Origin of the sequence: Paenibacillus sp. BIHB 4019 (assembly GCF_002741035.1) — a bacterium.
Lineage (GTDB): Bacteria > Bacillota > Bacilli > Paenibacillales > Paenibacillaceae > Pristimantibacillus.
Genome location: NZ_CP016808.1, coordinates 2,062,672 through 2,115,000 on the forward strand (window position 1 = coordinate 2,062,672; position 52,329 = coordinate 2,115,000).

The 52,329-nt window shown below is 48.8% G+C and carries 52 protein-coding genes, 2 rRNA genes and 1 riboswitch (2 of these 55 cut by a window edge); of the genes, 8 read left to right on the forward strand and 46 right to left on the reverse strand.

All coding sequences use genetic code 11. The features are described 5' to 3' along the window. Positions 1-600, reverse strand: the 5' portion of a protein-coding gene (locus BBD42_RS08680; RefSeq protein ID WP_099517825.1) for an asparaginase. The gene continues 576 nt to the left of window position 1, outside the view; the window shows 600 of its 1,176 coding nt (coding positions 1-600); its start codon is at positions 598-600; its stop codon lies beyond the left edge, outside the window. A gap of 295 nt (positions 601-895) precedes the next feature. Beyond that, on the reverse strand, positions 896-2,071 hold the full coding sequence (locus BBD42_RS08685) for an asparaginase (protein ID WP_099517826.1): 1,176 nt from the start codon (positions 2,069-2,071) through the stop codon (positions 896-898). A gap of 187 nt (positions 2,072-2,258) precedes the next feature. Between BBD42_RS08685 and BBD42_RS08690 the strand changes: the two genes are divergently transcribed. The 3 genes from BBD42_RS08690 (at position 2,259) to BBD42_RS08700 (ending at position 5,908) form a co-directional block, all read left to right on the forward strand. Next, positions 2,259-2,834, forward strand: a complete 576-nt coding sequence (locus tag BBD42_RS08690; protein WP_099517827.1) for a TetR/AcrR family transcriptional regulator — start codon at positions 2,259-2,261, stop codon at positions 2,832-2,834. A 94-nt stretch (positions 2,835-2,928) separates the two neighbouring features. Next, complete coding sequence (locus tag BBD42_RS08695) at positions 2,929-4,773, forward strand: alpha/beta fold hydrolase (protein WP_099517828.1); 1,845 nt, start codon at positions 2,929-2,931, stop codon at positions 4,771-4,773. A gap of 97 nt (positions 4,774-4,870) precedes the next feature. Next, positions 4,871-5,908 carry an iron chelate uptake ABC transporter family permease subunit gene (locus BBD42_RS08700; protein ID WP_099517829.1) on the forward strand — a complete coding sequence of 346 codons (1,038 nt, stop codon included), beginning with the start codon at positions 4,871-4,873 and terminating at the stop codon, positions 5,906-5,908. A 145-nt stretch (positions 5,909-6,053) separates the two neighbouring features. Here the strand turns inward: BBD42_RS08700 and urtE are convergent, their stop codons facing one another. The 6 genes from urtE to BBD42_RS08730 all read right to left on the reverse strand — a co-directional run bounded on the left by urtE (position 6,054) and on the right by BBD42_RS08730 (position 12,767). Further along, a complete protein-coding gene (gene urtE, locus BBD42_RS08705) occupies positions 6,054-6,767 on the reverse strand; it encodes an urea ABC transporter ATP-binding subunit UrtE (protein ID WP_099517830.1) in 714 nt (237 codons plus the stop codon). Further along, positions 6,745-7,524 (reverse strand): urea ABC transporter ATP-binding protein UrtD, encoded by a 780-nt coding sequence (gene urtD, locus BBD42_RS08710; protein ID WP_099517831.1) that lies wholly within the window; start codon positions 7,522-7,524, stop codon positions 6,745-6,747. The genes urtE and urtD overlap by 23 nt, the downstream gene beginning before the upstream one ends. Further along, on the reverse strand, positions 7,493-8,578 hold the full coding sequence (urtC, locus tag BBD42_RS08715; RefSeq protein WP_099517832.1) for an urea ABC transporter permease subunit UrtC: 1,086 nt from the start codon (positions 8,576-8,578) through the stop codon (positions 7,493-7,495). Before urtC ends, urtD begins: the two co-directional genes overlap by 32 nt. Before the next feature lie 24 nt (positions 8,579-8,602). Next, positions 8,603-9,508: an urea ABC transporter permease subunit UrtB gene (urtB, locus tag BBD42_RS08720; RefSeq protein ID WP_099517833.1), complete on the reverse strand. Its 906-nt coding sequence runs from the start codon at positions 9,506-9,508 to the stop codon at positions 8,603-8,605. Between the two features lie 108 nt (positions 9,509-9,616). Continuing rightward, positions 9,617-10,879, reverse strand: a complete 1,263-nt coding sequence (gene urtA / locus BBD42_RS08725) for an urea ABC transporter substrate-binding protein (protein WP_056034886.1) — start codon at positions 10,877-10,879, stop codon at positions 9,617-9,619. A 487-nt stretch (positions 10,880-11,366) separates the two neighbouring features. Next, on the reverse strand, positions 11,367-12,767 hold the full coding sequence (locus BBD42_RS08730; RefSeq protein WP_099517834.1) for an MATE family efflux transporter: 1,401 nt from the start codon (positions 12,765-12,767) through the stop codon (positions 11,367-11,369). A 158-nt stretch (positions 12,768-12,925) separates the two neighbouring features. Between BBD42_RS08730 and BBD42_RS08735 the strand changes: the two genes are divergently transcribed. Beyond that, positions 12,926-13,810: an AraC family transcriptional regulator gene (locus BBD42_RS08735; protein WP_099517835.1), complete on the forward strand. Its 885-nt coding sequence runs from the start codon at positions 12,926-12,928 to the stop codon at positions 13,808-13,810. 117 nt (positions 13,811-13,927) lie between these two features. Here the strand turns inward: BBD42_RS08735 and BBD42_RS08740 are convergent, their stop codons facing one another. From BBD42_RS08740 to BBD42_RS08770, 6 genes are all read right to left on the reverse strand, one after another. Next, the gene (locus tag BBD42_RS08740; protein ID WP_099517836.1) at positions 13,928-15,076 is read right to left on the reverse strand and encodes a peptidylprolyl isomerase; all 1,149 of its coding nucleotides are present in this window, start codon (positions 15,074-15,076) and stop codon (positions 13,928-13,930) included. 77 nt (positions 15,077-15,153) lie between these two features. After that, complete coding sequence (gene mfd / locus BBD42_RS08745; RefSeq protein WP_099517837.1) at positions 15,154-18,681, reverse strand: transcription-repair coupling factor; 3,528 nt, start codon at positions 18,679-18,681, stop codon at positions 15,154-15,156. 200 nt (positions 18,682-18,881) lie between these two features. After that, positions 18,882-19,115, reverse strand: a complete 234-nt coding sequence (fin, locus tag BBD42_RS08750) for an anti-sigma-F factor Fin (protein ID WP_056034901.1) — start codon at positions 19,113-19,115, stop codon at positions 18,882-18,884. A gap of 128 nt (positions 19,116-19,243) precedes the next feature. Beyond that, a complete protein-coding gene (pth, locus tag BBD42_RS08755) occupies positions 19,244-19,804 on the reverse strand; it encodes an aminoacyl-tRNA hydrolase (RefSeq protein WP_056034903.1) in 561 nt (186 codons plus the stop codon). 871 nt (positions 19,805-20,675) lie between these two features. Beyond that, entirely contained in the window at positions 20,676-21,287 is a 612-nt protein-coding gene (locus BBD42_RS08765; RefSeq protein WP_237163422.1) for a hypothetical protein, read from the reverse strand. Between the two features lie 251 nt (positions 21,288-21,538). Next, positions 21,539-21,724 (reverse strand): hypothetical protein, encoded by a 186-nt coding sequence (locus BBD42_RS08770; RefSeq protein ID WP_099517839.1) that lies wholly within the window; start codon positions 21,722-21,724, stop codon positions 21,539-21,541. A 225-nt stretch (positions 21,725-21,949) separates the two neighbouring features. On the opposite strand from BBD42_RS08770, the gene BBD42_RS08775 reads away from it, so the two are divergent. Next, positions 21,950-23,092, forward strand: a complete 1,143-nt coding sequence (locus tag BBD42_RS08775; RefSeq protein WP_172455434.1) for a WG repeat-containing protein — start codon at positions 21,950-21,952, stop codon at positions 23,090-23,092. Here BBD42_RS08775 and BBD42_RS08780 read toward each other — a convergent pair. From BBD42_RS08780 to BBD42_RS08805, 6 genes are all read right to left on the reverse strand, one after another. Next, positions 23,089-24,003, reverse strand: coding sequence for a metallophosphoesterase family protein (locus tag BBD42_RS08780; RefSeq protein WP_099517841.1), 915 nt, complete (start codon positions 24,001-24,003; stop codon positions 23,089-23,091). The two genes, BBD42_RS08775 and BBD42_RS08780, sit on opposite strands and share 4 nt — an antisense overlap. Before the next feature lie 98 nt (positions 24,004-24,101). Further along, a complete protein-coding gene (locus BBD42_RS08785) occupies positions 24,102-24,446 on the reverse strand; it encodes a DMT family transporter (protein WP_046234480.1) in 345 nt (114 codons plus the stop codon). Positions 24,447-24,453: 7 nt separating this feature from the next. Beyond that, positions 24,454-25,341: an HAD family hydrolase gene (locus BBD42_RS08790; protein ID WP_099517842.1), complete on the reverse strand. Its 888-nt coding sequence runs from the start codon at positions 25,339-25,341 to the stop codon at positions 24,454-24,456. Positions 25,342-25,344: 3 nt separating this feature from the next. Beyond that, entirely contained in the window at positions 25,345-26,703 is a 1,359-nt protein-coding gene (locus BBD42_RS08795) for an ABC transporter substrate-binding protein (RefSeq protein ID WP_099517843.1), read from the reverse strand. A 45-nt stretch (positions 26,704-26,748) separates the two neighbouring features. Continuing rightward, entirely contained in the window at positions 26,749-27,588 is an 840-nt protein-coding gene (locus tag BBD42_RS08800; RefSeq protein ID WP_099517844.1) for a carbohydrate ABC transporter permease, read from the reverse strand. Positions 27,589-27,713: 125 nt separating this feature from the next. After that, positions 27,714-28,538: a carbohydrate ABC transporter permease gene (locus tag BBD42_RS08805; protein WP_056034991.1), complete on the reverse strand. Its 825-nt coding sequence runs from the start codon at positions 28,536-28,538 to the stop codon at positions 27,714-27,716. 284 nt (positions 28,539-28,822) lie between these two features. On the opposite strand from BBD42_RS08805, the gene BBD42_RS08810 reads away from it, so the two are divergent. Continuing rightward, positions 28,823-29,362 carry a GbsR/MarR family transcriptional regulator gene (locus BBD42_RS08810; RefSeq protein WP_099521528.1) on the forward strand — a complete coding sequence of 180 codons (540 nt, stop codon included), beginning with the start codon at positions 28,823-28,825 and terminating at the stop codon, positions 29,360-29,362. Between the two features lie 288 nt (positions 29,363-29,650). Here BBD42_RS08810 and BBD42_RS08815 read toward each other — a convergent pair whose 3' ends face one another. From BBD42_RS08815 to BBD42_RS08880, 14 genes are all read right to left on the reverse strand, one after another. Continuing rightward, on the reverse strand, positions 29,651-30,301 hold the full coding sequence (locus BBD42_RS08815) for a 50S ribosomal protein L25 (protein ID WP_237163423.1): 651 nt from the start codon (positions 30,299-30,301) through the stop codon (positions 29,651-29,653). 274 nt (positions 30,302-30,575) lie between these two features. Beyond that, the gene (gene glmU / locus BBD42_RS08820; protein ID WP_099517846.1) at positions 30,576-31,976 is read right to left on the reverse strand and encodes a bifunctional UDP-N-acetylglucosamine diphosphorylase/glucosamine-1-phosphate N-acetyltransferase GlmU; all 1,401 of its coding nucleotides are present in this window, start codon (positions 31,974-31,976) and stop codon (positions 30,576-30,578) included. 229 nt (positions 31,977-32,205) lie between these two features. Next, the gene (gene spoVG / locus BBD42_RS08825) at positions 32,206-32,493 is read right to left on the reverse strand and encodes a septation regulator SpoVG (protein WP_020620824.1); all 288 of its coding nucleotides are present in this window, start codon (positions 32,491-32,493) and stop codon (positions 32,206-32,208) included. A 129-nt stretch (positions 32,494-32,622) separates the two neighbouring features. Next, a complete protein-coding gene (locus tag BBD42_RS08830; RefSeq protein ID WP_099521529.1) occupies positions 32,623-33,021 on the reverse strand; it encodes a RidA family protein in 399 nt (132 codons plus the stop codon). A 35-nt stretch (positions 33,022-33,056) separates the two neighbouring features. Then, positions 33,057-33,887, reverse strand: a complete 831-nt coding sequence (gene purR / locus BBD42_RS08835; RefSeq protein WP_099517847.1) for a pur operon repressor — start codon at positions 33,885-33,887, stop codon at positions 33,057-33,059. Positions 33,888-33,970: 83 nt separating this feature from the next. Further along, the gene (gene ispE / locus BBD42_RS08840; protein WP_099517848.1) at positions 33,971-34,825 is read right to left on the reverse strand and encodes a 4-(cytidine 5'-diphospho)-2-C-methyl-D-erythritol kinase; all 855 of its coding nucleotides are present in this window, start codon (positions 34,823-34,825) and stop codon (positions 33,971-33,973) included. 144 nt (positions 34,826-34,969) lie between these two features. Next, positions 34,970-35,158: a small, acid-soluble spore protein, alpha/beta type gene (locus tag BBD42_RS08845; RefSeq protein ID WP_056034932.1), complete on the reverse strand. Its 189-nt coding sequence runs from the start codon at positions 35,156-35,158 to the stop codon at positions 34,970-34,972. 174 nt (positions 35,159-35,332) lie between these two features. Beyond that, positions 35,333-35,602, reverse strand: coding sequence for a biofilm formation stimulator Veg (gene veg, locus BBD42_RS08850; RefSeq protein ID WP_056034935.1), 270 nt, complete (start codon positions 35,600-35,602; stop codon positions 35,333-35,335). 203 nt (positions 35,603-35,805) lie between these two features. Further along, entirely contained in the window at positions 35,806-36,696 is an 891-nt protein-coding gene (gene yabG / locus BBD42_RS08855) for a sporulation peptidase YabG (RefSeq protein ID WP_099517849.1), read from the reverse strand. 103 nt (positions 36,697-36,799) lie between these two features. Next, positions 36,800-37,714 carry a 16S rRNA (adenine(1518)-N(6)/adenine(1519)-N(6))-dimethyltransferase RsmA gene (rsmA, locus tag BBD42_RS08860; RefSeq protein WP_099517850.1) on the reverse strand — a complete coding sequence of 305 codons (915 nt, stop codon included), beginning with the start codon at positions 37,712-37,714 and terminating at the stop codon, positions 36,800-36,802. Positions 37,715-37,723: 9 nt separating this feature from the next. Further along, positions 37,724-38,272 carry a ribonuclease M5 gene (gene rnmV, locus BBD42_RS08865; RefSeq protein WP_099521530.1) on the reverse strand — a complete coding sequence of 183 codons (549 nt, stop codon included), beginning with the start codon at positions 38,270-38,272 and terminating at the stop codon, positions 37,724-37,726. 241 nt (positions 38,273-38,513) lie between these two features. Continuing rightward, the gene (locus BBD42_RS08870) at positions 38,514-39,659 is read right to left on the reverse strand and encodes a resuscitation-promoting factor (RefSeq protein ID WP_056034946.1); all 1,146 of its coding nucleotides are present in this window, start codon (positions 39,657-39,659) and stop codon (positions 38,514-38,516) included. Between the two features lie 245 nt (positions 39,660-39,904). Next, positions 39,905-40,111, reverse strand: a riboswitch (cyclic di-AMP (ydaO/yuaA leader). A 184-nt stretch (positions 40,112-40,295) separates the two neighbouring features. Next, positions 40,296-41,069, reverse strand: coding sequence for a TatD family hydrolase (locus tag BBD42_RS08875; protein ID WP_099517851.1), 774 nt, complete (start codon positions 41,067-41,069; stop codon positions 40,296-40,298). Positions 41,070-41,185: 116 nt separating this feature from the next. Then, positions 41,186-42,481: an HD domain-containing protein gene (locus BBD42_RS08880; RefSeq protein ID WP_099517852.1), complete on the reverse strand. Its 1,296-nt coding sequence runs from the start codon at positions 42,479-42,481 to the stop codon at positions 41,186-41,188. A gap of 280 nt (positions 42,482-42,761) precedes the next feature. Between BBD42_RS08880 and BBD42_RS08885 the strand changes: the two genes are divergently transcribed. Then, the gene (locus BBD42_RS08885; RefSeq protein ID WP_012772023.1) at positions 42,762-43,016 is read left to right on the forward strand and encodes an AbrB/MazE/SpoVT family DNA-binding domain-containing protein; all 255 of its coding nucleotides are present in this window, start codon (positions 42,762-42,764) and stop codon (positions 43,014-43,016) included. Between the two features lie 121 nt (positions 43,017-43,137). Here BBD42_RS08885 and rsmI read toward each other — a convergent pair whose 3' ends face one another. From rsmI to BBD42_RS08935, 10 genes are all read right to left on the reverse strand, one after another. After that, positions 43,138-44,016, reverse strand: a complete 879-nt coding sequence (rsmI, locus tag BBD42_RS08890) for a 16S rRNA (cytidine(1402)-2'-O)-methyltransferase (RefSeq protein WP_056034954.1) — start codon at positions 44,014-44,016, stop codon at positions 43,138-43,140. 31 nt (positions 44,017-44,047) lie between these two features. Further along, positions 44,048-44,704 carry a tRNA1(Val) (adenine(37)-N6)-methyltransferase gene (locus BBD42_RS08895; RefSeq protein WP_056035000.1) on the reverse strand — a complete coding sequence of 219 codons (657 nt, stop codon included), beginning with the start codon at positions 44,702-44,704 and terminating at the stop codon, positions 44,048-44,050. 121 nt (positions 44,705-44,825) lie between these two features. Next, complete coding sequence (locus BBD42_RS08900; RefSeq protein WP_099521531.1) at positions 44,826-45,266, reverse strand: initiation-control protein YabA; 441 nt, start codon at positions 45,264-45,266, stop codon at positions 44,826-44,828. 94 nt (positions 45,267-45,360) lie between these two features. Beyond that, positions 45,361-46,164, reverse strand: a complete 804-nt coding sequence (locus BBD42_RS08905; protein WP_046234497.1) for a PSP1 domain-containing protein — start codon at positions 46,162-46,164, stop codon at positions 45,361-45,363. A 4-nt stretch (positions 46,165-46,168) separates the two neighbouring features. Next, the gene (gene holB, locus BBD42_RS08910; RefSeq protein WP_099517853.1) at positions 46,169-47,146 is read right to left on the reverse strand and encodes a DNA polymerase III subunit delta'; all 978 of its coding nucleotides are present in this window, start codon (positions 47,144-47,146) and stop codon (positions 46,169-46,171) included. Between the two features lie 39 nt (positions 47,147-47,185). Further along, on the reverse strand, positions 47,186-47,629 hold the full coding sequence (locus tag BBD42_RS08915) for a YaaR family protein (protein ID WP_046234499.1): 444 nt from the start codon (positions 47,627-47,629) through the stop codon (positions 47,186-47,188). 16 nt (positions 47,630-47,645) lie between these two features. Further along, complete coding sequence (locus BBD42_RS08920) at positions 47,646-47,975, reverse strand: cyclic di-AMP receptor DarA (protein ID WP_099517854.1); 330 nt, start codon at positions 47,973-47,975, stop codon at positions 47,646-47,648. Positions 47,976-48,040: 65 nt separating this feature from the next. Then, positions 48,041-48,667 (reverse strand): dTMP kinase, encoded by a 627-nt coding sequence (gene tmk, locus BBD42_RS08925; protein ID WP_099517855.1) that lies wholly within the window; start codon positions 48,665-48,667, stop codon positions 48,041-48,043. A 107-nt stretch (positions 48,668-48,774) separates the two neighbouring features. Further along, the gene (locus BBD42_RS08930) at positions 48,775-50,301 is read right to left on the reverse strand and encodes an aminotransferase class I/II-fold pyridoxal phosphate-dependent enzyme (RefSeq protein WP_099517856.1); all 1,527 of its coding nucleotides are present in this window, start codon (positions 50,299-50,301) and stop codon (positions 48,775-48,777) included. Between the two features lie 192 nt (positions 50,302-50,493). Further along, the gene (locus BBD42_RS08935) at positions 50,494-50,685 is read right to left on the reverse strand and encodes a sigma factor G inhibitor Gin (protein WP_046234503.1); all 192 of its coding nucleotides are present in this window, start codon (positions 50,683-50,685) and stop codon (positions 50,494-50,496) included. Positions 50,686-50,902: 217 nt separating this feature from the next. Between BBD42_RS08935 and BBD42_RS08940 the strand changes: the two genes are divergently transcribed. Beyond that, on the forward strand, positions 50,903-51,433 hold the full coding sequence (locus BBD42_RS08940; protein WP_056034973.1) for a hypothetical protein: 531 nt from the start codon (positions 50,903-50,905) through the stop codon (positions 51,431-51,433). Positions 51,434-51,597: 164 nt separating this feature from the next. On the opposite strand, the gene rrf is transcribed toward BBD42_RS08940, so the two are convergent. Both rrf and BBD42_RS08950 read right to left on the reverse strand, forming a co-directional pair. Next, positions 51,598-51,714, reverse strand: a 5S ribosomal RNA gene (gene rrf / locus BBD42_RS08945). Between the two features lie 71 nt (positions 51,715-51,785). Further along, positions 51,786-52,329: ribosomal RNA gene (locus BBD42_RS08950) — 23S ribosomal RNA — on the reverse strand (it continues 2,391 nt past the right edge of the window).

The following is a 52,329-nucleotide window of genomic DNA, read 5'->3' on the forward strand; positions in this document are numbered from 1 at the left end:
CAGCATGAGCACGGTGCCGAATTTCTTCGTCTTGCCGCTTGCTGCCAGCTTGATCGCATTAAACAAGTTCGCCGGAGCATCGCTTCCGATTACTGTCCATGGACGCATAGAGCCTGTAATAACAACCGGCTTCGAGCTGCGAACCGTAAGATCGAGGAAATAACCGATCTCCTCCATCGTATCTGTACCCGTCGTAACGACTACACCGTCATATTTCTTCAACGCTGCATCCACTGTCATCGACAGGCTTGCCAAGTCGTCCATCAGATAAGCCGATGAGCCTTTGTTGCCAAATTGCACAGTCTCAACGTCCGCCATCTTATCCAGATTCGGCAGGCTCTTCACCATATCTTTAATTAAAAGCGTACCCGCACGGTACGTTTGAAAGCTTGTCTCATCCGTTGATTGTCCAGCAATCGTGCCGCCTGTACCAATAACCAGAATGTTAGGGAGCTTCGATTTCTGGAAGGAAGCAGGCACCTCAGGGAAAGCAATTGCCTGGATAGCAGCCTCAGCGGCTCCTACAGGAGAAATAAATGTTACGAGTGCGATAATGGCAGAAAGCGAAAAAACAGTCATCCTTTTAATAGACAGCATCATCTTGGTTCCCTCCACTTAACTATAATATAATCTCTATTGCGTTATATTATCTCACACAATTAAATCAAACAAGTGACTTTATACCTAGTTATGTAAGAATAGCTGACATTAATTTAATAATGGTGTGAAGTCTTCCGCTAAACAATCCAACCGCAAGATCGCCTTGTCCCGCCCCTTATATTTCTAAAAAAAACAAAAGCCCGGGAGATTGTGATCTCCCAGGCTTTCATCCTTCCGTGTTATACAGCGGTTGCCGCCAGCTCTCAATGGATGCACGCTTACCGTACGCCGTCTCTTATGCAGCAGCTTTCACCGTAGTATTTTCCGGCACTTCCAGCGCTCCGTAAGTAGCGAACCATTTTTGCATAGTCGGGAAATCGCTTGTGTAAGTCAGAGTCAGCATAAGCAGAATACGAGCGTGAGCCGCATTCAAATTATCCCCTGCCAAAATCCCATCGCTGCCGCCGTAAATATTGCCCGATCCGGTTCTTGTCGTTGTTACAAAAACAACGCCCTTCTCAATCGCCTTCGTACGCTCTTCTCTCATTGCAGCGGAAATACCGCCAGCTCCTGTACCCGCTGTAACAATCCCTTTTGCCCCGCCGTCTACGAAGCCTTTAATCGCCTCGCCGCCAGCTCCTTGATACGAATAAGCAATTTCAACCTTCGAGAAGCCGGCCTTCGGCAGCTTGGACAGATCAAACGGCGTCACCCACTCTGCATCGGTTTTCAGCGCTCTTGTCGGCACGCGGTAAATTTGAATAATTGATTCATCAATGTAGCCCAGCGGGCCAAATCCTGGCGATTCAAATGTGTCGAGACGCATTGCATTTGCTTTCGTCACTTCGCGCACAGCATGAATCTCATCATTCAGCATGAGCACGGTGCCGAATTTCTCCGTCTTGCCGCTTGCTGCCAGCTTGATCGCATTAAACAGGTTCGCTGGAGCATCGCTTCCGATTACTGTCCATGGACGCATAGAGCCTGTAATGACAACCGGCTTCGAGCTGCGAACTGTAAGATCGAGGAAATAACCGATTTCCTCCATCGTATCTGTACCTGTCGTAACGACTACACCGTCATATTTCTTCAACGCTGCATCCACTGTCATCGACAGGCTTGCCAAGTCATCCATCAGATAAGCCGATGAGTCTTTGTTGCCAAACTGCACAGTCTCAACGTCTGCCATCTTATCCAGATTCGGCAGGCTTTTCACCATGTCTTTAATTAACAGCGTACCCGCACGGTACGTTTGAAAGCTTGTCTCATCCGTTGATTGTCCAGCAATCGTGCCGCCTGTACCAATAACCAGAATGTTAGGGAGCTTCGATTTTTGAAAGGAAGCAGGCACCTCAGGGAAAGCAATTGCCTGAATAGCAGCCTCAGCGGCCCCTGCTGGAGAAATGAATGTTACGAGTGCAACAATGGCAGAAAGCGAAAAAACAGTCATCCTTTTAATAGATAGCATCATATCGAATCCCTCCAGTTAACTATAACGCAGTCATTATTGTATTATACTACCTCATATGTATATATTTAACAAGATATTTTATAAGAGTAACTAGCATTCATTTTATGATAATGTCATAGGTTCTATTGAAGCAGCCTGTACCTGTGCAAGCATTGACAAAATAATTTTAGTGCTATACAGTACTAATATGAAAACAAAACAATCCAACCGCGAGATCGCCTTGTATACGGCCCAACAGTTATTTTTGAGCAAAGGTTATTTGGTTACGAGCATGGATGACATCGTTGCCGCCAGCAAAGTGTCCAAAACGAATATCTATTATTATTTCAAAAGCAAAGAAGAGCTGCTATCCGCCATTATTGAACGGATGATCAGCCAATATGAAAGCTTATTCCAGCACATTGGCAGGCAGACTGACGTCCCTGTACTTACGCGTCTGGATAAATTAGTCCAGCTTTTGACCGAGCAGGATGCACGCTGCCTTGGCGGCTGCCCATTTCTGACCCTCTATACGCAGGCGCCGCTGGAGAACGGACCATTCCGCGAGCAGTTTCGCCGTTTTTTCCAAAGCCAGCTTTCCTTTATTGAGCAATTGCTGCATGAAGGCATAGCGCGCCAAGAGCTCAAGTCCGACCTGCCAGTCGAACCAACCGCCGCGCTCATGCTGTCTACGATTGAGGGAGCGTTATTTTTGCAGCATGCCAGCCAGAATCCAAATACCGTTCAACATGCGTTTCATGCTTTAGCAGCCTTGCTAAAGTAATTTTTTTGAACATTTTAGTACTGTATAGTACTATTTCTTGGGAAGATGATTCCCTTTTAACTAATAAAATGATTGAAACAGAAGGAGCAAGCATATGGCACATTTATTCGTTACGGGCGGTACAGGATTTATTGGACAACGATTGATACAGACCCTTGCACAAACCAAACAGCACATAACCGTTCTCGTTCGTTCTTTAAACAGATATGAGCAGCTTTTGGACAAGCTGAACCTTCAGCATAACGAGTACATCAAACCGGTATGCGGTGATTTGACGCGGCCTTTGTTGGGTTTGAATGAAGAGGATTTGGCGCGAGTGAAAACGGCAGAAGTCATTATTCATGCGGGAGGCCCTATGGATATCAGGCTGAGCGACGAGCAGGCAAAGCAGGTGTTTTTACAAGCCTCGCAGCATATGGCAGATATAGCCTCACTTATTCATGCGGAGACGACGCTGCGCCATTTTATCCATTTGGTCGGCTTTAAAAGCCCCTTCCGCAATGAGGATCTATCGCAAAAAGAGCAGGCTATTGCGTCTCTCAACCATGAGCCGCCATACGAACAGGCCAAGTTCCTCGCCGACCTGCACATGCGGGAGCAAAGCGCAAAGCAAGGCTACCCCCTGTCCGTCGTTCACCCCGGCGTCGTCATTGGCGATTCCGCAACAGGAGAGACGGAGCAGCTCGGCGGTCTGGGCCTGTTAGTTGATGCTGCACGCCGAAAGTTGATGGCGCTTGTGCCGGGAGGCGAGAAATATTGGCTGCCCCTGTTCCATCTTGATCACGCCGCAGCCTTTATCGCCGCGCTTGCCCAAGAAAAGCATCCCATCAGCCAAACGTATTATTTGCTGCAAGCAAAGGAAGACAGCCCTAATATGAAGCAGCTTATTACAACGATGGCAGAGGAGCTTCGCGTAGCAAAACCCATTGGTTCTCTGCCGCTTGGCTTCCTATCCAAGGCGCTTGGAAGCCCGCTGGGCAGCAAGCTAGGCATTCCCCAAGAATCGCTGGGCTTTGTCGTAGACGATTCTTATTCGCTCGATTCAGCCCGACATATCCAACAAAAATATGCGCTGGACTACAGGGTAACGCCGTCCGCTCTGCGCCATACGATCACTGACCTCGATTTTCGCCTCTCGCATTCAGTGACAGCACATAAAGGCTACAGGCAGAGCAAGTTAGGCAATATGACTGCACTGCACAATAACAATAACAATAACAATAACAGCGGAAATCCGATTATTTTCATACCTGGCACCTTTAGCGGAGCGGATTGCCTAATTCCTCTGGCTAATCATTTTCAGAATGCCCATGTATGGCTCCCCGATCTCCCCGGGTTGGGCAGAAGCCCTTATCATCATAAGTCCCAGGTAATGGACGGCCATGTGGAGAGCTTTATAGAAGCCATCGAAGCAATGGATACTCCCGTCACCTTAATCGGGCATTCTTACGGAGCGCTCCTTGCTGCCAAAATCATGGAGCGTCTGCCGGATCGAGTTGAAGCGCTCGGACTGCTGCAGCCCGTCTTCCATCCGGCACCGTCCATGTATAAACAGCGCTGGCTTACAGAAATGGCGCTCTCGCGCATGAGTGAGGCTGCGCTAGTGAAGTCGCTGATCAAGCAAAGCTGCTTCGAATCAGAGGCACAAATTCCAGCTGAATATATCCGCTATGTGCAGGAAGAGCTGCGCTCCCCGCGAGTAAGAAAGACGCTTGCCGGGCTGCTGCGCGAGCTGACCCTTCCGCAAAGCTTTCAGCTTTCGCCAAGCCAGTGGGACGAGAAGAAGGTTTTTATTTTATGGGGAGAGCAGGAGCGGAACTATGAGCTGCCTGATCGCTACCGCCATTTGCAGATGGAACTCCTTCCTTATGGGCATCATTTCCCGATCTCCCATCCGGAGCAGACCGCCCAGTTGCTGCAGCAAAGGTTCGGATATTAAGCAGCCCTACCAAGGTAATGAACAGTCTGGGTGTAATTCCCCCTCTATATTTCCGATATAAAGGAAAATAGATTTTTTTAGGAAGGACTACTGATTCATGACCACACGTACAAAAACGAATCCTTTATTTGTAACTGCCTTGTTTATTTTAGGGCCTATTTTGGTAATTGCTTGTTTTGCCTGGTTTTTGAATACAGGCTTTATCGGTGTAGGCCTCAGCGATTTTGCCAAAGCTCTCATACACAAAGAATGGGATTCAAAAGCATTTATGATAATGAGCGAATTTCGGCTTCCAAGCGCAGTAGCCCTGACCTTGGCAGGGGCCGGCCTCGCCGCCTCGGCAGCTATTCTGCAAGGGCTCATGCGCAATCGCTTGGCTGCGCCTACGGCTTTTGGGTTGACCGAAATGTCGAGTCTTGTCCTATTTTTAGCTTGGCCGTTTATTTGGAGTGAAGAAAATCCTTCTTCTATACCCATTCTCTCAGCCGCACTCTGTATCGCCGGCTGTCTGGCAGGATGCATGATAATGTATGTATTCGTACGCCTCCTTAAAATCCCATTATCCTCCATGCAGCTTATATTTGCTGGAGCTTTTCTTGGGACAGCCGCCCATTTCACTATATTGCTTGTTCGTCTTTACGCCAATGACCGTTACGATCTCAGCGCAGCTTTGACAGCAGTAAGCGGCGTATACATGACAGGGAAAGGCTCTTATGCCTTAGCTTCCCTCATTATTGCCGCCTTGGTCGCTGCTGTAGGGTTATCCTTCTTTATTTCTAAGCATTTTTATGGAGTGAGGCCAGCCGGAGCTGTTGTATATGGCTTATCCGCCGCAGTCGTTATTTTTATGACGGGCCTTTCTGTTTGGCTGGTTGGCCCAGTAGCCTGCATAGGCTTAATAGCATCTGCTTTGCTCAGAAAATGGTGCGGCAATGATTACCGCATCATTATTCCAGGCTCGGCCATCATTGGAGCGATTGCATTACTACTCATAAGCATTTTAAGCAAATCCGTATCGCCCCTTGGAGATATCCCGATTGCCCACACAAGCAATGCCATTGCGATTCCATTATTTATCATTATATTATGGAGGCATTATCGCAAGGCGGAGACACAGGACATAGACAGGGTATAGTACGGCATTCTTCATAAAATACAAAATAGGCTTACCTCTCTAAAAATCAGCTTGCGCCTTTAGAGAAGTAGGCCTTTCTTTTTTTCGCTTATTATCTGCTTTGAGGCGGGGATGCCAGAACCGGGGCAAGGGATGAATCGGGGCATTAAACTGTCAAATACTTCTTGATTACGTCGTCGCTCAGCTGCGCGAGTGTTCCTTCCCATGCGATAGCGCCCTTTTCTAATATATAAAAATAATCGCCCACGCTTTTTACAAAGTCGAGGCTTTGTTCAATGAGCAAAATCGCCGTCTGGCCGTCCGCCTTAATGGAACGAATGACCTCGCGGATATCATCCACAATGGAGGGCTGAATCCCCTCGCAAGGCTCATCGAGCAGCAGCAGCGACGGCTGCGAAGCGAGCGCTCTGGCGAAAGCGAGCTGCTGCTGCTGCCCGCCGCTGAGATCACCGCCGCGCCGCGCATACATTTCCGGCAGCACCGGAAATTTCGCAATGGCATCGGGCGGGATCATATTCGCCTGTCCGCGCCCCCGCCTCTCCCGCGGTGCAGCCTCCAAGCCGATGAGAATATTTTCGTATACGGTGAGCTGTCCGAAAATCTCTCTGCCCTGTGGCACATATCCCATGCCTCTCTTCGCCCTTCTGCCCGGTGCACGCTTCGTCAGATCAACGCCGTTATAAGCTACTGTTCCATGTCGTGCTTTCAGCAGCCCCATAATGCTTTTCATTAACGTCGTTTTTCCGACGCCGTTACGCCCGAGCAGGCACACAACCTCGCCAGCCTCCACCTTTAACGATACATCGCGCAAAATAATGCTTTCTCCATAACCCGCCTCAAGCTGTTGAACGGCTAACATCCGCATCCCGCCTTTTTCCCAAGTACACCTCCGCAACCCGGACATCCCGCTGCACATCCTCCATCGTGCCTTCCTTGAGCAGCTTGCCCTCGTGCATAACAGTCACCTTGCTTGCAAAGCTGCGCACAAATTCCATATCATGCTCAACGACAACGATGGAGCGTTCACGCGCAATTTCCTGAAGCAGCTCCCCCGTCTTATCCGTCTCCTTATCGGTCATACCGGCCACCGGCTCGTCGAGCAGCAAAATATCCGGCTCCTGCAGCAGCATCATGCCGATTTCCAGCCACTGCTTCTCGCCATGCGACAGCCCGCCAGCACGGCTATCTTCTTGATCTGCCAGCCCGATCATCTCCAGCTGCCGCTTCATCCGTTTCTGCTCCTCCGCCTGAAGCCTCGCAAACAGAGTAGCGAACACCCCGCGCCGCTGGCGCAGCGCGATCTCCAGATTTTCCAGCACCGTCATAGAGGGGAAAATAGATGGGGCCTGAAATTTGCGGCCGATGCCCAGTTCCGCAATTTGATGCTCTTTTTTTCGCGTAATGTCGATATCGCCATTAAATGTGACCTGCCCCTTTGATGGCCGCACCTTGCCGCAGATCACATCGAGCATCGTCGTTTTGCCCGCGCCGTTCGGGCCGATCAGGAAGCGCAGCTCTCCTTTTGCCAAGGTAAGACTCATGCCCTGGATGGCTTTAAAACCGTCAAACTCTACCGTCACATCATTACACTGCAGGATACTCAATGGTTGGCTCATTTTTCGTCACCCTCCGCTTTTTGCCGAGCTTGATTTTGCCAAGCAGTCCCGTTAAGCCATTCGGCAGGAATACAACAACGATGACAAACATCGCACCGAGAAAATAAGTCCAGCCTTCGGGGTAAGAGGTGCTGAATTCGCTTTTTGCCCAATTGAGCAATACAGCGCCCAGCGCCGCCCCAATTAAGGTGCCGCGCCCGCCAATGGCTACCCACAGCACCATTTCAATAGAGGGCACAATGCCCATCATGGAAGGCGAAATAATGCCAACATGGAGCACAAACAGCATGCCCGCAATACCCGCAAATGCGGCAGATAAAGTGAAAATAGCCATTTGGTACATCGCAGGATTATAACCGATGAAGCGCACGCGGTTTTCCCCATCGCGAATGGCGCGAAGCACCTTGCCGAAGCGGCTGCCGACAACGTAGCGGCAAGCTACAAAAACAGCGATCAGCACCAGCACCGTAACAAAATATAAAACCCGCTTCGTATCCGGGGAGGCGAGCGAAGCGCCCAATATTTTGCCAAATCCCGTCACGCCATTCGTTCCGCCCGTAAAAGCCTGCTGCCCGACGAGCAGCGTCGTCGTAATAATAACCAACGCCTGCGTCAAAATCGTGAAATAAACGCCACGAATTCGATTGCGGAAAGTGAAAAAGCCGAGAAATAGCGCGAGGAGCGCGGGCATTATTATGCCCATCGCTACCGCAAAGCCAAAGCTGCTGAACGGCTGCCAGAACAGCGGCAGCTCCTTAAGCCCGCTCCAGCCCATAAAATCCGGCAGCTTCCCGACGCTTGCCTCCAGCTTCAAGTACATCGCCATCGCATACGCGCCAATTCCAAAAAAGATGCCATGCCCGAGGCTGAGAATGCCTGTATAACCCCAAATCAAGTCCAGTCCTAACGCCACAATAGCAAAAGCAAGAAATTTTGCGAGCAGATTGAGGCGAAAGTCACTTAAAAACATCGGCGCCGAGAACAACGCCGCGGCCGCAGCCGCATAACCTGCCAAAATCCACAAACGCTGGGGTGATAACCTTCGCTGTTCCATTTTCACCCGTCACCCCTTTCCCTGTTAATCAAGCGAGCGTGTACGCATTGCCACAAATCCGGAAGGACGCCATTGCAGGAACGCCACTATGCATAGGAACACCAGTACCTTGCCGAGTGAAGCATTCGTCCAATATTCAAACATCGTATTAAACACGCCGATCCCGAATGCGCCAAGCACCGTACCAACCAGCTTGCCGACACCGCCAAGCACGACGACCATGAACGCATCAACAATATAATAGGTGCCCAGAGAAGGGCCAATTGGCCCCATCAGCGTTAAGGCACAGCCCGCAACTCCTGCGATACCCGAGCCAATCGCAAAGGTCATTGCATCTACGCGGCGGGTCGATACGCCAAGGCACGCCGCCATATCGCGATTTTGCATAACGGCACGCATGCGCCGCCCCTCAAGGCTGCGGTAAATATAGAAGTACATGGCGATCAGACAGGCCGCGACCAAGCCGACAATGAACAGCCTTTTGTAAGGAAGCACGACATCGTTCAATATGCGCATGCCGCCATTCAGCCATGAAGGGCTGGTCACCGCCACATTGGGAGCGCCAAATATGGATCGTGCAAGCTGCTGAAGCACAAGGCCAACGCCCCAGGTTGCCAGCAAGCTGTCAAGCGGCCTGCCATACAGATGGCGAATCAGGCTGACTTCCAGCAAAAGGCCAAACAAGAATGCAATCAGGAAGCTCGCCGGAATCGATAAAACAAAATACCAGTTGAACCAGGAGCCCGGCATATAGGCGTGAAACAGGTTTTGCGTCAAATAGGTGGAATAAGCGCCAATCATAATCAGCTCGCCATGGGCCATATTAATGACCTTCATTAAGCCGAACGTAATGGCCAGCCCCAGTGCGATAAGCAGCAAAATCGAGCTAACACTAATGCCATTGAACAGCTGCAAAATAAATACGTCCATTCCGCTCTTCACCTCCTGCGATGGCTTGCGCCATCGCCATTATCCTGCTGCTGTTATAGGCATTTCACGCCCACGGGGCGTTCCGGAAGCATGAGCCGAGCCTACATTCTACTCAGATGGCTGTATGCTTGCAGCCCATTCATAGCTTTTCAGATAGGGGTCTGGCTTCACTGCTTCACCGGAATTCCACAGCTCTTTAAACTGTCCGTCTGCTTGAACCTCGCCGATCCTTACAGTTTTGTAAATATGCTGCGTCTCGCCGTCAATGCGCACCTTGCCTTCTGGCGCATCCCACTCCAGCTCCTTCGCAGCTTCCTTTACTTTGGCAACATCAGTAGAACCCGCCTTCTCTACGGCTGCTTTCCATAAGTACACTGCCGTGTATCCAGCTTCAATCGGGTCAGCCGTCACTCGATCCTCGCCAAATTTCTTCTTATAATTCGCTACAAAAGCCGTATTGGCTGGGGTATCCGTCGTCTGATAATAGTTCCACGCCGCCAAATGCCCTTCCAGCACATCTACGCCAATGCCGCGGATCTCCTCCTCCGCTACCGATACTGACAATGTCGTCAAATCCTTGGCGGAAATGCCTGCATCCTTCAGCTGCTTGAAGAAAGCAACGTTGCTGTCACCGTTCAGCGTGTTAAATACGATGTCCGGCTTTGCTTCTTTGATTTTGCTAATAATGGTGCTGTAATCCGTATGTCCTAGCGGCGTGTATTCCTCACCAACCAGTTCTCCGCCCTTAGCCTTGAGCTGTTCTTTAATAATTAGATTAGCCGTGCGTGGAAATACATAATCTGATCCGAGCAAATACATTTTTTTGCCGCGATTTTCGAGCAGCCAGTCAACAGCTGGCACAATCTGCTGGTTCGTCGTCGCTCCCGTGTAGAAAATGTTCGGCGATGCCTCCAACCCCTCATATTGCACCGGATACCAGAGCAGGCCATTCAATTCTTCAAATACCGGCTTCATCGCCTTGCGGCTTGAGGAGGTCCAACCCCCGAACACCGTCGCCACCTTATCTTCGGAAATCAGCTTGCGCGCTTTCTCGGCAAAGGTCGGCCAATCCGATGCTCCATCTTCAACGACCGGAATAATTTGCTGGCCCAGCACGCCGCCTGCTGCATTAATTTCTTCAATGGCCATCAGCTCTGCATCTCTTACGGACACTTCACTAATCGCCATCGTACCGCTGAGCGAGTGCAAAATCCCTACTTTAATGCCTTCTGCCGCCGCAGTTCCGCTACTTCCCCCCGCGGTTTCCGAAGGTGTGGTTGAGGCTGTCTCTTTGTTTCCCCCGCATGCCGACACTACAAGGCTAATAAGCAATAAGATCATTCCCGCTTGAATTACATTTCTGTTTTTCATTTCTCCACTCCCCTAAGTTAAGCATTATTTGTATAAGAGCTATCTAAAAACCGAACGTTAAGAGAAATTATGTATGAATCGTTCGTTCAGAGGCAACGTTCGCAGGTTCATTATAGATTGGCAATTTATCTCATGTCAATATATCTAACACAACTTTTTCTTATTCTATTCCATTCGACAAAAAACTTGTTTTTATGACATAATTATTCAGTAAAAAGATGATTCCAGCGCCTCATTTGCACAGTTCATCACTCTCCCTTTATATTTAGGTTATTTTATCTAACATTAAATTAGACTTCCAGCCTGCTTTTACGTAGCGCTATGCCTCTTGATCATTCGCTGCTCTTGTTCTCAAGCACAAAAAAAGCAGCTATGCGCCGCTTAGCGCATAGCTGCTCTATCTTTTGTCTATTGATACGACTTCCTTTTGTTGCGTCTGCCTTTATCATCGCTTAATCTTGAACGGCACTTCAAAGCTCTGAACCCGTCATGACTTAGCAAGCGCACCCGAACCCGCTGCTAAACCTTGTGCAGCCTTATGCTCCAGTTCATGCTGCCGCTCAGCTTTGAGCAGAAATTTCCTACCCCGCCAGCGCAGCAGAGCAAGTGTGCCCCGAATGTACTCATCCAAAATCATGCAGGCATAAATGCCGAGCAGACCCCAGCCCATCTCGATGCCGACCCAGTAGGCCAGCCCCGTTGCAATGAGCCACATGGAGATTAGCGAGCTCCACATCGTAAACCTTGTGTCACCGACTGCGTTTAGCGCATTCCCCATCGCCATATTGACCATTTTGCCTGGCTGCAAGATTAAGTTAAGTCCTAGCAGCGAGACGCCCAGCGCTATGATTTCATGATTTTGCGTAAATAAACCGAGCAGCTGCTTGCCGAATAAGAAAATAAGCGTGGCATTGACCGTAACGATGGCAAGCCCGATCCACATGGCGCGATACGCTATGCCATAAGCTTCTTTAATTTTTCCCGCTCCATACAAATGGGCAATTTGAATTTGCACAGCCAAAGCAATGGAATAGCCCAGCATAAAGCAAAACGATTCCAGTGTATTTAAATACGTTCGGGCTGCCAGCTCATTCGTGCCGAGCATCGCCAAAAAAGTATAAATAAGCAGCTGTGTAAACACCCAGCAGGACATATTGACGCCAAGCGGCCAACCAATTCGCAGCACATCGCCAAACAGCTTGCGGCTGAATTTTGCAAGATCGCGAATCCGGATCGTACGTTCAAAGGCATGCATGAACATAACAAACAGCACCGTGACGGCGAGCAAACGACAGATGACCGTCGATATCGCTACCCCTTTCAGCCCCCATTCCGGGAAGCCGAAGGCGCCAAAAATAAAGGCATAGTTGAGAACCACATGTACAATGTTCATGCCAATAGCTGTATACATCGGTCCCTTTGTATTGCCGGTGTTGCGAATCGCCGTACTAAGCGCCGCCATCAAGGAAATGAGCATCATGCCCCCGCCTACGATGGAAATATAAGTTTCAGCAAGCGGCATTAAATGCTCTGGCAGCTTGAGCAGCGAAGCAATTTGCCCCGGCATCGTATACAGTACGATGCTCAGCCCAACCCCAATTATGCCGCTCACACTGACCGCCATTATCGCAATCGTCCGTGCTTCCTCGCTTTTGCGAGAGCCCAGCTTTTGGGCAATGAGAATGCCGGCTCCGCTCGCCACTGTAATAAACAGCGTCGTGAGCGCCTGAAACAGCTGATTGGAGAAGCCGACAACGGCAACCGCCTGATCGGAAATCCGGCTTACCATCAGCGTATCTGCCGCACCTAGCAAAAATTGTAAAAATAGTTCAATAAAAATCGGCCATGCCAGCAGCCACAGCGAAAATTTTTTATTCGTTACTGCCATTTTCCTATCTCCCTCTGGAGCCAGCCTTGCTCGCTCTACCGTTGCTCTTGTATCATTCGTCATTTCAAATTATAGATGCTATACTGAGCATGATGTATCATTTTCAAAACCGAAACTATTAAAATACAAACTTCAAAGCAAGGAGGAAGCACGGCCACATGACGATGATTCATTTGACGATTCCCCCGCTTCCCCATTACATTATAGGCGGCCTCTCCATCGCCCCGGCAGGACGCAGACACCCGAGCAGAAGAAATATTGGCGTGTTCGATCTGCTAGTCGTGACGAAAGGCTGCCTTTATATCGGTGAAGAGGAGCGGGAATATGAGGTGCAAGCTGGTCATGCGCTCATATTGCGACCGGATGCTTACCATTATGCGACGCTGGCATGCCAAGAAACTACGGCTTACTACTGGATTCATTTCCAGACAACTGGAGCATGGAGCATTTCAGAAAGGCTCGCTGATCAGCAGGCTGGCGGCGGCAGCCTTGAGCGTATACAAAACAATAATTATTACACGATGCCAACCTTTACAAAACAACTCCCGCAATTTGCGAAGCTGCTCCAGCCTTCCCGCATGGACAGCCTGCTGCGGCAGCTTGTGCAGTTGAATACGAATGACCATATTCCCGGCGTCAAGTGGAAGCAGCAGCTCGCTTTCCAGGAAATTATGGGGCAGCTTTCCGCCTCCTTGGAGGTAACTGGGCCTTCTCCCTCCGCGCAGTGCGCTGAGCAAGCCGCCTCGTATTTGCGCGAGCACTACCGTGATCATATAACCGCACAGGAGCTAAGCGAGGCCGTTAACTTTCATTCTGTTTACATTGCGAGATGCATGCAAAAAGAGTTCGGCTGCGCGCCCTTCGATTATTTAATGCGCTTCCGCTTGGAGCAGGCCAAGCTGCTTCTGCTTCAAACGGACCTTGCAGTCGCCCGCATTGCCGAGGAGGTCGGCTTCAATCAGCCTGCCTATTTCACCTCCTGCTTCTCGCGTTATGAGGGGCTCTCGCCGCGCCAATACCGCCAGCGCTTCTCGCATGGCTGAACGACGCGTGCGCCAAGCAGGCACAGCAAAAATCCCCATGCCGCCAGCTCATTAGCTGGACATGGGGATTTTTGCGTATCCTATAAGCTTATCGCATGCATGCGCGATAGGCGTTTATTACTTCGCCGCAGGCGATGCGGACGGTTCTACCGACGCGCTAGGCGAAGCCGGTGCTTGCGATGCCGCAGCATCATCAGTTGCTTTCGCATCATCGCTTGCTGCCGGGGATTGCTCTGCACCTGGGGCAGGAGATTGCTCAGGCAGCGTAATTTTCACTTCTTGATTTTTCATATCTTCGCTCATGAAAGTGCTCATATGGGCGTAAGCTACAGCGCTCTCTACTGCTTCTTTCGTTGTAGCATCAAGCTTGTCGTAAGTCAGCTCATCGCGTTTCTCAACCAAAATGACATGATAGCCATATTCGGTTTCTACGGGCTCGCCAATTACGCCGATTTTTTGCGTCATAGCTGCATTTTTGAAGTTTTCAACCCAGTCGCCTGGCTTCGCATTTGCATATTGGCCGCCAGCTTCTTTGGAGCCCGGGTCGTCCGAATAGACCTTAGCAAGAGCCGCCCAGTCGCCGCCCTCATCCAGCTTCGCTTTTACTTCTTTGGCAATTTTCAGCGCTTCTGCTTTCGTGCGCAGTTCCTTCGTTTCTTGCGTTTCCGCATCCGTCTCGGAAGTAGCAATAAGAATATGACGAAGGGTTACGGTCGAATATTTGGCAATATTCGTTTCGAACTCTTTCTTAAGCTCTTCGTCAGTCACTTTGGATTTCATGTGATCCACGACAACCAGCATCAGCTTCATGTAGGCTTTTACATCGCTGTTCGTGATTTTTTTTGCTTCCAGCTGCGTTTTCAACTCGGCTTGCTGCTCCAGTGCCGCTTCAAAATCCGCATACTGCTTGTCCGTATCTGTAGTAGCCTGTTTCACCGTTTCTTCGCTTGCTTGAGCCGCCAAAATTTTGTAAGCAATGTACTGCTGCAGCAATTGCTCCTGGAACTGTGGCAGAGCCGTTACGGACTCATACCCTGGCTGCAGGAAATTAAATACCGCCAAATACTTGTTGAATTCAGCCTCTGTTACTTTGCCATTGTCCTTATAAGTAGCAACAGTCGCCCCTTCGCTTGTACCGCTGAACGAGGTACCGTTTCCTTCTTCTTTCTTCGAGCCGCAAGCCGCCAGAACCGTCATGACCAGCACTGCCGCGACTACAAGCAGAGCCAATCTGCGCCATGCCGATTTGCGTGTGTTGTGCAACATTAAGAAATCTCCTCTCAAATCATAAAGTTGATTGTATTGTAACAGATATGTGGGCCCTATTGCGAATTTACAGAAAATCAAGGAGCTGTGTCCTGCAGCTCCTCCTTCACAATGCGGGCATCCGCGTAACGCTTCAAAAACTGTTCAAGCAGCAGCAGGCGCTGATCCATATCCAGTCCCTTGCCTCGAAGGGTAACGACCGGATTGTCCTCCAGCGAGCTGCCTTGGTGGAAACGATTTTCAAAATGCAGGCACAGCTTGTCGACCTGCTTTCTATCGATCCGCTTCTTCTCGGCGGAAGCAAATCGAACGACGAGTTCATCATTGCGCTGGCTAATCTGCTCAATGCCATACATCGCGCCATACACCTTCAATTTGGCCACCGTCATCAAATTATCTACCGCCTGCGGCAGATTGCCGAAACGGTCGATAATTTCCTCGGTCAGATCATCCGCCTCATCGAAGGAGCGTACGGAAGCCACCTTCTTGTAAATCTCAATCTTCTGAATGCTATCATAAATATAATCGGATGGCAGGTAGGCATCTACGCTGACATCAATGAGCGTGCTGACGATTCTGCTTTCCTGCACAGGGGCGCCATCGAGCTCCGCTTTGCGCTTGCCAATCTCATCGGCAAGCATTTGCGAGTACAAGTCAAAGCCGACCGACGCAATAAAACCATGCTGCTCGGCACCCAGCAAGTTGCCGGCACCGCGAATCGCAAGGTCGCGCATCGCGATTTTGAAGCCGGAGCCAAGCTCTGTAAACTCTTTAATGGATTGCAGGCGTTTCTCGGCAACCTCCGTCAGCACTTTATCGCGCTGATAGGTGAAATATGCGTAGGCGATCCGATTGGAGCGGCCAACCCGTCCCCTCAGCTGATAAAGCTGGGACAAGCCCATTTTATCCGAATCATGGACAATAAGCGTATTGACGTTCGGAATATCAACGCCCGTCTCAATAATGCTAGTGCTGACAAGCACATCGGATTCGCCATCGAGAAAATCGAGTATCGTCTTCTCCAGCTCCTGCTCCGACATTTGCCCATGCCCGACCGCTACCTTCGCATCCGGCACAAGCTCCGAAATCAGCTCCGCCATCTGGTAAATTCCCTGAACGCGATTGTACAAGTAGTAGACTTGGCCGCCACGGGCCAATTCACGCTCAATCGACTCTCTGACAAGCGCAGTGTTGTATTCGACCACATAGGTCTGTACCGGGAAACGGTTTTCCGGCGGCGTCTCGATAACCGATAAATCGCGAACGCCCAGCATCGACATATGAAGGGTGCGCGGAATTGGCGTTGCCGTCAGCGTCAGCACATCGACGTTATTTTTCAGCTTCTTGAGCTTCTCTTTATGCGATACGCCGAACCGCTGCTCTTCATCGACAATCAGCAGGCCCAAATCCTTGAACACAATGTCCTGCGACAGCAGCCTGTGTGTGCCAATGACGACATCGACGGTACCGGCTTTGAGACCCTTCATCGTATCGTTTTGCTCCTTACGGGAGCGGAAACGGCTCAGCACTTGAATATTAAACGGATACCCCGAGAAACGCTCTCGGAACGTCTCATAGTGCTGCTGTGCAAGAATGGTAGTCGGCACGAGAATAGCAACCTGCTTGCCCTCAATAGCCGCCTTAAAAGCTGCCCGCACGGCAACCTCCGTCTTGCCATAGCCAACATCGCCGCACAGCAAACGATCCATCGGCATCGGCTTCTCCATATCCCGCTTGATTTCCTCGATAGCCCGCAGCTGATCCCGCGTCTCATCGTAAGGGAACATTTCCTCAAACTCGTTCTGGTAAGCGGTATCCTGTCCAAAGGCGAAGCCCGGGGCTGATTGACGCTGCGCATACAGCTTGATCAAGTCATCGGCAATGTCCTTAACCGACGACTGCACCTTGCTTTTCGCTCTCGTCCACTCGCTGCCGCCCAGCTTATTGATCTTCGGCTCTTTTTCCTCATTGCCCACATATTTCTGAATCATATCGACTTGTTCAATCGGTACAGACAGCTTATCTCCGCCTGCATATACGATGTGCAAATAGTCTTTATGAATGCCCGCAATTTCCAGCGTGCCGATGCCGACATATTTGCCGATGCCGTGGTTCTGATGCACGACATAGTCGCCAACCTTCAGCTCGGTGTAGCTCTTGATTCGCTCGGCGTTGTCTATCTTCTTGTCGATACGGCGCGCCTTGCGCTGCTTCTGGGAGAACATTTCTCCTTCTGTAATGACGACCAAATGCGAGGAGGGCAGCTCAAAGCCTGACTGCAGATTGCCTTCCAGCAGCGTAGGCGGCTCAATATTGTAATCGAACAGCACGCGGCGCATGCGCTCCATCCGCTCTGCATTTCCGGCCAGCATGAGCACATTGGCCCCAATTTTCCGCCAGCGATCCATCTCTGCCTTGAGCACGTTCATTTGCCCGTGGAAGTTTTGCATCGCCCGGCTCGTCATATTAAGGATGTTTTGCGGCTGCGAATGCGGAATTTGCCTTAAAAACAGCGATAAGAACAACGTAGGAAACCGCTTACCATACAAAACTTCCTCCGACTTGCACGCAAGCTCAAAGCCTGGAAGCGATTTTCCATTTTGCAGCAAATGGGTCGCCCATTCCGCTTCATCGCGCTCCAATTGCTTCGCCGTTTCGATCAGGCGGGTAGGCTCATCCATAATGAGCAGCGTATCTTCCGGCATATAGTCCATAATGGTCTGGCGCTCCGGATACAGCAGGGAAATATATTTATAAATATCGGTGAAATACATATGCTCGCGCAGCTTCTCCAGCTCGCTGCCGATTTCCGAACGAAGGCGCTCCTTCGCCGTACGGTCGGACATTTTGCCAAGCTGCTGCTCCAGCAAGGCTGCCGCATGGCTGGCTGCTGATGCAAAGCGCTCTGCGCTCGCAACAATCTCCTGGCAAGGCGGAACCGTATACGTCTGAATGTTATCCTGCGACCGCTGGTCAGCCGCATCAAACGTCCGAATGGAATCGACATCATCGCCGAACCACTCAATCCGGTAAGCGGAAGCTTCAGTCAACGGGTAAAAATCGACGATTCCCCCGCGAACGCTCATTTCACCACGGGATTCAACGCGATCTACGCGAACATAGCCAAGTCCCGTCATTTTTCTTAGGAAGCTGTCTATCGGAAGAACATCGCCTACACTAATCGTAATTTTTGCTTCTGCCATAACGCCGCGTACAGGCAAATAGCGCCGCACACCGGAAAAGGGGACGACAACAATCCCGCGGAAGCCCTCGGACAGCTTGATCAGCACGTCCATTCGCTGTGCCAGCGTCTCAGGACTCGAGATCGCCGATTCGGCAGCTACAAGCTCATTGGCGGGATAGAGCAGCACAGTATCCGATGAGAAGCATTCCTGAAGATCCTCTGCGATTTTCTGCGCTGAAAACATATTATGTGTCACGACTAGCATCGGACGGTCTATCTCTTCTTTCACTGCGGCCATCAGCACTTGTCTGGATGAGCCAGCAAGCCCTGATACCATCTGCTCGCGCATTCCTGAACGGATTCCGGCTATTATGGACTGCACATCCGGATCAGCCGCAAAAGCCTGTATTAACGCTTTCAATCGTCTCGGCACCCCATTTCTATAAACAGACCACTTATAAACTCTTAAATTAATTTCAAGCAAAACCGCCCACCTAAAAAGGTGAGCTCAGCGCTTTGCATGTATGAATCGCTATCATCGAAAAGAAGCCTCAGCCAGCCGCCAAGGCCTTACTATACTTGTGAGCTAAACCTTTCCAACTACTTCCAAGCCACCTTCAACTATTGCAACGGGCTCGCGATCAAGTTCAGCTCGGGATTCGCCTCCAGCGCTTCCCGGCAATAATCGCAAATCACCTTAACCGTCACGTCTCCGTGCTGGTCATACGTAATTATATCGCTGCGCTCTTCAAGGGTCAAGAAATCGAACCCCAGCTGCTGCTCGGTAATTCCGTCCCCGCCTGCAATTGTCCCTATAGGCGTACGGCAGTGTTTGCAAATATAGTTTACAGCCATATGTATGCCTCCTGAAGAATCGTTATACCCTTCAGTATGCCCGGCTTTACCCTATTTTACGCATTTTTTCTAGAGGTGTGCTCAAAAAGCAGCATCACGGCATGAACAGCCTAGCCTGTTATCCCAAGCTAGCGATTAAACTTCGCCATCGTTTCCTCGAACGACGCTTTCAGCGAGAACTCCGCCGCATCGCAGGCTTGATCAATCATCGTTTTTAGCTGCTCCTGCTCGCTTTTTGGAAAATTGGACAGCACATAGTCGGCAATGTTGCCGCCGGGCTGCGGACGTGTAATCCCCATGCGAATCCGGTCAAATGTCTGCGTGCCCAAATGCGCAATCAGCGATTTAATACCGTTATGCCCGCCTGGCCCGCCTTGGAAACGAAGACGGATACGCCCAACCTCCGTATCGAGATCATCGTAAACGACGAGCCCTTCGGTCACATCGGACTTAAAATAATCGATGAACGAACGCACCGATTCTCCTGATAAATTCATATACGTCATCGGCTTGATCAGCACAACCTTCGTTCCATTTACATTGCCCTCGCCAATCAGCGCCTTGCATTTGCTTTGCGTCACTTGGATGCCCCAACGCCGTGCAAGCTCATCTATAACCATAAATCCAACGTTGTGCCTCGTCCCCTGATATTGCGATCCAGGGTTGCCGAGTCCCACAATCCATTTCATAGCGGTCTTTCACTCCTTGCTGTCTCGATCCTTATCGATTGTTATGTTCTCCATTTTACCTTATTTTCCTTCATTGCGGGCAATATATTGCAGCAGATGGCCGAAATTATCGATAATGCTGTGCCCCTCTTTTATGAAAAATGTTCCACGTGAAAAAACGTTCTAATTTACTGATACGCTCGCCATCTAACAAACTATCCTTCTTCTATTTTATATCACGCCATCAGAATCACTAGCACGGCATAAATATAGTATGAATGAATATTGTATGTTATAATTAACAAAAGGAAATATTCGTAAAAAGGAGTGCATTGAATTGGGCTTGTTGTACAACAAAAAAAGTCAAATAATAGTAACACTTCTTTATCCTATCGTAGTTTTTGTAATACTAAGCATAAAGCAAACACTAGAAACATGGATTATTCCTGTACTTGTTACAGTTTTATTTTGTATATTGTGGAGTAATGTGTGGTATTTAATTACCTCTACCCTTCTAATGTGGGTCATATCAGTACCTATGTGGTTATTACTGATAGAACAGTCAAAGGGAGATCAAGGATATGCAATTTTTACATCATCATTGCCGTTTATTATTGCGTTATTCATATTCGTTGTTCTGATACCAGAAATATTAATTATTATTTTCAAGAATTTTATTTTAAACAAGTATTTTTATCAAAAAAGTTAATTAGATATTAATAAAAGAGGCTCTCAGATCATAAATCTGGAAGCCTCTTTTTAATCTAAAGTATAAGTTTCAGCTAACAAGTACACATTAATAACTTTTCCGATAAAAATCTTGTAGTATTAAACACCTTTTTTAATCCGATATCATCTTGACTATAGTTGCTCATAATATAAAAACGAACTTTTATGGAGTTTTAAATGATCCAGCGTATGTTAGATCAGAACTGTCAATAATTTGAGCTGGTGTTACATAAGCTTCTTTACTAGGAGTATAATAACCAATAATATAATCTGTATTACTATTTCCATAATAAAAAGCTTGCCAAATAAATTTTGAGCAATAGTTAGGGTTAATAGTTCCTAATTTGAAGTCATTCCAACTAAATACCGGAATACTATAAGTCGTTACTTTATTATAATTATCTTTTGCCCAAGCTGCTGCTTTACTACCATGTGCAGCTCGGTATACTCTAATTGTTTCTCCTTTGCCATGTCTACCAAAGTAGTTATACAGAGCATCGGCTTTTCCTCCTGATCCTGCTCCATCATCTGCAGGATTTACATGGTACACCCTCATATCTGATGCGACAATCGCGACATGTCCAACAAATGCTGTAGATGACCCAAATGTTTTGGAGGAATACAACACGTCACCTGTTTTAATAATAACATTAGATCCTGGATAGTACTCTGGCAACTCCGCCTTAGGAGTAATTTGATCGGCACTCACAACAGATGGAATCATGAATAATAGAAAAATTGCTAATGAGAGAGCTAGTTTTAAATATTTTCTCACATTACACCACCAATTCTATTTTTTTACTTTCTCAATTATCATATAGCAATATCTATTGGAAGTAAATTACTATACTAAAAAATTGATATCGGTTCAAAAATAAAAATTGATTATAGTAGAAAGGATCTATGAAATTTCCTAAATTGTGTAAGGTTAGTAAAAGCAGAAAGAAACAAAAACATATGTATCGAGTTGCATTAAAGATTGCGGGGATTACTATATAAGCTATAGTAATTTAGAGACATAGTTCTTCACCTAATGCGAGGAAACATTTCAACAAACTCAGCATAAAATTTTTGCAGGCTGTCCGATCTCACCGTGATGTCCGAATAATCACACCCCTCCGACCATTTCATCTGCTCGCCATACCAAACCATATACTCCTCTTTGTTGATCAGGACTTTCGCCGGTTCAAATACCATCAGATCGTAGCTCATTATGGTTTCTCCTCCAATTTCAAAAAGCTTTTATGGCGAGCTTTTTAAAGATTCTCGCGCCCTGATTGCCAAAGCCAGTTGGAACCTTTTCTGATGAATAAACTACTCATACAAAATCAGACTTCCCTACTACTGCAACCTAACCCTTCCCAATAACGTCCATAAAACATGGAAAATAACCATTCCATATTCAACCATACCAGCTATAAGAGAGGAAATAGGAATATGCGATTATTTCGTACATTATGGATGTTTGCTATCATCACCAGCCTGATTACAGGCACGGTTTCTGCCAGCAGTGCGGATGGCACAGTCTCGCAAAAGGAGACGAAACCAGCGGCTGAAGCCCGCAATTATTTGTATTTAATCAAGAAGGATGGCAAATACGGCTACATCAATCAAACCGGGAAAATCGTCATTGAGCCCGTATACGACGGCGGTTCACGTTCCTTTTCCTTTAAACCGAATGAGCCAGTCCAAGTCACTGACAATAAACAGAAGAAAATCATCTATTTTTCGGCAGAAGGAACGAAGCTGTTTGAATGCCCTCAGGAACGCTGCGTTGGCATTATGCAGAACGAGCGGGTCATCTACACTGAGAAAATTGAAGGCGCAGATGGAAAGCTGCAGAAGAGGTATGGCTATTTGAATGCCAAGGGTGAAAAGATAACCGAGCCGATTTTTCATAAAGCCCGTGAATTTTCCGAAGGGCTCGCCATCGTGACGATGGGCAAAGGCAGCGGCTACATTAATACAGCGGGCGAGCTCGTCATTCCTTATCAGTTCAGCAGTTCAGCCAACTTTTCAGATGGCATGGCCGTAGTCGGATATTTGAAAAAAAGCAAGGATGGCATATCAATCAAATACGGATTTATTGATAAAACCGGAAAGCTAGTTATTCCTGCGCGCTATAATTATGCCGATTCGTTTACGGATGGCGCCGCACGCGTGTCTTCTGAGGACACCTACGGTTTTATTAACAAGAGCGGCGAGTTTCTGTTTGAGCCCAATTACACCGCTGTTCAGCCTTTCTCAGAGGGCCTTGCCTACGTTGAACGCAATGGCAAATCCTTTTTCGTCGATAAACAAGGAAAAAGAGCTACCATGAACGTGAGTTCCAGCGGCCCTTTCTCAAACGGACTAGCCCCTGTTCAAGCAGGCTCATCCTTTGGTTATATCAATCAGCAAGGTGCTTATGCGATCAAACCTGCGGCTGCATATAGCTATGCCGAGCCATTCCGGGGAGAGCTGGCTGTCGTCGAGCTCCGCGAAAATGCTAAAATGAAGACGCCCGCTATGAAAGCCTACATCAATAAGACAGGCGCAATCGTTTGGAACAATATTGAAGACGTGAAATGGCAGAGCTAGCTTCCTTTTTCACCCGCATAACCGTTATGCACAAAATAGTCCTGGGCTTCCATCCACTGGCGCGCCACAAAATCACGGCCCCGGACACGTACGCCCTGCTCGTATACTTCTATATAATAGCCTTGGCTGCCGGCCTTATGCGCATCCTCATCCGTCCACAAATAAGCGACGGATGCTGCGTTGAACATGGTTGCGATCTCGCCTTGCCCATCAAACACCGTATGCGGCGCATCCAGTTCCCAGTGGGTGTGCCCGGTGAATAATATTACCTGCGGCCAGCCGGCTAGCACCGCGCGCAGCTCTTCGTCCTGATTAACACCGTACCACTCCTGCTCCTCCAGCGAGCCGGCAACTGTATCTTTCAGCGGCTGATGAAGAAATAGGAACACGGGACGCGAATCCCCGCGATGCTCCTCCAGCTTCTCTCCAAGCCACGCTAGCTGCGTACTGGACAGCTCCGCATTTTTAGCCGTCTGGAGCTCAGAACCTAGAAAAATAAAATGGCTGCCGCCTATCCAGCGGTCATAATAAACAGCAGTCATCCCTGTATAATGCTTGAAGCTGCCGAGCTCCTGCCCTTGCTCCCAATCCTTCCAAGTATCATGGTTGCCGATCGTATACAGCATAGGCGGAAGCTCGCCCTGCCGCTTCACACGCTCGACAATCGCTGAAAACTGCGCATATTCCGCTTCATCTCCATGATCCGTAATATCTCCGGCATGCATAATGCCAGCGCTGCCCGAGGCAGCCGCCAGTTCTTGAATATCCAGCAGCGCCCGCTCAAAATGCTGATTATGCACATGGCTCGGGTCAACCGTTACATGAGTATCCGTAATGACCTGAAAAAACATCAGCGGCTCGCCGAGGCCAGGCACCGTCTCTTTTTCACACCACAAACTAACCTTCTTCATGATTAAAACTCCTTTGCTGATGCTGCCGCCTATGCTGCTTTTACTAATGTTGCTAATTTTACTCCCTTAGCCTTAGCCGCTTCGCCGCTCCAACTCCGTTAATTCCCTCTAACGGCTGCGCCATGCGCGCTAATGCTCATATTCAGCCCAACTACCCCGATAACGATAACTCCGACCCATAGCAGGGCCGAAAGCGGGATTCGCTCGCCGAACCAAATATAGCCCGCTCCTGTAATCAGCGTAATGCCTATGCCTGACCATACCGCATACGCAACGCTTACATGCATATAACGCAGGGCGAAGTTCAGGCACGTAAAGCTGCTTCCATAAAAAATAAACATAGCAATCGACGGAACGACACGCGTAAAGCTCGCCGATAGTTTCATAGATATTGTTCCTGACAATTCCAGCACAATCGCCAGTGCCAGCCATAGATAACCCAATGTTTACTCACCCTTCAGTATGAGTTTCCTCCACAGCAAGCTGCGAATAGGAAGCAATGATGACATCCGCCGAGGGAAGCACGCTCGCGGCCTGATTGGCTATGCCAATACATAAGGCCGCTCCTGCTGCCTGCCCCATTCGCATATCGCCATCGGTATCGCCAATAATAGCAATCGACGACGGGGCAACGCCAAGCTTCTGGCAAGCCAGCTCCAGCATATCGGGATACGGCTTGCTGCGCGGTACAAGATCCGCTCCTACGATGACAGAGAAGTGGGGCAGAAGCCCCATCCACTCCAAATGCTCGCGCGCCGCTTCGGTATCGTCTGCCGTGACGATGCCGAGCTTCAGCCCCGCTTTCTTGCACTGTTCAATAAAAGGGATAACGCCTGCAAGCGGGATAGCAGATTTGCGCCTTTTCAGCTCCCTATCAGCCTCTTCCTTGCTTTCCCTGACTAGCTGCATCGACTCGGCCCAGGATAAACCAAGCTTATAGCCTTGCAAAGCTGCAATGGCATACAGATCATTCATCGTCCCCATCGCGAGCGGCCCATTGCGGTCATACGCGCATACATTTCCCGACGCATCAAGGCTGGTTCCCCAGAGGGAGGGGAAAATCCCCTTCGGCAGCAGCAAGCCCTTAGCCGCGAGACGCGCTGTATAACGGCTAGCCAGCAGCTCGCTCCAATTTCCCCACATCGAGACAAAATCAATAATCGTTCCGTCTTTATCAAAAAGAATGCCTTCAACGCCGCACGGCTTGCCGCCGTCAACCTTAAGGCCAGCAACGGTATGCTGCTTCCCTTGAGCTTGTCTCTGGTTTCGCTGCTGTTCCTGCTCCAATCCATCTTGTAGGGCTTGTAGCGCTTCTGAACGAGCTGAATGTTCTGCCATCCCTTATTTGCCCTTCAACGCTTTATCCAGCTCACGCTGGGCGGTTTCCTTCGCCTGCTTCAGCGCCTTCTCTGCCGAAATGTTCTCGATTTGCACCTGATCAGCGGCTACAGTCAGCGCATCGTTGATTTTGCCGCCCGTCGGATCAAGGAATGGCTTCGAGCCGTGCGAAGCTTGCTGCAAAGGAATTTTGATTTGCGGATTTGTGTCGCTGAATGCCTTGAAAGCCGGATCATCCTGCGCGGACAAACGAACAGCAATGTAGCCTGTGTTCATCGACCAAGCCGCTGTATTTTCGCTTTTCGTAAAGAACGACAGCCATTTAAAGGCCGCTTCCTTCTGCTCATCCTTCGCTTTGGCAGGTACGCCCGCCATAATGGCCTGTGCGACTGGCTTGCCTTCGCCTACCCTTTCCCAGCCAGGCTGCTGCATTGCGCCAACGATGCTGAAGTCCAGATCGCCTTGGTCGCCGCTGGAGCCCGTGTAGCCTGCTGCTTGGCCCTTCATGACATCATCTATCGTTTTGTACCAGTATTCCCAGCCTTGTCCACCAGAGTGAATCGCCATCGTCTTATCTTCATGCAGCCATTTGCGGAATAAATCCCATGTCTCAATCCATTCCGGCGAATCGAATACGACTGTTTTGCCGTCATCGCTTAAAATTTTGCCGCCTTTGCTAAGTGCCGCATCAATCATATTGCCCGAGCCCCACATCGGCTCCCAGCCATAAAAGGTCGTTTTGCCGCCATCCTTTACAGACATCTTTTCCGCCGCTTTAGCCAGGTCTTCCCAAGTCTTAATGTCCTCTGCCTTAATTCCCGCTTTCTCGAAAGTGTCCAGACGGTAATACATCACTTGGGTCGTTCCATACATCGGCATAAAATACTGCTTGCCCGCTACTTGCCCTTGCTCCAGAAACGTTTGAATAAAATCTTCTTTCTTAAAATCCGGAGCAGCCGCGATATAGTCATCCAGCGGTTCAAAATACCCTTTAGCTGCCCAGTCCACATTGGAGGCTAGCACCGCAGCTGGCGGCTGATTGGCGGCAATAGCGGCCTGAAGCTTTTGCTCCGTTTCGCTGTAATCCCCCTGCACAACGCCTTTAACGATAACTTCGCTTTGCGATTCATTGAATTTCTTAATGAGTGCTTCCACATTTTCGCCCAGCTTGCCGCCAAGGCCATACCAAAACTCGATCTGCACCGGCGCTTTCGGCGCCTCTGAAGCTGCTGCCGATTGTTGGGGCGCACTGCTGCTGCTCGCTCCACCCGTCTGCGTGCCTGCCGTCTGTCCACATGCGCTAAGCGTCACCATTGCAAGTGCGAGCGACATCGTTCCCGCCCATTTCATTTTTCTCAACATGGTCCATTCCTCCACTATTTATATTGTTGATTTCGTAAAGCTACCCTACCCCTTAATGCCTGAAGATAAGTTAACACTCTGCATAATCGTCCGCTGGGCGAACAGAAACAGCAGCAAGAGCGGAATAATCGTGAAAGAGCTTGCCGCCATAATGAGCGGCCATTTCAGCCCGTAAGCACCCCCTTCCACGAAGAAGCTGCGCAGTCCCGCCGACACGAGCTGGAGATCGGGATTTTTCGTAATGAGCATCGGCCAAAAATAATTGTTGTACTGAGAGATAAATGTGATGAGTGCCAGTACTACGAACGAGGCGCGGGTCAGCGGCATCATAATTGTCCATAAAATTCGGCTGTGCGACGCGCCATCAATTTGCCCTGCCTCCACCATCTCATGCGACACTTGCAGAAACGCCTGCCTGATGAGAAAAATCGAGAAGACGCTGACCGCGTTTGATATAATCAGGCCCGCATATGAATCCAGCAAATAAAGCTTGGACAAAATCATATAGCTGGGCAAATACACCGCTGTGCTTGGAATCATGTAACCGAGCATAATGATGCCGGTCAAAAACCCTTTCAACCGAAATTTCATATGGGTCAAAGCATAAGCCATCATAGCTGAATTTATAATTTGCAAAAGAACGATGGCGCCCGCAACGATTACGCTGTTGGCTATATATTGACCGAACGGCGCTGCCAGCCACGCCTCCACATAATTGCTCCATAGCGGCAGCTCCGGCCATAATGTCGGCGGAAACTGCCAAATCTCATCATTTGTCTTTAGCGCGCTCGTCATCATCCAATAGAATGGAAATGCCATTGCGAGCGCAATAGCCAGCAGGCTAATATGCCGCAGCGCCAGCCCTGCCTGGTAAACACCCTTCATAACTCCAAATTCCTCCCTTTTAGGAGCTGCGAGGAATGAGTACCCACTTTTGCTGAGCAAATCTCCACGGTTTTGGGAGTCTTGTCAACAAATTAGCGGTACTTTATTTCGTCGCAGTCTCTTAGCTAGTTGTAATGCACCATTTTGCGGCTGACCGAGAAGGATAGCACGGACAACAGAACACAGATTGCGATCATAACGATGGAAATCGATGATGCTTCGCCAACCTGGAACGATTCGAAGGCCGATTGGTAATACAGATAAAGCAGCGTACGCGTAGAGCCTGATGGACCGCCTTGCGTCAGTACATTAATGGAGTCGTAAGCTTGCAGCGCATCGATCGTCTGTACAACGAACAGGAAGAACGTCGTTGGCGAGATAAGCGGCAGCGTTACGTGCAGAAATTTTTGAATTGCCCCCGCTCCATCGAGCCCGGCCGCCTCCAGCATATCTGTCGGCACGCTTCTCAGCGCTACAATGTAGAAGATCATCGCCCATCCGACCGATTTCCAGATGCCCACCAGCAGCACTCCGACCAAAGCCCATTTGGGATCTTGCAGCCAGCCAATGGCCGGAAGGCCAATTGCCCCTAAAATCGTATTTCCAAGCCCCACTTTAGGCTCTAAAATCCATGACCATACAATTGAAACGGCAACCGTTGGCGTTACCCATGGCGCGAATACGAGCGTCCGGTACAGAGCCGAGCCCTTAAGCGAGCGTCCGAGCAGCAGCGCCAGCCCCAGCCCGCCTGCCATAATAGGCAGCACGCTGCCAAGACAGAATAGCAGCGTCACCTTCAGCGACTGGTAGAAGGCGGGATTTTGCAGCAAATACACATAATTATCCAAGCCGACGAACAGCTTGTCCGGACTCATAAAATCCCATTCCACGAAGCTCAGATAAAAGACATAGGCCAGCGGCGCCAGCCAGAACACCGTAATCGGAATCATCGCCGGCAGCGTAAACAGCACTGCTTTTATCTCATTCAACCATCCTGTCCGTTTCAACACTCAAACTCTCCATTCAATAAAAATTTAATTAACGACCAAATGACCCGTTTACCGAAATAAAAATCTATAAATTCAAAATTTATTGTATACTCATTATGTCGCAGAACTATTAACGCATCGTCATCACCAGCTTAATTTCTTGTAAAGATACAAATATAAAGCTGGATTTTTAAGAATTCGCTATAATATGGGCAAGAGGCAGACGGGAGAAATGGAGGATGGTTATGCCAGACCATACGGAGGAGCAGGAGACGCAGCGGCTTGCCTTGCGCCAAACGATGATTGACGCAATCGCGCAAACGATGAATTTATATGGGGCGAATTATTCGTTCGGACAATTATATGGCATTATGTTTTTCGAGGATAAACCGATGACGCTCGACGAGATGAAGGCGCATATGAATATGAGCAAAAGCAATATGAGCTATGCGGTGCGCTCGTTAATGTCGTCGCAAATGATTATGAAACTGCCGGAGAAACGGGAGCGGCAGGACCAGTATCAGGCAGAGACCGATTTTTTCAAAACGTTCCAAAACTTTTTCACCTCCAAGCTCCAGCACGAAGTGGATGTCATGACGGAAGCGGCCGAATCGACTATTCCGCTGCTCAGCGAGCTGATTCTGGATATGAAGACGAGCGAGGAGGAGCGTATGCGCTGCCTGGAGGATTTGCAGAAGCTGCGGCATGCCGTGCAGTATTACGCTTGGCTCCAGCAATTCGTGGACCAATTAAAGGCGGGAGCCTTTTTCGAAAAAAGCACCTGAGCATGCCGTGATGCCGCGCATCGCAAGATTAGAAGGCTAGCGTCGAGAGGCGCTTCCATCCTATTGAAGATAGATGATTGACGATTGAAGGAAACTCGCTTATCAGGCACACAAAAAGCGGCCCCATGCAAATGCATGGAGCCGCTTTTATCGTGTGAAAATATATGGAAACGTTTGGGGACGTTTCTTTGCACCTATAATAATGATCCATCAGAAGCTGCCGTTCACGCTTGTCCTAAGAGCTACGAGCTTCTAACTAAGAGCGACAAGCTGCTGGGAGCCTGCAAGCTACGAGCTGCTGCCAACCTCTTTCGCATCCTCGGAGCGTATCTCGTGAGCAAACGTCTCGGCTGCCGATTCCTCCGCTTCCTCTTCGGAAAGTTCCTTCTGAGGAGCCAGCACAGTCACAACGACCTGCTCGGGATCGGACTTCACTTCTACACCGCTTGGCACCACGATATCGCTGACGAGCAGGTTGCTGCCCATCTCCAAATCCGCCACGTTCAGCTCAATGGAATCCGGAATGCTGCCCGGCAAGCACTGCACCTCAAGCTCATGGAGCATTACCTGCAAGATTCCGCCTTCCTTCACCCCGTTCGCTTCACCGAGGAAGTCGATGCGAACCTGCGTCTTCACTTCTTCATTCATGTTAATTTGATGAAAATCCACATGCAGCACTTGGCGCGATACCGGATCACGCTGTACATCCGTTATCATAACCGGCTTTTTGCCATGGGATGGAATATTCAGTTCCAGTACGGCCTTTGGATGCGAACGGAGCAAAGCCAGCAATTCTTTCTCTTCAAGCAAAACAGATGTGGATTGGGACAGCTGTTTGCCATATACGACGGCAGGCACTTTGCCCCGCTGTCTCAGGGAGCGCAGCTCACCGTTTGTAAGAGCAGTTCTTGTTTCGGCAATCATCGAGTTAGACATCATGGAAACCTCCTAGAAAAGTGATATTCCATATAGCTTTACCCTAATGAGCCAAAAAATAAACAAGCATAAACGGCGATGCCTTTTTTGAGGCCGCTTTAGAGGCAGCATCCGTGTCGCGGTGAAACACCGTCAACGAGCACACTGCCACCCCTGCTCCCCAAGATGAAACGGCTATCGCCGTCCTTTGGCGGCGCAGCGCGTCTCATTCCGGGAAATATAAAGGAAGGATGGGAGAATTATATCCTTTCCTATCCTTTCCTATATTTTAAGAAAATTAGTCCTTCTTGCTCTTTTCCTTCTTCGCTTTTGCACGAGTACGAATCTTCTCGGCATAGCCTTCCTTATTCTCCTGACGGGCGCGCGCAACCGCAAGATCTCCTGCCGGCACATCCTTCGTAATCGTCGAGCCAGCAACGACAAAAGCGCCGTCGCCAATCTTCACAGGAGCAATCAAATTGACGTTGCTGCCGACAAAAGCGCCATCGCCGATTTCCGTTACCGACTTATTGAAGCCGTCGTAATTGACCGTAATCGCGCCGCAGCCGATGTTGACGTCTTTACCTACTATCGCATCGCCTACATAGCTCAAATGCGATACCTTGCTGCCGTCGCCAAGCGTAGCATTTTTCAGCTCGACAAAATCGCCGATTTTGCAGTCTTCGCCCAGCTTGGAGCCAGGACGCAAATTCGCATATGGCCCAACCGAGCTTTTATTGCCGACTTCGGATTCGGCGATTACTGAATATTTTACGCTGACGCCGTCTCCAATGACCGAATCCTGAATATCCGCATTAGGCCCAATGATGCAATCCTCGCCAATGACTGTAGAGCCGCGCAGCACCGTGCCTGGATATATCACTGTATCTGCACCGATTTGCACATCTGCTTCTATATAAGTCGATGCTGTATCTATAATCGTAACACCTTCAATTAAATGCTTGCGGTTAATACGTGCGCGCATCAAGCCTTCCGCCTCGGCAAGCGCCACGCGGTCATTGATGCCAATCGCTTCCGCTGTATCTTCTGTGCAATAGCCTTGTACAGATTCGCCTGCTTGGCGGAAAATGCCAATGACATCGGTCAAATAAAATTCGCCTTGTGCATTATTGCTTGTTACCTTGGCAAGCGCCTCGAACAGCTTGCGGTTATCGAACACATACGTACCCGTGTTGATTTCCTTCGTCGCTGCCTCCTCTGGCGTACAGTCCTTCTGCTCGACGATTCTCTCTACCTCGCCGCTCTCGCCGCGAATAATCCGGCCATAGCCAGTCGGATCAGCGAAGGAAGCCGTCAGTACCGTTGCTGCCGCTCCGCTCGACTGCTGCAAAGCCAGCATCGCCTGGATCGTCTCTGCACGCACAAGCGGCGTATCGCCGCAAATAACGATCGTTTTGCCATCTTCCGCGCCAATCAGCGCCTCAGCTTGGCGTACCGCATGGCCCGTACCGAGCTGCTGCTCCTGCAGCACATATTCCGCCTGCTCGCCCAAATAAGCTTTAACCGTTTCCGCGCCATGGCCGACGATGACAACCGTCCGCTCGCTGGCTGCCTGTTTCACCGTGTCCAGCACATGGCCTACCATCGGCTTGCCGCATACGTGGTGGAGCACTTTATATCGTTTGGATTTCATCCGCTTGCCTTGACCTGCTGCAAGCACAATCGCCATTACTTTCAATTGCTATTCCTCCCAAATTAAAAGTCCAGCAAGCACAAGCGCCTTCATGCATGAAAGCGGCTTTTCTCTACCAGGCTCTAAATCTTTGTTGTCCTATTATATATACGGTCTGCCGCATCGATCTATCTACAAGAATATATCCCATCTTGGGCAAAAAGAAAAGGGAGCCCCCTTGGCCCCCTTATCCCCTCATGCAGATACTGATTTTTGCCCTCTAACGAAGCTGCTATTAAGCACCCTCTTCAATGGCCACTTCTTCTTCCGTTGCAGCGCGCTCGTACTCAGCGAGTACAGCAGCTTGAATTTTCTCCCGAGTGGTCGAAGAAATCGGATGAGCGATATCTCGGAATTCTCCATCGGGGGTACGCTTGCTCGGCATTGCAACAAACATTCCATTGTTTCCGTCGATCACACGGATATCGTGAACGACGAATTCGTTGTCAATCGTGATGGAAGCAATAGCCTTCATGCGACCTTCCGAATTGACACGGCGGAGTCTTACATCAGTAATTTGCACTTGTGTTCACCACCTTTGCCTATCTGGGACTTGGTGTAATATTCCACATTTTTGTGCCAATTCCTTCTCCTATTTTGGAAAAAACATGCATATTTTTAAAAAAATTTTCTATTTGAATTTTATCTGACTCTATTCGACAGGAATCGCTGCAATCACTTCAATTTCGACAAGCACATCCTTCGGAAGCCTTGCCACTTCTACTGCTGAACGTGCTGGTTTGTGGTCGCCAAAGTAAGAAGCGTACACTTCATTCATCGCCACAAACTGGTTCATGTCCTTCATAAAGACGGTTGCCTTCACTACATTTTGCAGGGTTGCTCCCGCTTCGGCAAGTACAGCCTCCAGGTTGCGAAATACTTGGTTCGCCTGCACCGTAATATCGCCCGTCACAAGCTCGCCAGCTGCATTAAGCGGAATTTGTCCCGATGTAAAAAGAAGTCCTCCAAGCTGAATCGCTTGCGAATAAGGTCCGATAGCGGCTGGAGCCTTATCTGTTGCAATAACCTTCGGTTCTAAATGCTGTGACATCATTTATTCCAACCCTTCTTTAGTTATTATCGTTATTACTCCGTGCGAAAATAATTGCCCGGAATGACCGTCGTCTGCTTGGTCTTCAAATCCACGGCCGTCAGCTTGGCTAACGACACATAATCTTCTAATAAACGTTCCTCGAGCTCCACCTCGCCCGATTCTACAAAGACGCCAACGCCGGCAACGGTCGCCTTGAATTCAAAGAGCAGATCCATCATCCCTTGAATGGTGCCGCCTGCTTTCATGAAGTCATCAATAATCAGCACGCGGGACTGTTCCTTAAGCGCGCGCCTTGCAAGCGACATCGTCTGAATCCGCTTATTCGAACCAGAGACGTAATTGATGCTGACCGCTGAGCCTTCCGTCACCTTATTATCACGGCGTACGATAACGACAGGCAGGTTCAGGCAAGCAGCTGTCGCATAAGCGAGCGGTATGCCCTTCGTCTCTACCGTCATAATGACATCAATCTTCCTCGCGGCAAAAGCGGTCGCGAACATGCGGCCAATATCGGCTAGCAGCTCAGGCTGGCCAAGCATGTCCGTCATATACAAATAACCGCCGGGGAGCACCCGTTCTGGCTGCTCCAGCTGACGGCAAATATTATTCATAATGCCCAGTGCATCAGAGGCATGCATCTTCGGTGCGAACTTTACGCCGCCTGCGGCGCCCGCAAGGGTGTTAAGCTCACCAATGCCCTCTTCTTCAAATACTTCTTTAATGATCGCCAGATCCTCGCTAATGGATGATTTGGCTGACTGATAGCGGTCCGCAAAAGCTGTTAGCGAGATTAACGTATGTGGGCGACTTAGCAGGTATTGCGTCATCTCTACCAGTCTTGCGCTGCGTTTTAACTTTTTCAAGGAATTCTCCCCCTGCTAAAATCCGAATATTATAATGTTAATATAACATTTTTATACGGATTTAATCAAGGGAAACGTCACTTTTATGTTAGCATTCTTACCACGTAAACTTCCTTGCAAAAGCCACGCAGCCCATTATATATGCGCGGGAGCTTTCCTTCTTTGGAAACGAGCCCGAATACTGTAGGTCCACTGCCTGACATTAACACGCCATCAGCTCCAAGGCGAATCATGCTCTCCTTGAGCTGGCGCACCTCCGGGTACAGATCAAGCGTTACCGATTCCAGCACATTGCCTAGTCCCCCGCACACATCGGCGAAGGAGCCGCGCTGAATCGCTGACACCATGTCAGCGGCAGACGGATGCTGGCCGATGCCCGCTACCCGAAACTTGCCGTATACATCTGCGGTGGAAACATTGATTGGCGGCTTCGCAAGGACGACCCAGCATTGCGGCGGGCTTTCGATCGGCTCCAGCCGCTCGCCGCGTCCGGTAGCGATGGCAGTACCGCCCGTTACGCAGAACGGGACGTCGGAGCCCAGCTCCGCTCCGAGCGTGCACAGCTCCTCCTCGGGAATGTTCAGCTCCCACAGCCTGTTCAGCCCTCTAAGGGCGGCAGCAGCGTCGCTGCTGCCGCCGGCAAGGCCAGCGGCTACCGGAATCTTTTTGTCCAAATGAATATATACACCTTTACGCACATCATAGCGGTCTTTAATAAGACGTGCCGCCTGAAACGCCAGGTTTTTCTCATCTAAAGGTATGTAGCCGGCCTGGCTCGATATAATAATCGTGTCGCGCGGCAGCTCCTGCATTTCAAGGCGGTCTGCAAGGTCTACCATCGTCATAATCATCTCGACCTCGTGGAAGCCGTCCTCACGCTTGCGAAGCACATCGAGCAATAAATTGATTTTAGCCGGAGCTTTTTCATAAATTTTCATCCTAAGCTCTCCCGTTCCTATCATTAACTTATCCAATATTATAGCAAACGGGCAGAAGAAAAGCTAAGAGTGCTGCCGCTTATATAAAGAGCGGCGACTCTTAGCCGATTATTGCTGTTTTTGCCTCGCTTTGCGAGTGGCTGGTTAAGGCCGATTGATTCCATTTGCTGCGGCTTGCTCAGCCATTTGGATCGCCCGCTTAACCATGTTGCCAGCGTCTTTGGCGCGAATGCCGCCCCAGCCTTCCTTTTGCACCGTATCATAAAAACCTAGATCCTTCGCCAGCTCATACTTTAGCTCCTCGGACATTACACTGCGTCTTCTGCGGCTCATGCGTGAGATCCTCCCTTGCTGCTGAATTGGTTATGCCCCCTTAGTATGCGACAACCCCGCAGCCCTATACGCATGAGCTCCCACTGACCGCTTCCAGCTTATAAAATGAAAAAAAACGCGAAGAACTGTCGTCTCCGCGTTTAGTATAGCCTGTCGGCATCTATAGATCTGATGTTATGTCTGGGTAATTCGGACTTGACCTTCATCATTGCATACGGTCACTTCCACCGACTCCGTCAGTATATCCGCATAACTGTAGGAAACACGCTTGAATGACTGCGATTCCTGATCCAGTTTAACAATGAAAACAGAAGGGTAGGTTTCTTCCAACACACCGGTGCGCTCAACGGTCTTACGACGACCGCCATTTGCTCGCAGACGAATCTTGGAGCCCACATGAGCTTCCAAATTGCGTTTTATATCCAGTAGGGCATTTTTTGCCATTGTCCACTACCACCTCTTTCCTTGTCCATTATAACAAAATGGAGAGGGGTTGTCAAACGAAGCAAAATATTATATCAGTCAACTTATTTAATTGTCAACGGTGTTTTCATCCATTTTTATCATTCCATGAATAATTTATCGAAAAATTATAAAATCAATGAAGCCGAGAACTGTTGCGAGTCTCAACTGCACTCGGCCGTTTGTTAAGAAATGCTTTGCAAGGACGACTCGGCTGCCTTAATTTTAGGTTTTGGCAAACCAATGCGGTACCTTCCCAGCGTCTCAATGCCGCCTACGCCATCAATGCCGCTGATGGTGCCATGAATGACATCAGCCAGGTTAATTGTATCTCGTATGGACGTATAGCTTGCTTTGATCGCAATGTATACCGGGTCTAACGCATGAATCAAAATTCTCCCGGGCGAGCTTGCGAAGTTCGAGCCGGCTTGCAGCAGCGCCTCAAAATGCGACTGGCACGCTCCCGCAATGACGACAAGGCCGTCGCGGTTCTTCTCATACTCCCGTGCTACGCGGACCGCATTATAGAAGCTCTGCGAGTTTTTATAGCTGCTTAGGCTGTGCAGATCGGCTTCCAGCCTTGTTTTCAGCACACCGTCATGTCCCGTAATGACCACAATGTCCGGCTTCACTTGAGGCAGCAGCCGGTAAAGCAAATCAGCCATCTGTGCTTCATGCGCATGCACGCCATGTGCCGGCACGTTCATCGTCTGGTACAGCTGCATGCTTTTACGCAAATAATTGCCGTCACCGTCCAAATGCAGCACTTTGCCGGGCACCTCGAAGAAAGGCTGGCTTTGTGGCATCGCATGCCGAATATCCGCCTTCACCTGAACGGCCATTTGCTCATGCTGCTGACGTATGCGGCTGAGCGAGTCGTTTACTTTCACTCGAACCAGCTGCGTAGCTTTTTCTTTTTTTGGATCGCGAACAACCGATAAATCAGGAATCGGTGCATCCGCAAGCAATCGGTAATCCGTGCCTTTCAACAGGGCATGATGCGTTCGAACAGCTTCTACGCGGAATAGCACGTCACCGCCATACGATTTGCGGACGACCAGCTCCCCTTGCTCCATAGGTAAATCACCTCTTCGTCTATCCTATGGGCATAAGGCGTGTAGTGTGCGCAAAAAACAAACGGGCGCCCCGAGGCCATTGCCCGGCGGCGCCCATCTTTATTTAGCCTTTCCAGCCCGCTTCCAAAAATGCACGGCTGATCTTGGCGAATTCCTCCAGCGACAGCGTTTCACCCCGCCGCGCAGGATCGATCGCAAGCCCCTGCAGCAGCGTTGTAAGGGCCTCCCGCTGTTCTTTGCCCACAAGCGCCGTCAAATTGTTGTAGAGCGTCTTGCGGCGCTGTGCGAAGCTGGCCTGCACGACGCGGAAGAAATGCGCCTCGTCGGGCACATCAACAGCCGGCTTGTCCCGCAGCGCAAGCTTAATGACAGCCGAATCTACATTCGGCTGTGGAATAAACACCGTATGCGGAACGGTGCAGACGAGCTTCGGCTCGCAATAATATTGCACAGCTACGCTAAGGCTGCCATATTCCTTGCCGCCTGGCTTTGCTGCCATCCGCTGCGCTACTTCCTTCTGGATCATGACGACGATGTTTTCCAGCGGCAGGCGCTCTTCCAGCAGCTTCATCAAAATCGGCGTCGTCACATAGTAAGGCAGGTTCGCCACGACGCTAACGCCCGTTACGCCGCTGAAGCGCTCTTCGAACAGCTGCTTCAGGTCGAGCTTAAGCACATCGCCGTGCACAATGCCCACATTTGCTTCGCCTTCGAAAATATCATGCAAAATCGGAATGAGCCGATTGTCGATTTCAACAGCCGTCACCGTTCCCGCAACTGCAGCAAGGCGCTGCGTCAATGCTCCGATACCAGGGCCGATCTCAAGCGCGCCTTTTGTCTCGTCAAGCTCAGCTGCGCTGACAATATTATTTAAAATATTTTGGTCGATGAGAAAGTTTTGTCCCAAGCTCTTCTTAAAGGAGAACCCGTACTTCGCAATAATTTCCTTCGTGCGTTTAGGCGTGGCTACCTCTGCGGCCTTAACTGCGCCTTTATTCAAGCTTTGTTGCTCCGTCATACGCCTTCGTCACCCCTGTTCCTGTTGTTCCATGGCTTGCAGCGCCTTCTCAAACTCTTCGCGCGTAATGCAGAAGCTCGTGCAGCGCTTGTAGAACTGCTTCCCGTTCGCATAGCCGATCCCCAGCAGCTTACCCATAACCAGCCGCCGCTTTGCCGCTTCTTCATGCACAATTAAGCCAGCTGCCATCAGATCGTCCCATGTAATGGCCCCGACGCTCTCAGCCGTTTCTGTACGCACCTCCGAGAGCGCCTGCCTAATCGCATCAGGCGCCGCGTTCTCAATGCCGATATCCCCTTTATAAGAGGCCAGCTCCTGCGGTAAAAAAGCATGCTTGCAGCCCGGCACGCGCTGAGCGACAATTTTACGAATACGCTCTCCTGCATGATCCGGATCTGTAAATATAATAACGCCACGGCGCTCCTGTGCCAGCGCAATGCGCCGCAGCACATCCTCGCCAATGGCCGATCCATTCGTCTCAATCGTATCGGCTTCAACAGCCCGCTTAATCGCTACCGTATCCTCTTTGCCTTCTACTACAATCATTTCCTTGATCACATCGAACAATCCTTTCACAAAGGGAAACTTATCAAGCTCATATTTCATAAATTCCATAAAAAATGGGCGATTGCTGCAACAACAACCCGCTCATTTGCGTCTGTTTTATTATAACCCCAATTAGCCATTCAAGCGAATCTGACGCAAACAAAAAGAAGAGGCAAGGCCTCTTCCGCATCCAGTCATATTTAGCTTATGATTGCGATAAACTAGAGCACAATCCATAAAGAACTGCTACTAATTAGCTAAGCGATGGCTTGTTAGGACCAATCACATAAACGGTAAATCCTTTTTTCTTACCAAATTTATTCGCTTGCTTTTCACTGTCAAAATAAACATCGATCTTATTGCCCTTGATCGCACTTCCGGTATCTTCAGCACGGCGGAAACCAATGCCCTCGATATACACCCACCAACCGAGTGGAATGATATCCGGGTCAACGGCAATTGTCCGTCCTTCCGATACTTTAGCGCCAGATGCCGTAATTCCGTAGTCAGGATGTCCTTCGCTCTTGCCCGTAGAAGCTAAGCCAGCTGAATAAGCCGTCAGGGTGACGTTGCTGAGCACTTTTTTGGATGTGAGCGTTGTGCCGTCTACCGTTACATTGTTGCTGGTTGTCGCTGTCGACAGCACAGTAACTTTAGGCTCCGGCTTTTTCGTACCGACTGCAACGACCTGATTGACCGCAACCGTTTCGACTACCTTGTCTACCACTTTCTTGGAAACAAGTACACCATCTTCAAACTGCTTCTCAATTTTGATCGTTACGACGCCTTCTTTGCCCGTCTGCACAACCTTCTCCTTGCCTACTTCCAGGTTCGGATCTTCCTTCTTCACAATGGTGAACGGCGTTGTGCTGGACGACTTGCCTAGCTTCGTATCGACGCGAATGACTGTTACGGTCATATCCGCGCTGACGCCCGAGCCAAGCGAAGGTAATACTTTATCATCATCTTCAACAGGAATATTTAATTTCTTTATCGCTGCCTGCACGGTTTTCTCTGTCGTGTACACCGTTGATGTTTTGCCATCAGCTTTTACAAGTAGCGGTACCGCATGCTTAATTTCAAAGCGGTCCCCATCCTTTACTGCCGTATTCAGAGGTACAGACACCTCGTCATGCGGGCCAATTGTAATAGCTTGTTCATCCAGTAGGCGTTGCAGGACCCATTGTTTCGTTGAAACAACAGTTTCTTGTCCATTCACTACTACGGATACGCTTTTGTCAGCCGATCCGTACAACAACACCAAAAACATGAAAGTCATAGCGATTGAGATCGTAGTACTCAAAAGAATCAAACGCAAGTTTTCACGCTTCCATCGCAATGCGAAAGACATGCTGGATGATCGTTTCCCATGGGTCTCACTTGCTTGAATAATGCCCACTTCATCGGTCCTCCTTCATAGCCCCGCCGTCGAATTACGCATGATACCATTGACGCGACTATAGTATATTGGCGTGCTTCTAGCACGCTCCAGTATATTTCCTCTGCAACCTCCTAGATTTACCCTATGACGACGGTTTACCCAATATTCAAAAATAAAAAGAAAGCCCGTCGACAGAGGATCTGTATCGTGGCTTCCCGGGAACGTCAAAATAGACTATTCAGGAATGGTGGATGCACGAGGTTGATCACTCTCTATAAACGCTTACGAGGTTAGCTGTCGGGTTCGGGCAAGAGAGCTGCCCTATCGTCGGAAGAATGCTCATGGCAATCCCCGCCAAATTCACCCCTAGAAGAAATTCAATGCGCGTGCAATGTGATCCGCAAATTCCTCACAGCATCGTGCCTGGTTCCCCCGCTCTCCAAAGTTCGAAGATTAAGCGCAAACTGGAAATCCAATACAAAAATTTAAAGCTCTGAAATGAATCATACCTTCATCTGAGCCTAATTGTAAAGATCAGATAAAAACCGATTTAAGCGAAATTTTAGGATATTTACGGAAAAGAGAGTCTATTTCAGCATGAAAAATTAGTTTTATCGCCGGAAAGGTCACTTATTCTCGTTTTTAAAGCCGTTTTTACACAATTCCGAAACATTTTTTACCGTTTTCGGTCGTCAAATTGGCGATTTCGGCTACCGATTTTCCTAATATTTCTGCTGCCGCTTCCGCAACGAGCGATACATAAGACGTCTCATTTCGTTTCCCTCGGAATGGATGAGGGGTCAAATATGGGGCATCCGTTTCGATCAAAATTCGGTCACTCGGAACCATCGCAAGCACCTCTTTTGGCACCCTTGCATTTTTGAATGTAAGCGGTCCCCCGAACGATATATAGAAGTTCATATCGAGGCATTTTTGAGCCGTTTCTGGACTGCCGGAAAAACAATGCATAATGCCTCCGACCTCAGAAGCATTTTCCTCCTTCAGCAGCTTGACAATATCTTCATGGGCATCGCGGTTATGAATAATAATTGGTTTTTTCAGCTTCTTGGCTAAGCGAATTTGCTCGCGAAATACGCGGTGCTGGACATCTTTAGGAGACGTATCCCAGTGGTAATCTAGTCCGATTTCCCCAATAGCTACCACTTTAGGATTAGAGCAAAGCTCTTCAATCCATCCCAGATCCTCCGGCAGCATGTCGATGCTGTCAACGGGGTGCCAGCCAACTGCTGCATAGATAAAATCATATTTTTCTGCCAGCGCAAGTGTTGTTGGAATCGTTTCCCGATTGAAACCAATATTAACCATTAAATCCACCCCTGCCGCACGCGCTCTTTCGATAACAGCTTCGCGGTCTTCGTCAAAATGCGGGGAGTCCAAATGTGTGTGCGTGTCGAATAAAGAAATCATAATTGAGCAAGCTCCTTCTATATTATAGTCTAAGGTGAAACGGTCGAAAGCCGTCCTTTGGCGGCGCGTTTCAGTCCGAGAAATATAGAGAAAGTATGGCAAAATCATATACTTTCCTATATTTTAAATAACATTCGTACTTTATCGCTTAATTGATCAGCGGCAGCGCGCAGCTTCTCTTCCGGATAATACAAATGGGACTGGCCCTGATGAAGTCCAGTAATGGAACGAATGATGTCAGATTTCGTGGAAATTTCACTGACAGTCTCGTAGCTGTCCATTAACAAAATCGGCGTCTTTTCTTCTTTTCCGCCTTTTTTCGTATCAGGCTGATACACATCATACGGTTGATCAAATGGAAAATCAATTTCCATATGGTAATCCGGGTTCAACCCGATCGCTGCAAATTGTTGTCTTACTTCATTAAAGAGGCCAATATCCGGTTTATCCAGCATGATGTATTTATAGAGGCGACGCGTCAAAAAACGATCACATAGCTCCGCCAGCAGTTCATCGCTTTCTTCGCTCCATTCTATAAAGGCTGTCTGCAAATACGCCTCATCCAGCTTCAAATATTGTTTAACCCCAATTGTCCCGTCAAGCAGCCGTTTCAGCGGCTCCGGCATCCAACCAAATGTGTAGCCACCCTCATAAAGCTCCTTCGCTCTGCGAAATATTTGTCTAAGGATGATTTCCGAGCTTCTCGTCACCGGATGGAAATAAATTTGCCAATACATTTGATAGCGGGACATCAAATAATGCTCCACGGCGTGCATGCCGCTTTCTTTAACAACAATCCTTCCATTAATAGGACGGAGCACACGCAGAATACGCTCCAAATCAAAGTTGCCATAATTGACCCCTGTGAAATAAGCATCCCTCAATAAATAGTCCATTCGGTCCGCATCTAGCTGACTGGAAATCAAGCCGCTAACAATTGGATTCGGATATGTCTTATTAATAACAGCAGTGACATGTTCAGGAAAGTCGTCTGCTACATTTCGTAGTATACGATTGACCTCGGTGTCCTCGAGCAAAATGCTGCAGGTCCACTGCTCGTGATGCGTATCGAATACTTGCTCCAGCGAATGGGAAAATGGCCCATGACCAACGTCATGCAGCAGTGCAGCGCAAAGCGCCAATAGCCGCTCCTCCTGCGGCCAACCGGGAAAACCATTGCGTTCGAATTGGGAAATAATCTTTCTAGTAATTTCATACACGCCAAGGGAATGGGAGAATCGGCTATGCTCAGCGCCATGAAAAGTAAGATAAGAGGTACCTAGCTGCCGAATACGCCGTAATCTTTGAAATTCCTTCGTATTGATTAGATCCCATATCGTCTGATCCTGAACATAAATATATTTATGAACGGGGTCTTTAAAAACTTTCTCTTCCGATAGCTGTCGGTTCATTCAACAAATCAACTCCTTTTGTTCTCTGGTTCGACATAAAAAAGTAAAAAATATGTCGAAGAATGTCGCAAAACAGTTTCCAAAATGTCGAAGCTGTTGTATTCTATAGTAAGAGTAATATGACCTTACTATATAGTCAAACTCCCTTAGTAGCTGCAATTTTCTTCAATAATTTCAGTTGACTATTATGGGAAACGTTGGTATTATAGTAGACATAAAAAGAGAAACTATGTCGAAAAGTGACGAATACACTTTTTGATGAGAGGGGAAACAAATTATTATGATGAAGTCCACAGGTATTGTCCGTAAGGTTGATGAATTAGGTCGCGTTGTTATTCCAATCGAGCTTCGCCGTACGCTTGGTATCGGAGAGAAAGATGCACTAGAGATTTATGTAGACGGCGAGCGCATTATGTTGAAGAAATATGAGCCAGCTTGTATCTTCTGTGGTAACGCTGAGAACGTATCTTACTTCAAAGGAAAAATTGTTTGTCACATTTGCCTATCAGAAATGCCTTCACCTGTGACAAAATAAAAAAAATAGGTTATAATAACCTTATTCAACTAGTTAATTCTAACCTTTTAATACTCCTTATTGCCTTCCTGTGCTAGAACCCGGCCAGGAAGGTCTTTTTTTTCTCTATTTTCTTGTTTTTCTAGCGGTTTACTTCATTATAAACATCTCGCTTTGATAGACCACGATCTGTAGCTGCCTTTTTTATCGCGTCCTTACGTCCAAGCTCTGCTTCGTAATGCTGCACATGCTCTTCCATGCTCAGCTCCGCCCACCAAGCGGCAGCAAGCTCCCCCGTATTCTCATCTGAGCTGCTTCCTTCTATTATAAGGCAATACTCTCCCAATGGCGGATTTTCCTCAATCCAAGTGATACATTCCGTTACTGTACCACGTGCCATTTCTTCAAAACGCTTCGTCAGCTCTCGCACCATCGCGATACGACGGTCTCCTAGATGCTCCAGTATGGCATCCAGCGTCTTCCGCAAGCGATGCGGCGACTCATACAGCATCAAGGTGCCTTCCTGTGCTTGAAGCTGAAGCAGCCATTTCGCAAGCGACTTTTTGTCTCGCGGCGGAAATCCGGCGAACATAAAACGCTCCGTTGGCAAGCCTGATACAATTAAAGCCGACAATGCCGCATTCGCACCAGGTATCGGAACGACAAAAATACCCTGCTCCACCGCCTCGGCAACCAAATCTGCACCGGGGTCGGATACAGCAGGCAGCCCTGCATCGCTTACAAGGGCAATTGATTGCCCCTCTTGCAGCAATCGAATAAGCTCGCTGCCACTCGCTTGTTTATTATGTTCATGATAGCTGACAAGCCGTGTCGCAATTTCAAAATGAGAAAGAAGCTTACGTGTTTGTCTCGTATCCTCGGCAGCTATGAGATCCACTTCTTTCAACGTACGAATTGCGCGAAAGGTCATATCCTCTAAGTTGCCAATTGGCGTTCCGACTAAATATAACGTCCCGGCACCGTGTTGCTGCGGCCCGCTAAAGCTTTTTTGCACAAACATTGTTGAGCCCTCCTTCTAGCATTCCACTAGGCTAAGTATCATATACCATAATTGGCGGCAGCAGCCTAAGCTCCGGTCTGCCATCACGCATAGCCTCAATAAGCACCATATTGGCTTCGCCATTTTTATTCGGATGAATGAACTGTACCCGCTTTGGCTCCAGCTTGTACTTGCGCATCGTCTCAATAATTTCTACAAAGCGTGATGGCCGGTGCACCATGGCTACTTTCCCAGCTGGGCGCACCAGCCTTGAGCAAGCTTCGACAATATCCTGCAAGGTTCCGTGTACCTCATGCCTGGCGATCGCATAATGCTCATTTTCATTAGAGTCTCCTGCTTCAGCCGACATATAAGGCGGATTGACGGTTACCGCATCATACGTTCCATAAATCGCTTTATTCGCTGCAAAATTTCGCAAATCGGCTTCCACGATATTAATTTGCTGCTCCAGCCCATTCAGCTTTACACTCCGCCTTGCCATATCCGCAAGTCTTGGCTGAATCTCCACTGCATCAATTTGTGCTTTCGTCCGCCCTGTCAATAGCAGCGGTATTACGCCATTCCCTGTGCAAAGGTCAATGACCTTCCCTTTTTTCGGGATGCTTGCGAAGTTGGAAAGCAGCACCGCATCCGTCGAAAAGCTGAACACTTCCCTGCTCTGGATAATTCGCAGTCCGGTATCCATCATTAAATCGTCCAAACGTTCATTGATTTCCAGCTTAATCTGCTCGTCCACGACTTTCCCACTGCTCCCTTGACATAAAGATACCGTCCTCTTAGCAAGGACGGCATAGTGTTGACCGATTGCATTATTTATTTAAGAAGGATAAGCAGAAGAGACAATCGCCTTCTGTCCGCAAATGCCCATAATAGACATTGCAAATATGGAAGCCTTCATGGTAAAGTCTCGCCAAATTATCATGCCCTTCTCCTACTGAATATGCAGCTGCATCTTCGGCGGAAGTGAACAAATCGGCTGTTTCTGTCTGCTGCTCTACCTTTGTGCTTGTCCCCATCGTCTTGCCCGCAGTTGTTTTTGAAGCCCCTGCTGTCTTAACTGGCAAAGGTTCCTCCGCTTGTTGCGGGATCCGCTTCAAAATTTTGCGCAGCTGATGGTTTTCCATGCTTAACCGCTTATTCTCTTCAAGCAGTTCCTTCACTCGCAGCTTCAGATCCCCAACTTGACGATGAAACTCGCCCATTTGGGTATCAAGCTGATCCATTTGAACAAAAATCTCTTTTTTCTCCAAGTTCCCACCCCAGAGCTTCAAGCATCGTCTTGCACCTTAGCTGTAAGCATTGCGCTTGGTCGTTTGGACATGCTATGAATTGTTCTTAATACTGTCATTTCAAAATGACATCGTCTAACGGAAGTTCCTTCGGTTTCCCCGAAACTTCAAACAAGTGTACGTACACGGTCTTGGAACCAACATTGATTCCCGTTACCTTGCCTTCACCAAGTGAAGTGATAACGATCTTGCCAATCGCTGGAAGCTCTTCTCTCGAGCTTTCATAATTGTCATGCTCGTATTTCAAGCAGCACATCAAACGGCCGCATAAACCAGAAATCTTAGTCGGATTGAGCGACAAATTCTGGTCCTTCGCCATCTTGATCGATACCGGCTCAAAATCGCCCAGCCATGATGAGCAGCATAATATCCGGCCACATGGTCCGATGCCGCCAAGCATCTTCGCCTCGTCACGAACCCCGATTTGCCGAAGCTCAATCCGAGTACGAAACACGCTTGCCAAGTCTTTCACAAGCTCGCGAAAATCTACCCGACCTTCAGCTGTAAAATAAAAAATGATCTTGTTGCGGTCGAACGTGAATTCGACATCAACCAGCTTCATCTTCAGCTGATGGTCTTTTATTTTGTCTGAACAGGTTGAGAATGCAGCTTGAGCAGCAGAACGATTCTCCTCTACAACCTTCGCATCTACGTCGCTGGCAATTCGTATAACGCGCTTTAACGGAAGGACAACATCCGATTCACCGACTTGCTTCTGTCCAACCACTACTTTGCCATACTCGATCCCCCTGGCCGTCTCAACAATGACATGCTGGTCCTTGTCAACGGGATGCAGGGCTGGATCAAAGTAATAAATCTTACCCGCCTTCTTAAAGCGGACACCCACGACATTATACAAGGATTTAGCCCTCCTGTAAGTTTACCATTAATTGCTCTAAAGCGAGTTGAGCAGATACATTCGACCTAATACGCTTGCTTGCTTCGAGTGTATGCTCCATGCAAGCGACCCAGCCTTCCACTGGCCGGCTGAATGCATGCTTGCTTATCCATTCCAACTGATCTATATATACAATATCTTCTTGCCTTCCGGCCTGAAATTTAATCATGTCCTTGAACCATAATACAAAAAGAGATAACAGCAGCTGCGGATCTTCACCAATATCCTTCTTAATGAACTGCTGCTGGACGGTAATCATTGCCGCGGTGAATCGGGTCAGACTGTCCTTCCCTAATTGTATCACTACGTTTCGGATTTCTGCAAACTGATTCTGCTGGATGATTTCCCTAGCACCGTCCAATCCCGAGCTCAGCTGTACGGCTGCGCGAGCAAGAATGGAGGGCAGTCCTTCATTTGTTAACGTTTGAAGCATCTCGGCGGAAGACATCGGGAGGAACGGCACCCACTGTGTGCGCGAGCGAATGGTCGGCAGCACAGCTTGTCCATTATCGGTTATCAATATCGCTACAACAGGGGATAGCGGCTCCTCCAAAAATTTGAGTAGACTGTTCGCCGCTTGAAGTGTCATCGTTTCTACTCGCTCAATCATATATACTTTGCGTTTCGCCCCGCTGCCCCGAAGCCCAAGCTCCCGCTGCAGCTCGCGAATTTGATCAATCTTGATCGACTGGCCTTCCGGAGCGATCCGAATCATATCCTGCTGATTGTTATTATCAAACTTGCGGCACTCCAGGCAGTGCCCGCAAGCATCATCGCCACCGCTCGTACAGAATAAGGCTTTAGCGAAAGCTTCCGCCATCGCCATTCTGCCACTGCCCTTCGGCCCATAAAATAAATAAGCATGCGATACTTTACCGCTTTGCAGCGCATGCTGTAAAATACGCTTCGCTTTCCATTGACCGGTTAGCTGCTCCATGCTCATAAGCTCAAAAATTCCTTCCTCGATCGTAACCTTCCCAATCTAAAACAATAAATTAATCAGCATGCCGCGCACTTCACCGATCCGGGCCAGCAATTCAATACGCCCTTCTTCGGTCTCCAGCAGCTCCTCCGCCATATTAACGAGCTCTGCATCAATCTCGTCAAGCAGCTTATAGCGCTTCGTACGGCCCCGGCGGTCAAACCCTCTAAGCTCTTTAAGCCCGATGCCGCGCCTAACGGTATCCTCCAGAAACTTCTTGACCATTTGGCGGTAAAGCTTTAATTCCCGCACCGTCATTACTCTGGATAAATGGTCACCCTGTCTATGAATGTCCTGCAGCTTCTGCTGCAATTGCTCTTGTGTCCGCTGTGCTTCCTGCTGAACCATAACATCGCCGAAGCTCTTCATCTGCGGCTGCTTGGAAGCTAGGTCGTTACTTGCGCGATTCGCCCCAAGCGGACGAAACCCTGGATCAATTTTCATCCGTTATCACGTCCAATCAGAAATGTTCAAAGCGTTCTACCGGAACGACGAATACGGCAGCGCCACCCACTTGTACTTCTACCGGGAAAGGAATATAAGAATCCGTTGAGCCGCCGATTGGCGATACAGGCGTAACTAATTGATCGCGCACTTTGCAGTTGGTTTTGATTACTTGAAACACTTCGTGCACACGCTCATCTTCAATACCAATCATAAACGTTGTATTGCCAGCGCGCAGAAAACCGCCCGTACTTGCCAGCTTCGTAGCCCGAAATCCTTCTGTCACAAGCGCATTCGACAAACGGTTGCTATCCTTATCCTGAATAATCGCAATGACTAATTTCATCCTGATTCCTCCCATTATTCGTTATCCTTTAAACGCAAGCTCTAACCTTGCTCTAGTCCAAAACGCTAGATTTTGCCCTCTATTGCGGCCAAAACCTCTTTCAGCACCATATCCGGCTCCTGATTTGCATCAACTCGGACTATTCGCTCAGGGAACCTCTCAAGCAATATAAAATAACCTTCCCTGACTCGCTCGTGAAAAGCGATTTCCTCCAAATCAAGCCGATTAATCTCACGCTCATCCGATTGTCCAATACGGGCAAGACCTACCTCTGGCGTCACATCCATGTAGATTGTGAGCTGCGGCATCGCCCCTTCAATCGCAAACTGATTAATCGACCATACCTCTTCCATGCCAAGTCCACGCGCATGTCCCTGATAGGCTAGGCTGCTGTCCACGAAACGGTCGCAAATGACAAGCTTGCCTGCTGTAAGTGCTGGCATGACCTTCTCTACAAGATGCTGTCGTCTTGAAGCCGCATACAAGAGTGCTTCTGTCCTGGCATCCATTGCGGTATGATTCCGATCCAAAATGACTGACCGGATTTTCTCCGCAATAGGGATGCCTCCCGGCTCACGAGTGGTCAACACTGCTTTGCCCTGCTGCTGCATCGTATGCGCAAGCTGCTCGATCAGTGTAGTTTTCCCCGCCCCTTCGCCGCCTTCTATTGTAATAAAAATACCCTTATTCAACGGTTCGTAACTCCTAATCTATGAAACTGAATTTTCAGCGTAATGCTTACTTCCATTTTAACAAAGCGACTTTCCCTTGTATACGAGCTTTTGCCGCTTAATCATATTTATTCCATGATTGCAATGGATTGCATGGCTGAATCTACCGCACCTTGGAACTTCGCTCCACTGCTAGCAAGCTCTATAATATAGCCCAGCATTTCCGCAGTAAGCAGTTCACCCGGATATACAATAGGAATGCCCGGCGGATATGGAACGACCATCTCTGCCGCCCTGCAATTTACCGCATCCTCCAGCTTCACTCTTACCACAGTCCCTTTACTCACTCGTGAAAAGGCAATTGGTTCTACCGATTCTGGTAAGAACAGCGGGTTACCAGCTCTTGCAAGCGGTTGTTCAGCTATTACCCGTCCTTTAGATGCGATAATCATCTCCACTGCCTGACAAGCTTGAATGAGACGATCGGCATCCTCAAACTGAATGCCCATCCCTAGCAAAAGCACGACATGGCGCATATCTGCCATTTCTGCCCAGCAGCCCTGCTGTTCCAGCAGCTTCAATATTTCAAAACCGTTTAATGCCCCCGTTCGATCCCATAATACAATTCGCAATGGATCTAATTGATTGTAAGCGGGTTTTGCGGCTAGCCTATCATCGCCTTGCTTCAATATCTCAATTGCCGCACAGCACTCTTCCATTCCTTTACGCAAATATGCAGCAACAGCTAGTGCATCTTCAAACCAGTCAGCGCCCGACGCCTCTATCATTGCACGGGAAATATCGAGCGAGGCCATAATGGGAAAAGATGGACTAGAGCTTTGAATCGTCGCTAAAGCTTCTCTAATGGCGGTCCTGTTAAGAAACTCACCCTGCACATGAAGCATCGCTCCCATTGTAAGCGCGGTGAGTGTTTTATGAGTGGACTGCACAACGGCATCTGCTCCAGCCGCTATCGCTGAGCCAGGCAGCTTGGGATGCAAGCCATAATGGGCGCCGTGTGCTTCATCAACAAGCAGCAGCATGCCGCACTGATGAATCGCATCAGCATAAGGTTGTAGGTTCATGCTCATCCCATAATAATTCGGATTATTCAGAAATACAGCTTTCGCCTGCGGGTATAAGTCCATCATCATCTTTACCTGCGCTAGAGAAGGCTGCGTTGCAATTCCGGTAGGCTCATCTATTTGCGGCATTATAAATACGGCCCTTGCACCCGCGAGCTTCAAACCATTAATGACCGACTTATGGACGTTGCGCTGTACGAGAATATAATCGCCAGGTTCACATACAGCCAGCAGCATAGCTAGATTGCCAGAGGTGCTTCCTCCCACGAGAAAAAAGCTTTCCTCCGCGCCAAAGCAGCGTGCTGCCAAGCCTTGCGCTTCGGCAATGGCCCCCTCAGGATGATGCAAATCATCTGTAGCGGACAGTTCTGTCACATCCAGCCTCATAATCGCTGTAAAAGTCTCTTTCATTGCTTTTATAAAATCGGACTCCCGCCCTTCGCCTTCGCGTTCGGGCTTATCTGGCCCAAATGCCTGACCGTAGCGATGCCCGGGTACGTGAAAGCTAACCGGCTGCGAATCTGTATGTTTAAGCAGCATTTCATATAATGGAGCATGTACATGTTGCATCAAAGTGAGCCGTTCCTTTCGCTATAAACTTAAATCTATTTTAATGGATTTGAACAAGCGTAAACGGCTGCCGCTGTCCTCAGGCGGTAAAACTACCGTTTCGCTGGAGGAATATAAGCCGAATATTAGGAAAAAACTTATACATTCTTATATTTCAAGAAAAAAAGAGCGAATTCTATAGGTAGAGTTCGCTCAAGCGTTTTTTTCAACGAAGATTTGCTTCATCTGATGGATAAAGAATGGATATTTAGCATCTTTAACGTCGGTCTGCACCATTTCTATTTCGCATGATTGGCATATAAATTCAGTAACGATGCGAATTCCTTCACCTTCGGCTTTATGTTCGCCGCATATAATACAATGAAGCTGATGATTTTCAAGCATTTGAATCCCGCCTTTCATCCCAACTCTATAGCTACTATTATGGCATATATTCTAGCTTTTTAAACTTGTTTCATAGCCCATTTCAAATATTTATATATCGTATGCCGCCAGAGCCCAGATGGTGAATACAAAATTAGCCGTGTGCTATCGCGGGAAAGCTCTAATTAACCGATATATATAGGGTAGGCTTGAACGTTATGGAAGGGATGTTAGAAAGATGCGTCAATCATTATCTGAGCAGCAAGCTGCAACGATTTATCAATACCAGCTCGTTAAACGTAAAATCATTAGGCCTGAGCTTGTCCAAAGCCATATCCTTATTGCCGTTATATTCGTCGCCTTTCAGCTTCTTATGTATGGTAGAGATGGACTTTTCAGCTGGTTGTTCGGCTTTGCTGTCATTCAAGTCATTCACCTGATTATATTGCTGCTGACCTTTATCCGAGTAGAAGAGGCAGCTGATCGCCGCTGGGTATGGGGTATTACGCCACCTTGGTTCGGCTTTAAGCCTGCAAACGATATTAAGCTTCAGCTTTTCCGCCGCGTACACCGCCAGTTGTTCTGGATAGGCCTTTGTGGCACTGGCATCTTATATCCATGGATTTCGGAATCGCTTATGATCAGCATCATCTGTTGGCATTTGTGGCTCATCGTTCCGCGCCTCCTGTTGTCCGTCGCTTTTCGCAAACAAAAAAAAGAAGGCATTCTCCGCCTTGGAAAATACGAAGCCTCGTACTACCATCGTTAACTGGCTATCCTATATTGCAAATAACTATAATTATGAAAAAGAAGCTGTTCCTCAGTCATTAGTGGAGGAACAGCTTCTTTAAATGCATATTTAACCTTAAATTCAATGGTTACAAATTAAAAACGAAACAAAAAACCTGCCGCAAACTGCGGCAGGCTTCTCGTGCTTGGCGACGTCCTACTCTCCCAGGACCCTGCGGTCCAAGTACCATCGGCGCTGGAGGGCTTAACGGTCGTGTTCGGGATGGGAACGTGTGGTTCCCCTCCGCCATCGCCACCAAACGGATAGAACGGGTATTGCTACCCTGAAAACTGGATGCGAAAGACAAATCATGAAACTTTAGCGTGTTGTTTAGGATAAGCCCTCGACCGATTAGTATTCGTCAGCTGCACGCATTGCTGCGCTTCCACCCCGAACCTATCAACCTCGTCGTCTTCAAGGGGTCTTACTAATTGGGAAATCTCATCTTGAGGGGGGCTTCGCGCTTAGATGCTTTCAGCGCTTATCCCGTCCGTACTTGGCTACCCAGCGGTGCTCCTGGCGGAACAACTGGTACACCAGCGGTACGTCCATCCCGGTCCTCTCGTACTAAGGACAGCTCCTCTCAAATTTCCTGCGCCCGCGACAGATAGGGACCGAACTGTCTCACGACGTTCTGAACCCAGCTCGCGTACCGCTTTAATGGGCGAACAGCCCAACCCTTGGGACCTACTTCAGCCCCAGGATGCGATGAGCCGACATCGAGGTGCCAAACCTCCCCGTCGATGTGGACTCTTGGGGGAGATAAGCCTGTTATCCCCAGGGTAGCTTTTATCCGTTGAGCGATGGCCCTTCCATTCGGTACCACCGGATCACTAAGCCCGACTTTCGTCCCTGCTCGACTTGTAGGTCTCGCA

What these genes read in the sequence shown, in the direction of transcription:
- pth (WP_056034903.1), bottom strand. Translation starts at nt 19,804, where the DNA reads ATGAAATGGATTGTGGGACTCGGCAACCCTGGATCGCAATATCAGGGG.
- BBD42_RS08930 (WP_099517856.1), bottom strand. Translation starts at nt 50,301, where the DNA reads ATGCAACATGTACATGCTCCATTATATGAAATGCTGCTTAAACATACA.
- BBD42_RS08885 (WP_012772023.1), top strand. Translation starts at nt 42,762, where the DNA reads ATGATGAAGTCCACAGGTATTGTCCGTAAGGTTGATGAATTAGGTCGC.
- rsmI (WP_056034954.1), bottom strand. Translation starts at nt 44,016, where the DNA reads ATGTTTGTGCAAAAAAGCTTTAGCGGGCCGCAGCAACACGGTGCCGGG.
- BBD42_RS08845 (WP_056034932.1), bottom strand. Translation starts at nt 35,158, where the DNA reads ATGAGCCGCAGAAGACGCAGTGTAATGTCCGAGGAGCTAAAGTATGAG.
- urtB (WP_099517833.1), bottom strand. Translation starts at nt 9,508, where the DNA reads ATGGACGTATTTATTTTGCAGCTGTTCAATGGCATTAGTGTTAGCTCG.
- urtD (WP_099517831.1), bottom strand. Translation starts at nt 7,524, where the DNA reads ATGAGCCAACCATTGAGTATCCTGCAGTGTAATGATGTGACGGTAGAG.
- urtE (WP_099517830.1), bottom strand. Translation starts at nt 6,767, where the DNA reads ATGTTAGCCGTTCAACAGCTTGAGGCGGGTTATGGAGAAAGCATTATT.
- BBD42_RS08815 (WP_237163423.1), bottom strand. Translation starts at nt 30,301, where the DNA reads ATGATGTCTAACTCGATGATTGCCGAAACAAGAACTGCTCTTACAAAC.
- BBD42_RS08690 (WP_099517827.1), top strand. Translation starts at nt 2,259, where the DNA reads ATGAAAACAAAACAATCCAACCGCGAGATCGCCTTGTATACGGCCCAA.
- BBD42_RS08895 (WP_056035000.1), bottom strand. Translation starts at nt 44,704, where the DNA reads ATGATGGATACCGGACTGCGAATTATCCAGAGCAGGGAAGTGTTCAGC.
- BBD42_RS08740 (WP_099517836.1), bottom strand. Translation starts at nt 15,076, where the DNA reads ATGTTGCACAACACACGCAAATCGGCATGGCGCAGATTGGCTCTGCTT.
- veg (WP_056034935.1), bottom strand. Translation starts at nt 35,602, where the DNA reads ATGGCAAAAAATGCCCTACTGGATATAAAACGCAATTTGGAAGCTCAT.
- BBD42_RS08880 (WP_099517852.1), bottom strand. Translation starts at nt 42,481, where the DNA reads ATGAACCGACAGCTATCGGAAGAGAAAGTTTTTAAAGACCCCGTTCAT.
- ispE (WP_099517848.1), bottom strand. Translation starts at nt 34,825, where the DNA reads ATGAAAATTTATGAAAAAGCTCCGGCTAAAATCAATTTATTGCTCGAT.
- yabG (WP_099517849.1), bottom strand. Translation starts at nt 36,696, where the DNA reads ATGGAGCAAGGGGAGCTGGTCGTCCGCAAATCGTATGGCGGTGACGTG.
- BBD42_RS08805 (WP_056034991.1), bottom strand. Translation starts at nt 28,538, where the DNA reads ATGATTCCGATTACGGTGTTCTGGCTGGCGCCGCTGGCCTATGTCTTT.
- holB (WP_099517853.1), bottom strand. Translation starts at nt 47,146, where the DNA reads ATGAGCATGGAGCAGCTAACCGGTCAATGGAAAGCGAAGCGTATTTTA.
- urtA (WP_056034886.1), bottom strand. Translation starts at nt 10,879, where the DNA reads ATGAAAAACAGAAATGTAATTCAAGCGGGAATGATCTTATTGCTTATT.
- BBD42_RS08940 (WP_056034973.1), top strand. Translation starts at nt 50,903, where the DNA reads ATGCGTCAATCATTATCTGAGCAGCAAGCTGCAACGATTTATCAATAC.
- BBD42_RS08770 (WP_099517839.1), bottom strand. Translation starts at nt 21,724, where the DNA reads ATGAGCTACGATCTGATGGTATTTGAACCGGCGAAAGTCCTGATCAAC.
- BBD42_RS08810 (WP_099521528.1), top strand. Translation starts at nt 28,823, where the DNA reads ATGCCAGACCATACGGAGGAGCAGGAGACGCAGCGGCTTGCCTTGCGC.
- BBD42_RS08920 (WP_099517854.1), bottom strand. Translation starts at nt 47,975, where the DNA reads ATGAAATTAGTCATTGCGATTATTCAGGATAAGGATAGCAACCGTTTG.
- BBD42_RS08735 (WP_099517835.1), top strand. Translation starts at nt 12,926, where the DNA reads ATGACGATGATTCATTTGACGATTCCCCCGCTTCCCCATTACATTATA.
- BBD42_RS08935 (WP_046234503.1), bottom strand. Translation starts at nt 50,685, where the DNA reads ATGCTTGAAAATCATCAGCTTCATTGTATTATATGCGGCGAACATAAA.
- BBD42_RS08875 (WP_099517851.1), bottom strand. Translation starts at nt 41,069, where the DNA reads ATGATTTCTTTATTCGACACGCACACACATTTGGACTCCCCGCATTTT.
- BBD42_RS08830 (WP_099521529.1), bottom strand. Translation starts at nt 33,021, where the DNA reads ATGTCACAGCATTTAGAACCGAAGGTTATTGCAACAGATAAGGCTCCA.
- BBD42_RS08790 (WP_099517842.1), bottom strand. Translation starts at nt 25,341, where the DNA reads ATGGCAGAACATTCAGCTCGTTCAGAAGCGCTACAAGCCCTACAAGAT.
- BBD42_RS08780 (WP_099517841.1), bottom strand. Translation starts at nt 24,003, where the DNA reads ATGAAGAAGGTTAGTTTGTGGTGTGAAAAAGAGACGGTGCCTGGCCTC.
- BBD42_RS08915 (WP_046234499.1), bottom strand. Translation starts at nt 47,629, where the DNA reads ATGAAAATTGATCCAGGGTTTCGTCCGCTTGGGGCGAATCGCGCAAGT.
- urtC (WP_099517832.1), bottom strand. Translation starts at nt 8,578, where the DNA reads ATGGAACAGCGAAGGTTATCACCCCAGCGTTTGTGGATTTTGGCAGGT.
- BBD42_RS08700 (WP_099517829.1), top strand. Translation starts at nt 4,871, where the DNA reads ATGACCACACGTACAAAAACGAATCCTTTATTTGTAACTGCCTTGTTT.
- BBD42_RS08730 (WP_099517834.1), bottom strand. Translation starts at nt 12,767, where the DNA reads ATGGCAGTAACGAATAAAAAATTTTCGCTGTGGCTGCTGGCATGGCCG.
- fin (WP_056034901.1), bottom strand. Translation starts at nt 19,115, where the DNA reads ATGGCTGTAAACTATATTTGCAAACACTGCCGTACGCCTATAGGGACA.
- BBD42_RS08695 (WP_099517828.1), top strand. Translation starts at nt 2,929, where the DNA reads ATGGCACATTTATTCGTTACGGGCGGTACAGGATTTATTGGACAACGA.
- BBD42_RS08685 (WP_099517826.1), bottom strand. Translation starts at nt 2,071, where the DNA reads ATGATGCTATCTATTAAAAGGATGACTGTTTTTTCGCTTTCTGCCATT.
- BBD42_RS08775 (WP_172455434.1), top strand. Translation starts at nt 21,950, where the DNA reads ATGCGATTATTTCGTACATTATGGATGTTTGCTATCATCACCAGCCTG.
- BBD42_RS08800 (WP_099517844.1), bottom strand. Translation starts at nt 27,588, where the DNA reads ATGAAGGGTGTTTACCAGGCAGGGCTGGCGCTGCGGCATATTAGCCTG.
- BBD42_RS08795 (WP_099517843.1), bottom strand. Translation starts at nt 26,703, where the DNA reads ATGTTGAGAAAAATGAAATGGGCGGGAACGATGTCGCTCGCACTTGCA.
- rsmA (WP_099517850.1), bottom strand. Translation starts at nt 37,714, where the DNA reads ATGACGGAGCAACAAAGCTTGAATAAAGGCGCAGTTAAGGCCGCAGAG.